Annotated in this window: 49 protein-coding genes (1 of these 49 only partly in view); 23 read left to right on the top strand and 26 right to left on the bottom strand. The window is 67.7% G+C overall.

All coding sequences use genetic code 11. The features are described from left to right. Positions 1–913 carry the 5' portion of a Bug family tripartite tricarboxylate transporter substrate binding protein gene (locus tag AB4Z48_RS31210; RefSeq protein WP_441621179.1) on the bottom strand. 89 nt of this gene lie to the left of the window's left edge, so 913 of the gene's 1002 nt are visible here — the first part of the coding sequence; it begins with the start codon at positions 911–913; the stop codon falls past the left edge of the window. Between the two features lie 104 nt (positions 914–1017). On the opposite strand from AB4Z48_RS31210, the gene AB4Z48_RS31205 reads away from it, so the two are divergent. The 3 genes from AB4Z48_RS31205 (at position 1018) to AB4Z48_RS31195 (ending at position 4215) form a co-directional block, all read left to right on the top strand. Then, entirely contained in the window at positions 1018–1665 is a 648-nt protein-coding gene (locus AB4Z48_RS31205; protein WP_441621177.1) for an IclR family transcriptional regulator, read from the top strand. Positions 1666–1961: 296 nt separating this feature from the next. Next, positions 1962–3305, top strand: coding sequence for an NADP-specific glutamate dehydrogenase (gene gdhA / locus AB4Z48_RS31200; RefSeq protein ID WP_441621175.1), 1344 nt, complete (start codon positions 1962–1964; stop codon positions 3303–3305). A gap of 133 nt (positions 3306–3438) precedes the next feature. Then, complete coding sequence (locus AB4Z48_RS31195) at positions 3439–4215, top strand: GntR family transcriptional regulator (protein ID WP_441621199.1); 777 nt, start codon at positions 3439–3441, stop codon at positions 4213–4215. A 60-nt stretch (positions 4216–4275) separates the two neighbouring features. Here the strand turns inward: AB4Z48_RS31195 and AB4Z48_RS31190 are convergent, their stop codons facing one another. The 6 genes from AB4Z48_RS31190 to AB4Z48_RS31165 form a co-directional block, all read right to left on the bottom strand. After that, positions 4276–5211 carry a VOC family protein gene (locus AB4Z48_RS31190; protein ID WP_441621173.1) on the bottom strand — a complete coding sequence of 312 codons (936 nt, stop codon included), beginning with the start codon at positions 5209–5211 and terminating at the stop codon, positions 4276–4278. 21 nt (positions 5212–5232) lie between these two features. Then, complete coding sequence (locus tag AB4Z48_RS31185; protein WP_441621172.1) at positions 5233–6105, bottom strand: fumarylacetoacetate hydrolase family protein; 873 nt, start codon at positions 6103–6105, stop codon at positions 5233–5235. A gap of 273 nt (positions 6106–6378) precedes the next feature. Next, positions 6379–8499 (bottom strand): 2Fe-2S iron-sulfur cluster-binding protein, encoded by a 2121-nt coding sequence (locus tag AB4Z48_RS31180; protein ID WP_441621170.1) that lies wholly within the window; start codon positions 8497–8499, stop codon positions 6379–6381. Between the two features lie 49 nt (positions 8500–8548). After that, positions 8549–9160: a glutathione S-transferase family protein gene (locus tag AB4Z48_RS31175; protein ID WP_441621168.1), complete on the bottom strand. Its 612-nt coding sequence runs from the start codon at positions 9158–9160 to the stop codon at positions 8549–8551. Positions 9161–9410: 250 nt separating this feature from the next. Continuing rightward, positions 9411–10310 carry a LysR family transcriptional regulator gene (locus tag AB4Z48_RS31170; protein WP_441621166.1) on the bottom strand — a complete coding sequence of 300 codons (900 nt, stop codon included), beginning with the start codon at positions 10308–10310 and terminating at the stop codon, positions 9411–9413. A 95-nt stretch (positions 10311–10405) separates the two neighbouring features. Beyond that, positions 10406–11389, bottom strand: coding sequence for an NAD(P)H-quinone oxidoreductase (locus AB4Z48_RS31165; RefSeq protein WP_441621164.1), 984 nt, complete (start codon positions 11387–11389; stop codon positions 10406–10408). Positions 11390–11525: 136 nt separating this feature from the next. Here AB4Z48_RS31165 and AB4Z48_RS31160 point away from each other — a divergent pair, with 136 nt between their 5' ends. Together AB4Z48_RS31160 and AB4Z48_RS31155 are read left to right on the top strand one after the other, a co-directional pair. Continuing rightward, positions 11526–12404 carry a LysR family transcriptional regulator gene (locus AB4Z48_RS31160; RefSeq protein ID WP_441621162.1) on the top strand — a complete coding sequence of 293 codons (879 nt, stop codon included), beginning with the start codon at positions 11526–11528 and terminating at the stop codon, positions 12402–12404. 123 nt (positions 12405–12527) lie between these two features. Then, positions 12528–13346 carry an isocitrate lyase/PEP mutase family protein gene (locus tag AB4Z48_RS31155; protein WP_441621160.1) on the top strand — a complete coding sequence of 273 codons (819 nt, stop codon included), beginning with the start codon at positions 12528–12530 and terminating at the stop codon, positions 13344–13346. A gap of 73 nt (positions 13347–13419) precedes the next feature. Here the strand turns inward: AB4Z48_RS31155 and AB4Z48_RS31150 are convergent, their stop codons facing one another. The 3 genes from AB4Z48_RS31150 to AB4Z48_RS31140 form a co-directional block, all read right to left on the bottom strand. After that, on the bottom strand, positions 13420–14181 hold the full coding sequence (locus AB4Z48_RS31150; protein WP_441621158.1) for a 3-oxoacyl-ACP reductase: 762 nt from the start codon (positions 14179–14181) through the stop codon (positions 13420–13422). An 84-nt stretch (positions 14182–14265) separates the two neighbouring features. Next, a complete protein-coding gene (locus tag AB4Z48_RS31145) occupies positions 14266–14652 on the bottom strand; it encodes a VOC family protein (RefSeq protein WP_441621157.1) in 387 nt (128 codons plus the stop codon). A gap of 151 nt (positions 14653–14803) precedes the next feature. After that, a complete protein-coding gene (locus AB4Z48_RS31140; RefSeq protein ID WP_441621155.1) occupies positions 14804–15709 on the bottom strand; it encodes a LysR family transcriptional regulator in 906 nt (301 codons plus the stop codon). 144 nt (positions 15710–15853) lie between these two features. Between AB4Z48_RS31140 and AB4Z48_RS31135 the strand changes: the two genes are divergently transcribed. Then, positions 15854–16684: an oxidoreductase gene (locus AB4Z48_RS31135; RefSeq protein ID WP_441621153.1), complete on the top strand. Its 831-nt coding sequence runs from the start codon at positions 15854–15856 to the stop codon at positions 16682–16684. A 129-nt stretch (positions 16685–16813) separates the two neighbouring features. On the opposite strand, the gene AB4Z48_RS31130 is transcribed toward AB4Z48_RS31135, so the two are convergent. Continuing rightward, positions 16814–17965 carry a zinc-binding dehydrogenase gene (locus tag AB4Z48_RS31130; protein ID WP_441621152.1) on the bottom strand — a complete coding sequence of 384 codons (1152 nt, stop codon included), beginning with the start codon at positions 17963–17965 and terminating at the stop codon, positions 16814–16816. Positions 17966–18206: 241 nt separating this feature from the next. Between AB4Z48_RS31130 and AB4Z48_RS31125 the strand changes: the two genes are divergently transcribed. The 4 genes from AB4Z48_RS31125 (at position 18207) to AB4Z48_RS31110 (ending at position 23866) form a co-directional block, all read left to right on the top strand. Continuing rightward, positions 18207–18935: an MBL fold metallo-hydrolase gene (locus AB4Z48_RS31125; RefSeq protein WP_441621150.1), complete on the top strand. Its 729-nt coding sequence runs from the start codon at positions 18207–18209 to the stop codon at positions 18933–18935. Positions 18936–19022: 87 nt separating this feature from the next. Then, a complete protein-coding gene (locus AB4Z48_RS31120; protein ID WP_441621148.1) occupies positions 19023–19316 on the top strand; it encodes a hypothetical protein in 294 nt (97 codons plus the stop codon). A 356-nt stretch (positions 19317–19672) separates the two neighbouring features. After that, positions 19673–20035, top strand: coding sequence for a hypothetical protein (locus AB4Z48_RS31115; RefSeq protein ID WP_441621146.1), 363 nt, complete (start codon positions 19673–19675; stop codon positions 20033–20035). Positions 20036–21103: 1068 nt separating this feature from the next. Next, positions 21104–23866 carry an EAL domain-containing protein gene (locus tag AB4Z48_RS31110; RefSeq protein WP_441621144.1) on the top strand — a complete coding sequence of 921 codons (2763 nt, stop codon included), beginning with the start codon at positions 21104–21106 and terminating at the stop codon, positions 23864–23866. 65 nt (positions 23867–23931) lie between these two features. Here the strand turns inward: AB4Z48_RS31110 and AB4Z48_RS31105 are convergent, their stop codons facing one another. Beyond that, positions 23932–25068: a diguanylate cyclase domain-containing protein gene (locus AB4Z48_RS31105; protein WP_441621142.1), complete on the bottom strand. Its 1137-nt coding sequence runs from the start codon at positions 25066–25068 to the stop codon at positions 23932–23934. 261 nt (positions 25069–25329) lie between these two features. Between AB4Z48_RS31105 and AB4Z48_RS31100 the strand changes: the two genes are divergently transcribed. Next, the gene (locus tag AB4Z48_RS31100) at positions 25330–26499 is read left to right on the top strand and encodes a catalase family peroxidase (protein WP_441621140.1); all 1170 of its coding nucleotides are present in this window, start codon (positions 25330–25332) and stop codon (positions 26497–26499) included. Between the two features lie 55 nt (positions 26500–26554). Here the strand turns inward: AB4Z48_RS31100 and AB4Z48_RS31095 are convergent, their stop codons facing one another. Further along, entirely contained in the window at positions 26555–27445 is an 891-nt protein-coding gene (locus tag AB4Z48_RS31095; protein ID WP_441621138.1) for a LysR family transcriptional regulator, read from the bottom strand. Between the two features lie 107 nt (positions 27446–27552). Here AB4Z48_RS31095 and AB4Z48_RS31090 point away from each other — a divergent pair, with 107 nt between their 5' ends. Next, positions 27553–29538 (top strand): alkyl/aryl-sulfatase, encoded by a 1986-nt coding sequence (locus tag AB4Z48_RS31090; protein WP_441621197.1) that lies wholly within the window; start codon positions 27553–27555, stop codon positions 29536–29538. A 60-nt stretch (positions 29539–29598) separates the two neighbouring features. Here AB4Z48_RS31090 and AB4Z48_RS31085 read toward each other — a convergent pair whose 3' ends face one another. The 4 genes from AB4Z48_RS31085 to AB4Z48_RS31070 form a co-directional block, all read right to left on the bottom strand. Beyond that, positions 29599–29799, bottom strand: a complete 201-nt coding sequence (locus AB4Z48_RS31085) for a DUF3606 domain-containing protein (protein ID WP_441621136.1) — start codon at positions 29797–29799, stop codon at positions 29599–29601. A gap of 110 nt (positions 29800–29909) precedes the next feature. Further along, positions 29910–31367, bottom strand: a complete 1458-nt coding sequence (locus tag AB4Z48_RS31080) for a purine-cytosine permease family protein (RefSeq protein WP_441621134.1) — start codon at positions 31365–31367, stop codon at positions 29910–29912. Between the two features lie 83 nt (positions 31368–31450). Beyond that, positions 31451–32590 carry an acyl-CoA dehydrogenase family protein gene (locus AB4Z48_RS31075; protein ID WP_441621133.1) on the bottom strand — a complete coding sequence of 380 codons (1140 nt, stop codon included), beginning with the start codon at positions 32588–32590 and terminating at the stop codon, positions 31451–31453. Between the two features lie 19 nt (positions 32591–32609). Further along, a complete protein-coding gene (locus tag AB4Z48_RS31070; protein ID WP_441621131.1) occupies positions 32610–33842 on the bottom strand; it encodes a CaiB/BaiF CoA transferase family protein in 1233 nt (410 codons plus the stop codon). Between the two features lie 163 nt (positions 33843–34005). Here AB4Z48_RS31070 and AB4Z48_RS31065 point away from each other — a divergent pair, with 163 nt between their 5' ends. Then, positions 34006–34941, top strand: coding sequence for a LysR substrate-binding domain-containing protein (locus AB4Z48_RS31065; protein ID WP_441621129.1), 936 nt, complete (start codon positions 34006–34008; stop codon positions 34939–34941). Between the two features lie 169 nt (positions 34942–35110). Here the strand turns inward: AB4Z48_RS31065 and AB4Z48_RS31060 are convergent, their stop codons facing one another. After that, positions 35111–35866, bottom strand: a complete 756-nt coding sequence (locus AB4Z48_RS31060; protein WP_441621127.1) for an SDR family oxidoreductase — start codon at positions 35864–35866, stop codon at positions 35111–35113. A gap of 214 nt (positions 35867–36080) precedes the next feature. On the opposite strand from AB4Z48_RS31060, the gene AB4Z48_RS31055 reads away from it, so the two are divergent. Together AB4Z48_RS31055 and AB4Z48_RS31050 are read left to right on the top strand one after the other, a co-directional pair. Next, positions 36081–36671: a TetR family transcriptional regulator C-terminal domain-containing protein gene (locus AB4Z48_RS31055; RefSeq protein ID WP_441621125.1), complete on the top strand. Its 591-nt coding sequence runs from the start codon at positions 36081–36083 to the stop codon at positions 36669–36671. 83 nt (positions 36672–36754) lie between these two features. After that, positions 36755–37480 (top strand): cysteine hydrolase, encoded by a 726-nt coding sequence (locus AB4Z48_RS31050; protein WP_441621123.1) that lies wholly within the window; start codon positions 36755–36757, stop codon positions 37478–37480. 354 nt (positions 37481–37834) lie between these two features. On the opposite strand, the gene AB4Z48_RS31045 is transcribed toward AB4Z48_RS31050, so the two are convergent. After that, a complete protein-coding gene (locus AB4Z48_RS31045) occupies positions 37835–38911 on the bottom strand; it encodes a porin (RefSeq protein WP_441621121.1) in 1077 nt (358 codons plus the stop codon). Positions 38912–39720: 809 nt separating this feature from the next. On the opposite strand from AB4Z48_RS31045, the gene AB4Z48_RS31040 reads away from it, so the two are divergent. The 5 genes from AB4Z48_RS31040 to AB4Z48_RS31020 all read left to right on the top strand — a co-directional run bounded on the left by AB4Z48_RS31040 (position 39721) and on the right by AB4Z48_RS31020 (position 46764). Then, positions 39721–40239 carry a hypothetical protein gene (locus AB4Z48_RS31040; protein ID WP_441621119.1) on the top strand — a complete coding sequence of 173 codons (519 nt, stop codon included), beginning with the start codon at positions 39721–39723 and terminating at the stop codon, positions 40237–40239. A 317-nt stretch (positions 40240–40556) separates the two neighbouring features. After that, complete coding sequence (locus tag AB4Z48_RS31035) at positions 40557–40997, top strand: cobalt-zinc-cadmium resistance protein (RefSeq protein ID WP_441621117.1); 441 nt, start codon at positions 40557–40559, stop codon at positions 40995–40997. A gap of 191 nt (positions 40998–41188) precedes the next feature. Continuing rightward, positions 41189–42478 (top strand): TolC family protein, encoded by a 1290-nt coding sequence (locus AB4Z48_RS31030; RefSeq protein ID WP_441621195.1) that lies wholly within the window; start codon positions 41189–41191, stop codon positions 42476–42478. Between the two features lie 2 nt (positions 42479–42480). Beyond that, entirely contained in the window at positions 42481–43641 is a 1161-nt protein-coding gene (locus tag AB4Z48_RS31025; protein WP_441621115.1) for an efflux RND transporter periplasmic adaptor subunit, read from the top strand. Between the two features lie 6 nt (positions 43642–43647). Next, a complete protein-coding gene (locus tag AB4Z48_RS31020; protein ID WP_441621113.1) occupies positions 43648–46764 on the top strand; it encodes an efflux RND transporter permease subunit in 3117 nt (1038 codons plus the stop codon). Positions 46765–47046: 282 nt separating this feature from the next. On the opposite strand, the gene AB4Z48_RS31015 is transcribed toward AB4Z48_RS31020, so the two are convergent. Further along, positions 47047–47439: a hypothetical protein gene (locus AB4Z48_RS31015; protein ID WP_441621112.1), complete on the bottom strand. Its 393-nt coding sequence runs from the start codon at positions 47437–47439 to the stop codon at positions 47047–47049. Positions 47440–47833: 394 nt separating this feature from the next. Beyond that, on the bottom strand, positions 47834–48877 hold the full coding sequence (locus tag AB4Z48_RS31010) for an AraC family transcriptional regulator (protein ID WP_441621110.1): 1044 nt from the start codon (positions 48875–48877) through the stop codon (positions 47834–47836). Positions 48878–49294: 417 nt separating this feature from the next. Here AB4Z48_RS31010 and AB4Z48_RS31005 point away from each other — a divergent pair, with 417 nt between their 5' ends. Continuing rightward, entirely contained in the window at positions 49295–50164 is an 870-nt protein-coding gene (locus AB4Z48_RS31005) for a class I SAM-dependent methyltransferase (RefSeq protein WP_441621108.1), read from the top strand. Positions 50165–50189: 25 nt separating this feature from the next. Here AB4Z48_RS31005 and AB4Z48_RS31000 read toward each other — a convergent pair whose 3' ends face one another. Continuing rightward, entirely contained in the window at positions 50190–51137 is a 948-nt protein-coding gene (locus AB4Z48_RS31000; protein WP_441621106.1) for a DMT family transporter, read from the bottom strand. A gap of 84 nt (positions 51138–51221) precedes the next feature. Here AB4Z48_RS31000 and AB4Z48_RS30995 point away from each other — a divergent pair, with 84 nt between their 5' ends. Then, positions 51222–51563, top strand: a complete 342-nt coding sequence (locus AB4Z48_RS30995) for a helix-turn-helix domain-containing protein (protein WP_441621104.1) — start codon at positions 51222–51224, stop codon at positions 51561–51563. Between the two features lie 13 nt (positions 51564–51576). Here AB4Z48_RS30995 and AB4Z48_RS30990 read toward each other — a convergent pair whose 3' ends face one another. The 3 genes from AB4Z48_RS30990 to AB4Z48_RS30980 all read right to left on the bottom strand — a co-directional run bounded on the left by AB4Z48_RS30990 (position 51577) and on the right by AB4Z48_RS30980 (position 54174). Further along, the gene (locus AB4Z48_RS30990) at positions 51577–51999 is read right to left on the bottom strand and encodes a hypothetical protein (protein WP_441621102.1); all 423 of its coding nucleotides are present in this window, start codon (positions 51997–51999) and stop codon (positions 51577–51579) included. 59 nt (positions 52000–52058) lie between these two features. Continuing rightward, complete coding sequence (locus AB4Z48_RS30985) at positions 52059–53780, bottom strand: dipeptidase (protein ID WP_441621100.1); 1722 nt, start codon at positions 53778–53780, stop codon at positions 52059–52061. A 103-nt stretch (positions 53781–53883) separates the two neighbouring features. Beyond that, positions 53884–54174 (bottom strand): cupin domain-containing protein, encoded by a 291-nt coding sequence (locus AB4Z48_RS30980; protein WP_441621098.1) that lies wholly within the window; start codon positions 54172–54174, stop codon positions 53884–53886. A gap of 371 nt (positions 54175–54545) precedes the next feature. Between AB4Z48_RS30980 and AB4Z48_RS30975 the strand changes: the two genes are divergently transcribed. After that, positions 54546–55634, top strand: coding sequence for an MBL fold metallo-hydrolase (locus AB4Z48_RS30975; protein ID WP_441621096.1), 1089 nt, complete (start codon positions 54546–54548; stop codon positions 55632–55634). Between the two features lie 36 nt (positions 55635–55670). Here the strand turns inward: AB4Z48_RS30975 and AB4Z48_RS30970 are convergent, their stop codons facing one another. Further along, positions 55671–56297 (bottom strand): trimeric intracellular cation channel family protein, encoded by a 627-nt coding sequence (locus AB4Z48_RS30970; protein WP_441621095.1) that lies wholly within the window; start codon positions 56295–56297, stop codon positions 55671–55673. Positions 56298–56370 lie beyond the last annotated feature (73 nt).

Here is a 56370-nt window from a genome sequence, read left to right as displayed (position 1 = left end):
CGCCCGAGACGATGCCGCCCATCTCTTCGAGCTTGCGGCGCACGTCGGGCAGGTTCAGCACCGCCTGCAGCTCTGCGTCGAGCCGGGCCACGATGGGTTTGGGGGTGGCCGCCGGCACCAGCACGCCGAACCATCCCGCGATCTCGTAGCCGCGCAGGCCGGCCTCGGCCATGGTGGGCACGTCCGGCAACTGCGGCGAGCGCTGCGCGCTGGTGATGGCCAGCGCGCGCAGCTTGCCGGCCTTCACCAGCGGCAGCGCGGACGGCATGTTGTCGAACATCAGCGGCACGTGGCCGGCCATGGTGTCGTTCAGGCCCGGCGCGCTGCCCTTGTACGGCACGTGGGTCAGGCGCAGGCCGGCGGTGGTGGCGAACAGTTCGCCCGCCAGGTGCAGCGAGGTGCCGGCGCCCGGCGTGGCAAAGCTGAGCGGCGCCGGCTGCCGCTTGCCGTAGTCGACCAGTTCCTGCACCGAATGCACCGGCAGCGCCGGGTTGACCACCAGCAGGTTCGGCACCGCCATCAGCATGGTCACCGGCGCCAGGTCCTTGAGCGGGCTATAGGGCAGGTCGGGATAGAGCGAAGGGTTGATGGCGATGGGGCCGATATTGCCCATCACGATGGTGTAGCCGTCGCCCGGCTGCTTGGCGACGTAGTCGGTGCCCACGTTGCCGCCGGCGCCGGCCTTGTTTTCCACCACCACGGGCTGGCGCAGCCGCTCGCTGAGCTTCTGGCCGACGATGCGCGCCAGCATGTCGGTCGAGCCGCCCGGCGGGTAGGGCACCACCCACTTGATCGGCCGGGAGGGCCAGGCGTCGGCGGCACGCGCGGCAAGCGGGGCGGTGGCCGCAGCCAGTGCGGCCAGGGAGGCAAGGATAAGGAGGGCGCGGGCGCGCGCGGGGGCCAAGGGTGTCATGTTTGTCTCCGTAAGGAACGAGGCGCGGTACTTGCCGCGGCCTTCTCATTGCTTTAGTATGTTCACTAGATGAACGTATAGTCCTCTAGGTGAACGGTTGGCGAATGAAGAATAATAGATCGATCCAGCGGTGTCTAGCCATCCTGCAGGCGTTCCGCCACAACGGGCGTCCCACGCTGGCGGAGCTTTCGCGCGCGGTGGACCTGCCGCATCCCACGGTGCTGCGCTTTCTGCTGACGCTGGAAGAGGACGCCTATGTGGCGCGCGAAGGCAATCGCTGGCGCCTGACCACCCGCATCTTCGAGATCGGTTTCGCGGCGCTGGAAAGCCTCGGCGTGACCGAAGCCGTGCAAGAAGGACTGCAGCAGCTCGCCGACGCCTACTCCGGCACGGCCAACCTGGGCGAAGCCAATCCGGAGGGCGTGATCATCATCGGGCGGGCCATGGCGCCCGCCGAGCGGCGCCGGCTGGTGGTGATGAACCTGCGCGTCGGCAGCGTGCTGCCGCCCGGCAGCGCGCTGGCGATGGCCTTGCCGCTGCCGCCGGGCGAATGGAGCGTGCTGGCCTACCCGGAGAGCAACCAGGTATCGGTTTCGGTGCCGGTGCCCGCCGCGGGGTCGCGGCAGTTGTCGCTGGGCATCTCCACCTCGGCGGGCGAGGCGACGCCGGAGCGGATTCCGGCGGAGATCGTGCCCGCGCTGCAAAGGGCGGCGGCCAATATCAGCCGCCTGATCGGGCTGGCGCCGGTGTGAGCTGCCGCGGGCCGCGCCTGGCCGTTGATCGCACGGAAAAAACGGACTCTGCACCTCGCAGGCGGCGCTTTGCCGTCGCAGCGCTTTCCTCACATGCCTGCCAAGGCACGGCGGATGCTAAAGTTCGCCCTTGTCGATACATGCATACCCAATCATGAATGTATTGACATGGCCGCAACAGCGTCGCCCGGGAAGTCCTGCCGGCGGCGCCGCGGCATCCCTCGGCATGCCGGCGGACATGTATCCGCGGCGGCCGTCTCCTTGCCAAGCAGCACAACCGTTACGAAGAGACACCCGTGAGATCTGCCTCCCTCGAATCCTTCCTGGCCGGGGTTGCCCGGCGCGACCCTGACCAGCCTGAGTTCCTCCAGGCCGTGAAGGAAGTCATGATGACGCTGTGGCCGTTCGTCGAGCAGCATCCGCGCTACGGCGAGCAGGCCCTGCTCGAGCGGCTGGTGGAACCCGAGCGCGTGATCCAGTTCCGCGTGGCATGGACCGACGACCGCGGCCAGGTACAGGTCAACCGCGCATTCCGCGTCCAGCACAGCTCCGCCATCGGCCCCTACAAGGGCGGCATGCGCCTGCATCCCACGGTCAATCTCTCCGTGCTGAAATTCCTCGGCTTCGAGCAGACCTTCAAGAACGCGCTGACCACGCTGCCCATGGGCGGCGGCAAGGGCGGCTCCGACTTCGATCCCAAGGGCAAGTCCGATGGCGAAGTCATGCGCTTCTGCCAGGCGCTGATGACCGAGCTGTACCGCCACCTCGGCCCCGACACCGACGTGCCCGCCGGCGATATCGGCGTGGGCGCGCGCGAGGTCGGCTTCATGACCGGCATGATGAAGAAGCTCTCCAACCAGTCCGCCTGCATCTTTACCGGCAAGGGCCTGGCCTTCGGCGGCAGCCTGATGCGGCCCGAGGCCACGGGCTACGGCACGGTGTACTTCGCGCAGGAGATGCTGCACCGGCGCGGGCGCGGCTTCGACGGCCTGCGCGTGCTGATCTCGGGTTCCGGCAACGTGGCCCAGTTCGCCGCCGAGAAAGCCATCGAACTCGGCGCCAAGGTGCTGACCGTGTCCGACTCCGGCGGCGTGCTGCACTTCCCCAAGGGCATGAACCGCGAGCAGCTGGCCGCGCTGATGGCCTTCAAGAACGAAACCCGCGGCCGCCTGGCCGATTTCGCCGCCGCGCAGGACCTGCATTTCGAGACCGGCCGCACGCCGTGGCATGTGCCTGCCGACGTGGCGCTGCCCTGCGCGACGCAGAACGAGCTCGACGGCAGCGATGCGCAGCGCCTGCTCGCCAACGGCGTGTTCTGCGTGGCCGAAGGCGCCAACATGCCGTCCACGCTGGACGCCGTCGACCACTTCCTGGCCGCGCGCATCCTCTATGCGCCGGGCAAGGCCAGCAACGCCGGCGGCGTGGCCACCTCGGGCCTGGAGATGTCGCAGAACGCCATGCGCCTGTCGTGGCACCACGCCGAGGTCGACGAGAAGCTGCACGCAATCATGAAAGACATCCACGGCAACTGCATTCACTACGGGCAGAAGGCGGACGGCTTCATCAACTACGTGGAGGGCGCCAATGTGGCCGGGTTTGTGAAGGTGGCGGATGCCATGCTGGCGCAAGGGGTGGTGTAGGCGAAGCAGGCGCCTGGCCGGTACGTCGCAGGCGCGGCGCCCCGGCACGCACATCCTCCAAATGCCGGTCGGCCACCGCGGAAATATAGATAAAATGCAGAATATCTATGAAACAGGGGCTGACTTGGCTACCTTGCCAACGCCACATTCCGCCGCATCGCCGGCATCCGCAGAGGAAGGCGCATTCGACACCGGCGGCCGGACCTGGGCGTCCATCCTGGAGCTGACCGTCCGTGAGGAAATCATCCAGGGCAAGCTGGCTGCCGGCAGCAAGCTGCGGCTCAAGGAACTGGCCGAGCGCTACCAGGCCGGCGTGATTCCGCTGCGCGAGGCATTGTCGCGCCTGTGCGCCACCGGCTTCGTCGTGGCCATCGACCAGAAGGGCTTCCGCGTTGCGGAGCTGTCCGAGAGCGAGTTGCTGGACATCACGCGCGTGCGCCAGCAGATCGAGACGCAGGCGCTGCGCGATGCCATCGCGTCGCGCAATGTGGAGTGGGAAGGGCAACTCATCGCCGCGCACCACCGCCTCAAGCGCATCGCCATCCTGCTGCCCGGAGAGGGCCGACACATGAACCCGGAGTGGGAAGAAGCGCATTCCGATTTCCACGCGGCGCTGGTGGCCGGATGCGGCTCGCCGTGGCTGCTGCGTTTTTCCGCCCTGCTGCGCGACCAGACGGCCAGGTACCGCCTGTTGTCGATGGCGTTGCGCAAGACCGGACGCAAGCGCGATGTCGCCGCCGAGCACGAGGCGATCGTCAAGGCCGCGATCGAGGGCGACGCCGAGCTGGCATGCCGGCTGCTGGCCCGGCATTTCCAGGAAACCACCGATCTCGTCATGGCATACCTGGCGGCGCAGAAGGACGCCGCCGCCGCGGGCAAGGCGCGCACCAGGAAGGCGGCTGCGGCATAAGGCAGGAAAACGGCGCCCCGCAGAGTGCCGCTTGCCGTGCCGAAAGGCGCCGTGCCGCCGTCAGGCCTCGGTGTTGTGGATAAAGCAGGGCGGCACGTCGGGACCCCACTGGTACATCGAGTCTTCCGGCGGGAAATCCCCGGCCGGCCAGTCCTGCCCGGCAGAGATGTAGTCGATATCCGCCGAATACTCGCAGAACGAACCCCACGGATCGCGCACGTAGTGGAAGAAGTTGGAGCCCAGCACATGCCGGCCGGTGCCCCAGCCCTCCTTGTAGCCGGCCGCCGCCATCTGCGCGGCGCCCTGGCCCACTTCGTCGATGCTGGCGACATCCCACGCGGCATGGTGCCAGCCGCGCGCCGGGCTGCCGGCAAAGGCCAGCAGGTGATGGTCGCTGCCGTGCGGCGCATGCGTGAAGGCGATGCCTTCGCCCGAGCGGTCCGACAGGCGCAGGCCCAGCGCGTTCTCGTAGAAGGCCAGTGCGCGCGATACGCCCGGCGTGAACAGCAGCACATGCGACAGTCGCCGCGGGCGCACCGTCTTCACGCCGCTGCGAAAGCGCGCGCCGCGCGCGTCGGCCGGGCCATGCACGCTGTCGAGCGGACTCTTGGCGCTGGGTGAAGTCTTGGGGCCAACCTTGACCTGGATGAGGTTGCCGTCGGCATCGAAGAACCACAGTCCCTCCGGCGTGACATGCGCGCCGCCGTCGGCGAAGGTCGCACCGGCGTCGAGCACTTGCCGGCGGATGGCATCGAAGTCGCCCGCGAAGCAGTTGAAGCTCAGGTAGGCGAGCGCCTTGCGCTCCCCGGCGAAGAACTTCGCCCACACGTGCTCGTCCTGCGCCATGACGTCGAGGCGGTCCTGCCGCGGCGTCACCGCCAGGCCGAACGCGCACAGGAAATGCCCGGCCTGCGCCAGGTCCGGCACGGTCAGGGCATAGTGGTCGAGCGAGTGCACGGCGGCCTTGGGCCGGCCATTGTCATTGTATTTATCCATGTGTCTCCTCCGCGAGCCGGCTCAGGCGGCGATGGCTGCCCTGACGGTGCCGGCGGCTGCGGCCTCGTCGGCAATGGTATTGCGCAGCGGGGCGAAGCCGGTTACCGAGATTTCGCACACGTCGCCCGGCTTCATCATCAGCCTGGGCTCGCGCGCCCAGCCGATGCCGCTCGGGGTGCCGGTCACGATGACGTCGCTCGCCTCCAGCGTGATGGCTTCGCTGATCACCGAGATCAGCGTGGCGATGTCGAAGATCATGGTGTCGGTGCTGGCGGACTGCACCACGTTGCCGTTCAGGCGGGTTTCGAGCAGCAGGCCCTTGCCGCCGGCCGGCACTTCGCTGGCCGTGACCAGTTCCGGGCCGAAGGCGCCGGTGGCATCGAAGTTCTTGCCCACCGTCCACTGCGGCGACAGGAACTGGTATTCGCGCACGGAGCCGTCGTTGAACAGCGCATAGCCGGCAATGCAGTCCAGCGCGTCTTCCCTGGAGATATGGCGGCCGCCTTTCTTCAGCACCACGGCCAGCTCGCCTTCGTAATCCAGCGTGTCCGACACGCGCGGACGGATGATGGGCTGGCCGTGGCCGACCAGGCTGGTGTCGTAGCGGGGGAAGATGGTGGGGTAGGCCGGCTGCTCGTACTTGCTTTCCTTGGTGTGGTCCGCGTAGTTCAGGCCGATGCAGAAGATCTTGGACGGATGCTCGACCACGGGCAGGAAGGTGATGTCCGCTTCCGCGACGAGCCGGCCGCCGGTGCGCCCGGCCGCGTAGGTTTCCAGGTCCACGCCGGCCGCCAGCAGCGACTCGAGCGAATCCTCGCCGAGGATGCGGATCTTGTCGCCCTCGCGGGCGCCCAGGAATTTCTTGCCATCGAGGATAAAGCGGACGTAACGCATCGGGGTTCCTGTCTCTGAAGTGGGATCGGGCGACCGCCGGATGGCGGCCGTTGGCAGGAATGCTAGTCTAAAAAATATACAAAAACAATGTTTGTAGATTGTTTTGGCGACTATGCAAGCTCCCGCCGATGGCAGTGAGGCAGGTCTCGGTCCAGGCTGGGAAAGGGTTTGCGGGGAGCCTGGTGACGCATGGGGCGCGCGAGGCGCAAGGGCGCGGCGGCGTCGGCCGGGACCGGCGCCATTCATGCCAGGCCGCCTCGCGGCGGCCTGCGATCAGAGCGCGAGCTGCAACGGCGCGGTTGCCGCCGCATCGTCCGCCGGCGCGGCCGGCACCGCGCAGCAGATCAGCGCTTCGCCGGGAGGCACGTCGAATTCCGGCGCTTCGAGATAGGCCACCGCGCCCTGCACGACGCGCGTGCGGCAGGTGCCGCAACTGCCGTTGCGGCAGCCGAAGTCGGGCGCCAGTCCGCGCTGTTCGGCCAGCTCCAGCAGCGAGCCGGCGTCCGGCGACCAGCGGGCTTCCTTGCCGGAGCGCGTGAAGACCACCGGCACCGGCGCCGTGGCGGGCCTGGGGCCGGGCTCGGGCGCGACCACGGCTTGCGCATGCGTGTCGCGGCGGCGGTGCAGCGCGGCCGGCCCGAAGGCTTCCGCATGGATGCGGTCATCGGCCACGTTGAGCGCGCGCAGGCCGTCGTAGAGGGACTGCATGAAGGGCCCCGGGCCACACAGGTAGAAGTCGTAGTCGCCGAACGGCAGGTGCCGGCGCAACAGGTCGGTGTCGATGCGGCCGGCCTCGTCGAAGTCCTTCTGCGGCTCGGCGTCGCGCGGGTCGCTCAGCACGCGGATGTACTGCACCGCGCCTTGCGCGCCATCGGCCAGCGCCGTCAGTTCGCGTGCGAAGGCGCGCTCGGCCAGCGTGCGAGCGGCATGGAAGAAATAGGCCGGGCGGACATGACGGGTGCGCAGCCCTTCGTAGACCAGGTGCCGCAGCATGGCCAGCATGGGCGTGACGCCGATGCCCGCGGCCAGCAGCACGGCGGGGCGGTGTTCGGCGGCATCGATGGTGAAGGCACCGGCCGGCGGGCGCACCTCGACGATGTCGCCGACCCTGAAATTGTCGTGCAGGTGCTGCGATACGGCGCCTTCGCGCTTGACGCTGATGCGGTAGACGCTGTCCGACGGCGCCGACGAGAGCGTATAGGTCCGGATCGCCGGCGCCGGCGGCGAACCCGTCGTCACGCGGATCGGCAGGTACTGCCCGGCAAGGTGGGGGATCAGTCCGGCGCCGTCGGCAGGTTCGAGGTGAAAGGAGCGGATGCCCATGCTTTCCTCGACCAGCCGCGTCACGCGGAACGGCCGCCAGGCGGTGCTGAGCGAGCGGGCGCGCAGGCGCTCGGCCGCCTCGTCCCAGTTGCCGGTGAGTTCGACCGCGGGCGACGTGCCGTCGGCTTGCGGCACCCAGCGCAGCGGCAGGGCATCCGCGCGCCGCACGACGCTGGCGGGCCTGAAGCGCCAGAGGCGCTCCGCGCCCTGGAAGGCGGCGATCTCAGGCGAATCGAGGATGACTTCCGCCGTGCCGGTCATCTGCAGCAACTCGCCGGTGGCGAAGTCCGCGAACACCAGCCCGGCGCGCGCGTTGAGGAGGAAATTGCCCAGCGTGTTGAAGAACAGGTTGCCGGAGAAATCCGGAATGGTCATGCCGCCGTCGTCGTCCAGCCGCACGAAGCCAGGCTTGCCGCCGCGATGCGACACGTCCACCTGCCGGCTGCCGTCCGGCAGGTCCGCGTAGGAAGCCACGAAGAAGGTATCGGCGCCGGCGATCAGCGCACGGGCACGCGCATCCAGCCCGCCCGCGCGCTGCGGCGCGATGATGCCGGGCGTGCCGGGATCGCGCGTGAAGGCGAAGTTGCGCTGCTGGATGTATTGCGGGCAGTTGCCGAAGCTTTGCCCCACGGCGATCGCGAATACCGTGGCGCCGGGCCCGGATGCCTCGCGGCGGATGGTGCCGTTGAGCCGGTTGCGGCGCCGGGTCAGCAGGTCGATGCCCAGCAGGCCGATGGCGTCGCCGTGCTCCATGCCGCGCTCGGCCGGATCGGCCGCGTCGCGCGCCAGGCCGAGATCGAGCGCCTTGTCGTGCGGGGAGTGCAGGAAGCCCGGCGCGCCGGCGCGCAGCGTGGCCCAGGCGTTGCCGTCGGGATCGACCGCGCCCAGCACCACGACCGGCAGTTGCGCGAAGAACTCGCGATGCTGCTCCGGCATATGGTCGCGCACGAAGCGCCGGCCGAGCTCGTCCATCTTGCGGGCGACGCCGGCGCGCTCCTGCAGCACGCGCTCGCCCGCATGCCAGGGAAGGGGAGGGAGCTGCGCGGGTGCGGATAGCGGGGACTGCGACATGATGGCGATCTCCTTGCCGCGGCACGCGGGCCGCGGCGTGTTCTTGCTGTCAGGCGGCCAGGCCGGCGGGCGTGGTCTGGAATTCGACAAAGCCGCGCAGGGCCTCGACGCGTGCCAGCCAGGCATTGACGTTGGCGTACGCGGCCAGGTCGACGAATCCTTCGGGGGCGCGGGCGATGTAGCCGTACAGCGCCACGTCGGCCAGGGTGGGGTGGTCCGCCGCAAGCCACGGCGAGGCGGCCAGCGCCGCGTCGACGCCCTTGAGGATGGCGTGGGCGCGCGCGATGACTTCCTCGGCATTGAAGCCCGCGCCGAAGACCGTGATCAGGCGCGCGGCGGCGGGGCCGTAGGCGATCTCGCCGGCGGCGACCGACAGCCATTTCTGCACCGCGGCGGCACCGGCGGGCGACGCCGGCAGCCAGTCGGTCTTGCCCAGCTTGGTGGCCAGGTACACCAGGATCGCGTTCGAATCGGTGATCACGGTGTCGCCGTCGACCAGCACGGGCACCTGGCCGAACGGATTGAGCTTGAGGAAGGCGGGCGCCTTGTGCTCGCCTTTGGCGAGATCGACCAGGACGAGCTCGGCATCGGCGCCGATCAGCGAGACAAACAGGCGGACGCGGTGCGAATGGCCGGAGAGCGGGTGGTGGTAGACCTTCATGACTGGATTCCTTGGGAGCGTTTGAGAGGGAACCGCCGCAAGCTGTCTGCGCCGTGCCGGGGTGGCCGTTTGCGTCTTGCCTGAGTGCGTGAAGTCATCTTAGGTCCGCTGCCGTCCGGGAAAAACGGCCCCGGCGAGAAAGGATTCTTCTCGCTGGCCCAACAATGAGGCGCGCCGGGCGCCAGGCGCCGGCGTGGATGGGGCTGCGGTCTGCCGGAGGAAGGGAAGGCGGGCCGGCGCCCGGCGCGCCTCAGTGCAGGGAGGGGTCGGCCCGCAGCGCGTCGATGGCGAGGTCGAGGAAGGCGCGCACCTTGCGCGTGGCATGCCGGCCTTCGCGGTGGATGACGTTGACGGGCAGCGCGGGCGGCTCGAAATCGCCCAGCACGACCTGCAGCGTGCCGGCGCCAAGCTGTGCGGCAACCTGGTACGACAGCAGGCGCACGATGCCGAAGCCGGCCATCGCGGCGACGATGGCCGAATCGTTGGTGGTGGTGACAAGGCGCGGTTCAAGGCGCGTCGGGACCAGGCTGTCGGCGCGGTTGAAGCGCCACTCCGGCGAAGCCGAGACCCCGCTGGCCATGATGAGGGTGTGCCGGCCGAGATCGTCCGGAGACCGCGGCGCGCCGTGGCGCTCGAGATAGGCGGGCGCCGCGCACAGCACGCGCCGCACGCTGCCCACCGGCACGGCCTGCAGCGAGGAGTCGGGCAGCTCGCCGATGCGGATGCCTACGTCGATGCCTTCTTCGACGAGGTTGACCACGCGATCGAGCAGCAGGCAGGTGGCGTCGACATCCGGATAGCGCTGCAGATACTCGGTGACGATCGGCATCACGTACGCCGCGCCGAACAACACCGACGCCGTGATGGTGAGTTGCCCGCGCGGCTCCGCATGGGAGCCGGTGGCCAGCAGCTCGGCATCGTCTATCTCGCCCAGGATGCGCCGGCAGTTCTCGAAGTAGGCCGAGCCGGTATCGGTCAGCCGCACCAGCCGCGTGGTGCGGGTCAGCAGGCGCACGGCGAGATGCTCTTCCAGCTCATTGACGATCCGGCTGACGACCGATGGCGACACATCGAGCTTGCGCGCGGCGGAGGTGAAACCGCCGGTTTCCACCACGGTGACGAAGGTCTTCATGGCTTGCAGTCGGTCCACCGTCTCTCCCCGTTTGCCCTGTGCGCATGGCGGCGCTTTGTGGCGAGTATAGCGCTGGTGGACAGGGCAAGCCGTACCCCGCCCCGCGGGGACCTTCAGTCGATCGCGAGCACGATATTGCCCACGCTCAGGTTCGACTCCATGCGGCGGTGCGCGCCGGCGGCATCGGCGAGCGGGAACACGCTGTCCACCACGGGCGACAGCTCGCCCGCCGCGAAGCGATGCAGCCAGCGCTCGGCAAAGCGTTGCGTCATCGCGTGCTTCGCCTGCGGCGTGCGCGACTTCATCACCGTGCCGATGATCTGCAGGTGGCCGTAGAGCAGCCGGTCCAGCGGCAGCGTAGCCCCCTCGATGCCGCCCATGAGCCCGACCTGGACCAGCCTGCCGCCGTTCGCCAGCGAGCGCACATTGCGCTCAAGGTAAGGCGCGCCGATGAAGTCGATGACGACATCCACGCCGCGCCCGTCCGTCGCATGGGCCACCGCCTCGGCGAAGTCCTGCGCCTTGTAGTCAATGGCCACGTCGGCGCCCAGCTCGCGCACGCGGCCGAGCTTGCCCGCGCCGGCGGTGGCGAACACCCTGGCGCCCGCGGCATGCGCGAGCTGCACCGCCGCCGAGCCCACCCCGCCCGCCGCGGCGTGGATCAGCACGGCATCGCCTGCCTGCACGCGGCCAAGGTGGATCAGCGCCTCGTGCGCGGTGACGTACACCTCCGGGATCGCCGCGGCGCGCACGTAGTCGATGCTGTCCGGAATGCGCATGGCCATGCGGTGGTCGATGCGCGCGGCCTGCGCATAGGCGCCGCCGCCGACGATGCCCATCACGCGGTCGCCGGGCGCGAAGCCGGTGACATCCGCGCCTGCCGCGATCACTTCGCCGGCAATCTCCAGCCCCATGATGTCCGAGTCGCCGAAGGACTGGCGGCCGTAGCCGCCGCGCCGCTGGATCAGGTCGGCGCGGTTCACGCCGGCGGCATGGTTGCGCACGAGCAGGTCGTGCGGGCGCAGCGCCGGAGCGGGCACCTCTTCGAGCTGCAATACGTCGGCTTCGCCGAATTCCTTGAAGGTGATGGCTTTCATGCGCGTTTCATGTGAGTTTTTCCCGGAGACGCCCTGTGCGTCGCATGTGGCAAGTATAGGTTTGCAATGCGACGAATTTATGCTGCATTATTCCATCTCAGAGATGCAAATTTGCATCGCACAGGAGCAGCTCTTCATGAACTGGGACGACACCCGGATCTTTCTTGCCGTGCAGCGGGAGCGGACGCTGCGGCGCGCCGCCAGGACGCTCGAGCTCGACCAGGCCACGGTCGGCCGGCGCATCGGGGCGCTGGAGCGCGCGCTGGGCGCCACCTTGTTCCTGCGCACTTCCGACGGCTATGCGCTGACGCCGGCGGGCGAGGCCGTGCTGCGCTCGGCGGAGAAGATGGAGCAATCGGCGCACGACCTCGTCAGGCACGCGCAGGGCGTGGATACGCGGCTCGAAGGCGAGGTGCGCGTGACTACCACGGACTCGCTGGCGCTGGAGTTCCTGATCCCCGCGATCGGCCGCCTGCACGGCGCCCATCCCGATGTGAAGATCCTGCTCAATACGTCCACCAACATGCTCAACCTGGCACGGCGCGAGGCGGATATCGCGGTCAGGACCAGGAAGCCGGAGAACCCCGATCTGGTGGCGCGCCGGCTGGCCCGCTGGCCGGTCGGGCTGTATGCCTCGCCCGCCTACCTGGAGCGGCACGGCGAGCCGGTGGYCGGCACCGCGTTCGCCGGTCACGACCTGGTCGTCTTCCAGCCGCTGATGACCGGCAACCGCGCGCCGACGATGGTCGGCGAGCCCATGCACGCGGGCCGTATCGTTGCTGGCGTCTATTCCAGCCTGATGCTGCGCACGGCCATCAAGGCCGGCATCGCCATCGGCGAAGTGCCGGTCTACCTGGCCGAGCGCGAAGGGCTGGTGCGGATCTGGCCTGAGCGCACGCACGCCATGCAATACGAGGTCTGGCTCGTCACCCACCAGGACCTGCGCCACACCGCGCGCGTGCGGGCCATGATCGACGAGATCGTGCATGCGTTCGAAAGCCGCGAGGACGGCTGACCGGCGCGCTGGCCTTGCGCCGCCGTTCGCAGTAGAGTTTCCCGGCCCGGCGCCTTTTGCGTTTTGCCTTTTGCCTTTTGCCTCGCCGCGCCAATCGCACACAAAGCAGGACAGGAGACATCGATGACCCGCACCACCGCCGGCAAGCGAGCCGCCTTCCGCGCCCTGCACGAGCAGGGCTGTTTCGTGCTGCCCAATCCCTGGGACGTGGGTAGCGCGCGCATGCTGCAGCACCTTGGCTTCTGCGCGCTGGCTTCGACCAGCTCGGGCCTGGCGTGGTCGCTGGGGCGCGCCGACAACGCGGTCGGGCGCGACGACGTGCTGCAGCACCTGACCGCCCTGTGCGCCGCCGTCGACCTGCCCGTCAATGCGGATTTCGAATCCGGCTTCGCCGACGATCCGCAAGGCGTGGCCGGCAATGTGCGCCTCGCCGTCCAGGCAGGCGTGGCCGGCCTGTCCATCGAGGATCTCGATGCGCGCGGCGGCGGGCTGTATGACAAGGCGCTCGCCGTCGAGCGCATCCGCGCCGCGCGTGCCGCCATCGACGATTCGGGCGAAGACGTGCTCCTGGTCGCCCGCACCGAAGGCATGCTCGCCGACCCCACCGCGCTCGCGCCCGCCATCGACAAGCTGGTCGCCTTCGCCGAGGCCGGCGCCGATTGCCTGTACGCGCCCGGCGTGGTGGCGAAGGCCGATATCGTGGCCATGGTCCGCGCCGTCGCGCCCAGGCCGCTCAACGTGCTGATGATGCGTCCCGGGATGAGCGTGGCCGAACTGGCCGACCTGGGCGTGCGGCGCATCAGCGTCGGCGGCGGGCTGGCACGCGCGGCATGGGCCGGCATGCTGGCTGCCGCCGAACAGCTCAAGGCCGGTTCGTTCGAAGGGCTGGGCGGCGCGACGCCGTCCCGGCAACTGAACGATATCTTCGGCAGCTTCACCTGAACTGCGGCCGCGGACGCGCCATGAAAGGGGCGCCGCGCGGGCAAGACCGGGCCGGGCAAGGCCGGTTTGGTCTTCAGCCCTTGACCAGCCCGCCGTCCACGATCAGGTTCTGCCCCGTGACCGCGCGCGCCCACGGCGACAGGAAGTAGACCACTGCATCGGCGAACTCCTCCGGCGTGGTCACGCGGCGCAGCGGCGTCAGGCCGGCGATGAGATCGAACACGGCTTCCGGCGTGGCGGCGCTGGCGTCGGTGGTGCGCAGCAGGCCGCCCGACACCATGTTCACCGTGATGCCGTCGGGGCCGAGGTCATTGGCCGCGGTACGGGTGAACGACAGCAGCGCGGCCTTGGCGGCGGTGTAGTCGTGATAGGGCACCACCGGATTCTGGAACAGGTTGGTGCCGACATTGACGATGCGGCCAAAGCCGGCTTCGCGCATGCCGGGCAGCGCGGCCTGCACGGTGTTGAGCGCGCCCCGCAGGGCGCCGTCGATCTGCTGCTGGAAACGCGCCCAGCCGATCTCGCCGATCCTGGGGCGCGCGTCGCCGTCGAAGCGGAAATCGGCCAGCGCGTTGTTGACCACGGCAACGATGGGCTGGCCGGTCCGTTCCCTTGCCTGGCTGAAGAGGCGCGCGACCGCCGCCGGATCGGTGACGTCGCCCTGCAGCGCGATCGCGCGCGGGCCGAGCGCTTCGGCCAACTGGCGTGCCTGCGTCTCGCTGCGGTGGTAGTTGATCACCACGCCCGCGCCTTCGCGCGCCAGCGCCCGCGTGATGGCCACGCCGAGCCCGCGCGCGCCGCCGGTGACCAGTACCCATTGTTCGTTCAGAAGCACGTTGATTCCTGTTGTCGTTTTGTTCGATAGGCCGATGGGGCCTGGCAGCCATGGCAAGCCGGGGCATGCCGCCGCGCCCGCGCGCTAGGGGCGGCGCGCGTAGCTCACCGTCAGCAGCTCCCATTGATGGCCGTCGGGCTCGTTCCAGTAGACGATGCTGCCGCCGTGCCGCGTGTCGGCCTGGTGGTCGACCGGGCCGTGGACGCTGCTGCGGTACGGGATGCCGGCGGCCGCGATGCGAGCGAGGATGATATCGAATTCGTCCTGGCTCACGCGGAAACAGTAGTGGATCGTGGGGATTTCGCCGCTCCACTGGTCGAAGTCCAGGGTCAGGCTGTCGCTGACGAACACCGGCGCGAACGGCCCGATGCCGGTTCTGGCCCAGGGCACGCCGAGCAGGCCGGCCAGCAGCTCCGCCGCGGCTTCCTTGTCGCGCGACGGGACCATGAGATGGTCGAGATGGATGCTCATGCCTTCTCCTTTGCGGCCTCGGGTCGCGCGCGTCATGCCCCGGGCTCCGGCTTTGGGCTTCGCCGCAGGCGCGGTCGGGCCAGCCGGACGCGCGCCGGTTCACCAGCGAGCGGCGCTGCATCTCGCCGTGGTCGGCGGGGGCGGCGCCCGGCTAGCTGCTGCTGTCGCCCAGTGCCGCTTTGGCGAAGTCGATGAACACGCGCAGCTTCTTCGGCATTCCCGTCCGATTGTAGTAATAAAGATAGAGCCCGGTGCGCGGGATCCAGCCGTCCAGCACGCTCACCAGCCGGCCGGCCTGGAGATGCGGCTCGGCAATGCGGTGCTGGATATAGGTGAAGCCGAAGCCGTCGAGCGCGGATTGCAGCAGCAGTCCGTTGTCGTTGGTGGCGATGCGCCCGGTCACGGCCATGCGCAGCTTTTCGCCGGCCTTCTCGAACTCCCAGCGGTACAGCGCGCCGCTGTCCGCGCTGCGGTAGTTCACGCATTCGTGCGCGAGCAGGTCGCGCGGATGGCGCGGCTTCGGCCTGGATTGCAGGTACCGGGCGGAGGCGGCCACGCAGAAGCGCATCTGCGTGACCAGCGGCACCACCACCATGTCTTCATCCAGCACATTGTCGTAGCGGATGCCCGCGTCAAAGCCCCGGCCGACGATATCCACCAGGCTGTTATCCGCGATCACGTCGACATTGATGTCCGGGTAGGCGTCCAGGAAGTCCTTGAGCACAGGCTGGATCACCAGCGGGATGGCGGAATGGGGCACGTTCAGGCGCAGCGTGCCCATCGACCGGCTGGAGGCGCCGGACACGTCGTGCATCGCCAGTTCCAGTTCCTGCAGCAGCGGGGCGATCCGCGTGAGGAACCTGGCGCCCGCCTCGGTCAGGCTGACGCTGCGGGTGGTGCGGTTGAGCAGGCGGGCGCCGAGCCGCTCCTCGATCTTGCGCACGGTATAGCTCACCGATGTCACCGGGATGCCGAGCGCGCGGGCGGCCGCGCTGAAGCTCTGTTCCTGCGCCACCCGGGCAAAGACCGACAAGGCCTGGAAATCTGCTTGGTTCATTATGCAAATTACTTGCAAAGTCCTTTTGGATTATCTGTCTTCTTGATACGGTCCGCAACATCCATACTGCGTTGTGCGGGTGCCGCCGGGCACGGTGGCACCCATCGGGCAAGGCCTTTGAAGCAAACCATCTGGAGAGAAGTGATGAAAACCTGGTTCATTACCGGCGTGAGCACCGGTTTCGGGCGCGCGCTGGCGCAAGCCGTCATCGCGCAGGGCGACAAGGTCGCGGGCACGCTGCGCAACGAAGCGCAGCGCGCCGAGTTTGCCGCGCTGGCCAGGGGCCAGTCCTTCGGCTACATACTCGACGTGCGCGACGACGCGGCCATCCCCGGCGTGGTGGCGCAGATCGAGCGCGAGGTGGGCGAGATCGACGTGCTGGTCAACAATGCCGGCTACGGCTACGAAGGCAGCATCGAGGAAGCCACGCCGGCGGATATCCGCGCGCAGTTCGACGTCAATGTGTTCGGCGCCATCAGCGTGGCGCAGGCGGTCCTGCCCCATATGCGCCAGCGCCGCCGCGGCCATATCCTGAACGTGACTTCCATGGGCGGGCTGATGACCTTCCCCGGCGTGGGCATCTACAACGCCAGCAAGTTCGCGCTGGAGGGGATCAACGAGGCGCTGTCCAAGGAAGTGCGCGAGTTCGGCATCAAGGTGACGGCCATCGAGCCGGGCGCATTCCGCACCGACTGGGCCGGCCGCTCCATGCAGCGCACGGCCTCGGAGATCGAGGACTACGCCACCATGCTGGCGCCGCTGCGGGCCGCGCGCGCCGCCCGCTCGGGCAAGCAGCCCGGCGATCCGCGCAAGGCGGCGCAGGCGATCCTGGCCGTGGTGGCCGCGCAGGATCCGCCCGTGCACCTGCTGCTCGGCACCGACGCGCTCGGCTTCGTGCGCGAGAAGCTCAAGGCGTTGACGGCGGAAATCGACAAGTGGGAGCACGTCACCGTGAGTACCGATTTCACGGAGTGACGGCAGGCCGAAGCGGGGCCAGGCAATGCTGCGTGTTGTCTCCCCTCGCCCATTTCATGGGAGAGGGGGGCAAAGCCTCAAGGCGACAAGGCCGCGAGGCCGCACGGCCCCGCTCCTGATTGCCGGGACTCAGTCCGCCAGGCCCTTGTTCGGATTGAGCAGGAACTTCTCGCCGGTAGCGCGCTTGTTATAGACCGCGATCTGGTCCAGGTCCAGCGCCTCGGCCAGCGAGATCTCGCCGGCGTAGTGGCTGGCAAAGGTCGTATGCAGCTCCGCCACCACGCGCGCCTTGAGTGCGTTGGCCGCTTCGGTCCCGATCTTTTGCAGGAACGGGAAGACCAGCCAGCCGCCCATGCTCCACGCCATGCCGAAATTGCGCACGAACTCGGTCGGGCTGGTGTCCAGGCCGCCGTAGAGGTAGACCTGCTTGTGCGTCGTGGAGCCATAGCGGCTGTAGACGCCGGCGGTCTTGCTCAAGGCCGCTTCCATGGCGCCCAGGATCTGCCCGGCCAGCTTGCCGCCGCCGGTGGCGTCGAAGGCGATCGTCGCGCCGGTGGCGGCAATCGCGTCCGTCAGATCCTGCGTGAAGGTGGGCGAAGCCATGTTGCAGACATAGGTCGCGCCGAGCGACTTGAGCAGATCCGCCTGCTCCTGCTTGCGCACGATATTCACCAGGCCGATGCCGTCCTTCTGGCAGATCTTGTTGAGCATCTGGCCGAGGTTGGACGCCGCGGCAGTATGCACCAGCGCCTTGTGCCCCTCGCGCCGCATGCTCTCGACCATGCCCAGCGCCGTCAGCGGATTGACGAACGACGAAGCGCCTTGCGCGGGCGTGGCCCCTTCCGGCAGCACCAGGCACTGCGCCACCGGCACGCAGCGGTATTGCGAATACATCGCGCCGCCAAGCACCGCCACGGTCTTGCCGAGCAGCGTCTGCGCCGCGGCGGACGAGCCGGCGCCAACCACCACGCCCGCACCCTCGTTGCCCACCGGCATCGATTCGTCGAGCCGGCCGGCCATGCCCTTCATCGCGCCCTCGGGCACCCGTGCGGTCACGACCGGCTGGCTTTTTGTTCCGCCGGCCTTTGCCGCGCTCATGTCGGCCGCGCCGAACAGCAGCCCCAGGTCAGACGGATTGAGGGGCGATGCTTCGATGCGGACCAGTACCTCGTCGGGGCCCGGCGCGGGCACGTCGACGCTGGCCAGGGACAATTCCAGCTCGCCGCTGCCTTTGATCAGCGAGCGCAGTTGAAGGGCGGTGCGTGGGGTATCGGTAGGCATGCGGTATCTCCTGGATCCGGTAGGTTTTGCAGGTCGCGGGCGGCTCGGGCAGTGGCCGGTTTCCGCGCTGGCGCAATCCTACTGCAAGATGGGAAATCGGGTTGGCGGGGGCAACGGCGGATGCCGGGCGCCGGCGTGGCGCCGGCCACCGCGCTCGCCTAGACTGAGCAGTGGCCCTCGGGGAGGGGCGCCGCAGAAACCGGCCCGCGCCGACCGGCCGCCGATATCAAGGAGACTGCCAATGATCACCAATGCCTTGTCGGGCACCAATGTCCACGAAGTGTCGGACGGGATCTACCGCATCAATACGCCGGTCATCATCGAAGGCGGTCCGGGCGGCTTCTCCTTCAACCAGTACCTGGTGCTGGATGACGAGCCGCTGCTGTTCCACACTGGTCCGCGCAAGCTGTTCGAACTGGTGCGCGAGGCCGTTGCCAGCGTCATGCCGCCCGAACGCCTGCGCCATGTCTCGTTCTCGCACTTCGAGGCGGACGAGTGCGGATCGCTGAACCAATGGCTGGCGATCGCGCCGCAGGCGCATCCCTTGTGCGGCACCGTTGCCGCCATGGTCTCCATCGATGATCTCGCAGACCGCAAGGCGGCCGCGCTGGAGGACGGGCAGGCACGCTGCATCGGCAAGCATACCGTGCGCTGGCTGGCCACGCCGCATCTCCCGCATGGCTGGGACTGCGGCGTGCTGATGGAAGAGCAGACCGGGACACTGCTGTGCAGCGACCTCTTCACCCAGCCCGGTGCCCGGCATCCCGCCCTCACCGAGGGCGACATCCTGGGCCCGAGCGAAGCCTTCCGGCACGCCATGGATTACTATGCCCATGCGCCGGACACCGGCGCCATGCTCGAGCGGCTGGCATCGCTGGCACCGCGCACGCTCGCCTGCATGCACGGCAGCGCGTGGCGCGGCGATTGCGCCGGCCTGTTGCGGGAACTGGCGGTGTCCCTGCGCGCGTAGCGCTGCCGCGGCGCATTGTTTCCCCGGAGGACTGCCGGCGGCGCAGGAAAGCTGCGCCGTCTGGCCTTTCGTGCCAGCACCACGACGATGAACAAAGACGAACTGCACGCGATCCTGACCACGGAATTCGATCTCGTCACGGACCCGGCCGAGCGCGGCGACGGGCGCTCGTATTTCCTGCGGGAGGTGATCTGGCATCCGGCCTCGGTCACGCGGATCCTGCGCGCCCAGTACGGCCCCGGCGATCGCGTCAGCCGCATCCGGCTATGCGTGTCGTCGGACAACAATAACAGCGTGTTCCTGGCGATGCCGGCGAGCCGCGAGGCATTGCATTCGGCGGTGCTGGCGGAGATCGCGGGGTTCGTTGCCGTTGCGGGCTAGCGCCCGGCCGTGGCGCGGTGCTGACGATTGGCTCTGCGCGCCGCGCGCTTTTCAATATGGCGTATGCCATACCTTGGATGGCAAAGGTTGCGGTGTGATGCAAGGGGAACGTGCCGGGCTTTCGCTCCGGCTGCCGGAGGTCTTCCCGGCGTGGTGCTGCCTGGCCGGCCTATACTGATAGTCTGCGCGGCGAATCGCACCGACTCCATCGCAAGCCGGATTTTCACAGGTGCCCAGCCACGGTTGAAGGTCAGAAACGCTCACTGGAACTTGGCAGGGCCGGCGGCTACGCTATCGGGGACCGTCGCGCCAGGCTGGCGCCAGGGGCCATGGACGTTGAATGGAAGGAGTTATCTATGAAGATCGCTATCGCATTGGCAATTGCTGTTCTCGTCCCTGGTGTCGTCCACGCCGCCGGCCCTGCGAATCCTGCCGACCGGTATGACTACAATATGCGCAGTACCAATAAGGACGGCTACGTTCCAGACCCCCAGCGGGCTACCAACAAGGACGGCTACGTTCCTGATGCCCAGCGCACCACCAACAAGGACGGCTACGTGCCGGACACCGCGCGGGCCAATGACAAGTTCGACCCGTACACCCAGGGTGCCAAGCAGAACACGGCCTCCGCGCTCACGGACTCGGGGGCGCCGGCCAAGAAGGCACCTGCAAAGGCACCCGTCGAGAAGAAATCACCCGGCGCCAGCATGGACAAATAGTGCCGTTGCCACGCCAGTCCTGCCCTGACGAGGCTGTGCGTTCCGGAATCGGGCAAGCAAGAGAGCTCCGCATGACCGGAGCTCTCTTGCTTTCGCCGCCGGATCACCAGCCGGTCGCCGGTCTTGCAGCCGAGAGCCTTTCCGCTGTCGGGCGAATTCGCTGCACAGACCGGGAAATGCCGCGGCGGCCGGGGGAGGCGACCAGCCAGGCGTTTCCATCATGCATGTGACGTCAGGATAATAAAGAGTGATGCCAGGTAAAACGCGATCCGGGAAATTCATGCGGAATCCACGTTCATCCTGCAGCTCTGGCTAATATCCTTTCCGAACAGCGGCCAATCATTTTCCGGCTGCATTCCTGGTTCAATTGCCCGCATCGCGCCCGCAGGGCAATGCGGATGCCATTCCTCGCCCGGACCCGCCATTTCCGGCATTTCCGGCGGTACGCCCGGACGACTCCCGCATGGCAGGCCGGTGCGACAGCCAATCTCCGTGGCCGGCAGCCGCGCGCGGGAATAACTCAAATTCGGTATTTATCAATCCAATCCAATGTGAGTGGGTCGGTCGTCGTACTGTTTTTTCCATTGTCTGAAATTCAAATGCTAAAGAAGCTAAAGAATTCAAGGTCCATGCCGACAAGTTGAGACAAGCCTGGGCATGATGGGTAATCGCAGCCTCCACAAGGCGATTATCGGAGCTGTGCCTGGGCCCGTATTGACCCGCAACACGCGTTGCAAAAGGCCGGCGGCCGCGGGCAACGGCGGCCGGCCGCCGAAGTATCCCGAACCGGAGACGGGCGCTCCCGCGGACCGTTTCCGACCAGTCTGGTTCAGGCGGGCAAGGGTCAGAGCGATTGATCCTTTCCGATATTTGAGAGGCATGAGAATGGTTCCGGTACTCGGACTTGGAAGCGCACTCAACACCAGTTCGATACGTCACGAACTGGGCCGGTCGCTTGGCGCTTCCTTGGGCGCGGCGCAAGCCTGCCTGCGCACGAGGGTATCGGCGCTCCGGGCCGCGGCGCGGCAAGTGCGCCGATACCCCTTGGGCGGAAGACATGACCTGCGTGTGATATGGCCGTTCCTGCCGATCATGCTGATCCTGGTGCTGCTCTCCGGTTTCAGCGTGGACATGCTGTCCGCCGCGCGCGCCTATGTCGGCGGAGAGAGCTTGTGGAGCAAGGGGCAGAAAGCAGCCGTGATGCACCTGATGCGGTACGCCGACAGCCATGACGAGGCGGAATTCCGCGCCTACGAACGCGCGATCGCGGTACCGCTTGGCGACCGGCAGGCCAGGCTCGAATTTGCCAGCGATCGGCTTGACTACGACAAGGCCGCGGCCGGGCTGCTTGCCGGGGGCAATCACGTCGACGATATTTCCGGCATGATCCGGCTCATGCGCCATTTCGGGCGATTGCCGGCGATCGATCGCGCGCTTGCGATCTGGGGCCGCGCCGACAATGAAGTGCTGGCCCTGCGCGATCTCGCGGATCAGTTGCATGCCAGCGTGCGGGCCGAGGCGGCCGAGGCGGCAGATAAGGGTGAGATCAGGCTGCTCCTGCAACGCATAGGGGAAACGGACGACCGGCTCACGCCGCTGGAGGCGGCCTTCTCCTATTCGCTTGGCGAGATCTCGCGGCAGGTGCGCAATCTGCTGATGCCGGGCATCGGCATCGCGGCGATCCTCCTCATGCTTCCCGGCATCCTGATGGCGAACCGCTCCGTGCGCAAGGAACTGCTGCTGCGCGAAGCACTGGCGCGTAGCGAAGAGCGCCTGGCACTGGCGATCAGCGGCAGCAACGACGGGCTGTGGGACTGGGACCTGCGCAGCGATGCGCTTTATTTCTCGGCGCGCTGCGCGCAGATGCTCGGCTATGAGGAGCATGAGCTGCCAAGATTGCTCGGCACGGTACGCGCGCATTGCCATCCCGACGATCTTGCCTGCGTCGAGTCGCAGATGCGCCGGCATCTGCGCGAAGGCATTCCCTATGACTGCTCGTTCAGGCTGCGCAACAGGGCCGGTGGCTACCTGTGGGTGCGCTCGCGCGGGCGCATGGTGCGCGACGCCGCCGGTCACGCCCGGCGGATGGCGGGCTCGCTTACCGATATCAGCGATCAGAAACGAGCCGAAGCACAACTGCTCGCCGAGAAGGAACGGGCACAGGTTACCCTCCAGGCGATCGGGGATGCCGTCATCACGGTCGACGTGCACGGCCATGTCGACGCATTGAATCCGGCGGCGGAACTGCTGACCGGGTGGCACAGCGCGGACGCGAAAGGCAGGCCGCTGCATGTGGTCTGTCCGCTGAGCGATGAGGCCAGCCGGAGTCCGTTGACAGGATTGGGGGCCGCCGTGCTGCAGAAGACGTGGCCGCGGTTCTCCACGTTGCTGCTGGAGCGGCCCGAGCGCGCCCCGATCGCGGTCAAGCTGTCGGTGGCGCTGATCCATCATGCCGACCGGACCTGCACTGGCGCCGTGCTGGTGCTGCACGATGTCAGCAGCGAGCGGGCCGACGCCGCGCGCCTGTCCCACGAGGCCAGTCACGATGCATTGACCGGGCTGGTCAACCGCATCGAGTTCGAACGCCGCCTGGCCGAAGCAATGCGGCGCGTTCGCAGCGAAGACTGCACGCATACCCTGATGTACCTCGACCTGGACCAGTTCAAGGTAGTCAACGACACTTGCGGCCATGCCGCCGGAGACGAACTGATCCGGCAGCTCGCGGTCGTCATGCGCGCCACGTTGCGGGAATCGGATACCCTGGCGCGGCTGGGCGGCGACGAGTTCGGCGTGCTGCTCGATGGCTGCCATGTCGACAATGGCGAGCGCGTGGCCGAAGCCATGCGCGAGGCGATTGCACGTTTTCGCTTCGTGCATCGCCAGCGCACTTTCGCCGTGAGCGCGAGCATCGGCATGATCAGCCTGGATCGCGACATGTCCCAGGTGGCCGAGGCGCTCAGCGCCGCCGATGCCGCCTGTTACCTGGCCAAGGAGCGGGGGCGCAACCGCGTCCAGGTATATCGCCAGCGTGACGAGGCCGTGCGCGCGCTGCACGGCGAGATGGAATGGGTGAGCCGGATCCACACCGGCCTGGAAGCCGGCCGCTTCTGCCTGCACGCTCAGGAGATCGCGCCCTTGCAGGCCGGCGGCGCACAGGGCCGGCATGTCGAACTGCTCTTGCGCATGCTCGATGACGCCGGGCAACTGGTTCCGCCCATGGCATTCATTCCTGCCTGCGAACGCTACAACCTCATGCCCGCGCTGGATCGCTGGGTGATCGAAGCCGGGTTTGCCGCGCTGGCGGGCTGCCTTGGTGACCGGCCGGGCGATATCGCGGTATGCGGGATCAACCTGTCCGGAGCGTCCCTGGGCGACCAGCTCCTGCCTGCCTATATCGCCGAGCGCGCGGCGCGCCACGGCATTCCCCTGCGGCACGTCTGTTTCGAGATCACGGAGACGGCGGCCATCGGCAACCTGGCGCAGGCCGCCACCTTCATCGAGCAACTGCAGGACAAGGGGTGCAGCTTTGCCCTCGACGATTTCGGCGCCGGCATGTCGTCCTTCGCCTATCTCAAGCACCTGCCGACGGAGTACATCAAGATCGATGGCGGCTTTGTCAACGAGATGTTCGGCGATCCGGTCAATCTGGTGGTGATCGAGGCAATTCAGCGCATCGCCAATGCCATGGGCAAGAAGACCATCGCCGAATGGGTGGACAGCGATGCGAAGCTCGCAAAGCTGCGCGCCCTTGGCGTGGACTATGCACAGGGCTTCGGCGTGGCCAGGCCCGGGCATTTCGCTGGCCCGCGCGAGGCCGCGCAGGCTGGCTAGTCAGTCGCCTCCGGTCGCTTCCGGTCGCATCCGCACGGCAGCGCGCCGGCGCAAGGGTGTCGCTGCTAGGATGCGAGCGTCCACTTGGCCTTGCCGTTGAGCTTGGCCAGGTTGAGGGCCTTGTCGGCGGCCGTGAGCGCGCCCATGACGTCGGTGCCATGCTCCGGAATGAGTGCGACCCCGACGCTGACGCCGATCCTCACCGAAACATTGGGCGCCAGCGTGAAGGGGGCGGGCACTTCGCTGATCAGCCGGTCGGCGAACAAGGCGACGCCGGCTTCGTCGCGGGCGCGCACGATGACGACGAATTCGTCCCCGCCGATGCGAAAGACCATGTCGTCCGGACCTTTCAGCGCATCGAGCCACTTGCCTAGCGTCACCAGCAGCTGGTCGCCGGCCTCATGTCCGTGCCGGTCGTTGACGGGCTTGAAGCCGTCCAGGTCCATGTACAGGACCGCCGTCTTTCCTTCGTCGATCTGGTCCGCCTTGTACAAATGCGCGGACGCGTGAACCAGTCCCGCTCGGTTCGGCAGGCCGGTCAGGGCGTCATGGCGCGCGCGATGGTCGTTTTCCCGCTCCGCCTTCATCGTCGATACCAGCAGCCGGTTCAGGTGGAAGGCTGCGATGCTCATGGCAACGAGATAGAACGGGATCTGCACGAGCGTCAGGCGCAGCACGGTCTCGTCCGAAAGCAGGGCGGCGATGCAGCAGGGCCCGAGGGACAGCAGGATCATGATCGCGACCAGCCGCGGCGCGCCAAAATTGCGGAAGCAGATGCCGCCCACCATGGCGGCCGCGGACAGGCAGGAAAGCGTTGCCGCCACCCAGTCCGAGCTGAGGATGCTGATGAACGCACCGTAGCCCACGCTCGCGCCCCACAGCACGGCGAGGATCACGTAGACATCGGTGAAGGTATGGCGGCCCGCCGCCGAAGCGCGGTGCGCCGCGACCAGGAGGCACAGGCGCGTGCCGCAGAGCAGGATCTCGATGACGACCCACGCAAGGAAGGCCGTGCTGGGGTCCCGCCAGGCGATCGCCATGGCGACGGCGATGGTGTTGAGCACGCCGCCGGCGAAGATGGGCAGGGTGCCGAACAGGCTTCCGATCAGCTTTACGCGAATGTCTTCGGGAACGTTCGGGCCGGGGTCGCACAACCACGTTGTAGAACGCCAGCGTGGCAGGCTGAAAGCCGCTGTTTTCATGTCCCTCCATTCCCGTGAATGCCGCGCTTGGATTCGCCGGTTCGCGTTGCACGAATCGGAAAGGCTGGATTCTATCGGATTCATCGCGGCAAGGGCACAGAAGGCGACTTGGCAGGTTGCGCATCCGATTCCCCCTAAGGAGGGGTGTCGGGTGGCGGCACGGCCGGTCCGCACGGGGGCGCCCGGCACGTGGAGGCGGCGGGATCGGACTCGAACGGGCCGCAAAGCGAATCTTCCCCCACGGATTGTCGTGAACCGCGCTTGCATGCCGATACGAGAAAGCGGTGCTTCGGGGCCGGCCATTGCGCCATTGCCGTCTATGCTTTAGCTCATCTCAGTTTGTCGCGCCCCGATACGGATGCTCGTGCGGGACCGGAAGGAGGCCAGGGGATGAACGCGCAAACCAGACGGGCGAAAGCCTTGGGCCAGATAGTTTTGGCCATCTGCGGGGGCGGCCTGTGCATGCCGGCATCGAACGCGCAACAAGCGCAACCCGCCGGCCCGGTCGTGCATGCCGATCCGGCGGTGATCGTGGAAACACTGAAAGCCGTTGCAGGCGATCCCCCAAAGGCACGCGCCAGCTTTGCCAAAGGCCAGTGCGTGCGCGGCACCTATGCCCCGTCGCCGCAGGCCGCCCAGGTCACCCGGTCACTGAGCTTCACGCGGGCGTCGCCCGTCATTGGCCGGTTCTCGCTTGGCGGCGGCAACCCGAACGTGGCGGACACCAACAAGCTGGTGCTGCGTGGCTTCGCGTTCAAGCTGGGTGAGGCCGGCCATACATCGGACATCCTGGTGGAGAACGCGCCGGTGCACTTCGCGAAAACGCTCGACCAGATGCTCGCCTTCCTCAGGGCGCGCGTTCCGGGGCCGGACGGCAAGCCGGATCCGGAGAAGGTCAAGGCATTCTCCGCCGCCAATCCGGAAACGCTGAACCAGGCCAGCTTCGTCGCCGCCAGACCGCTTCCCGCCAGCTTCGCGGGAACGACCTACTGGGGCGTCCATGCGTTTCCCGCCACCAATGCCAGGGCGGAAGTGCGCTTCATCAAGTTCAAGGTCGTTCCGCCCGGCGGGGACGTGACGCTGTCGGACGAGCAGGCCAAGGACAAGCCGGCGGATTTCCTCTACCGGGATCTCGAGGCGCGGATCGCCGCGGGTGGCTTCAGGTTCGACGTGCTGGCCTTGCTGGGCCGTCCCGGGGATCCGACCATGGATGCGACCATGCGATGGCCGGACGAGGATAGCCGCGAATCGGTACGGCTGGGCACGATCACGATCAATGCGATCGAGAACAACGCACCGTGCGACGAAACCATCTTCAACCCGAGCAATCTTGCCGACGGCATCGGGCGCCCGCCCGATGAAATCTTCGCGGCCCGCCAGGCTGCCTATGCCATCTCGCTGGCACGCAGACGGGCGCAGGCGCAGCAGTGAGCGCACCGGATCCGGCCGCCACAGCCTCAGCCACCGCCTCAGGCGGCTACGGCCGTCAGGCCACCGCTTCGATGGCCGCCACCGCCCGCTCGGCCGCCGGCGACAGCGTACGCTGCGCCAGCCGCACGATGGCGAAGCGCAGGCCGTTCGCCGGAATCTCCTGCGTATCGAGCTGGGCCAGCGTGCCGGCTTCCAGTTCGGCGCGCAGGGCGCGCGTCGGCGCCAGCAGCACCACGTCGGAATGGCTGGTCAGGTGTGTCAGCGCACGGAAATCGTTGCTTTCGACCTGCAGTGGCAGGTCCTCGCCGGGTTTGCAGCGCAGCAGCCGGCGCAGGCGCTCATGCGTTTCCGCCGGGAACAGCACGGATACCAGGGCCACCTGGCGCAATTGCGCGGGCGTGACCGGCGTGCCGCAGAGCGGGTGGCCGGCACGCACGAAATAGCCCGCCGGCTCCGGCCGCAGGGGCTTCATCTCCAGCTCCGCCACCACGGGGATGGTACTTTGCTCCACCACCAGGAAATCCAGCTTTTCCGCATTCAGGCCCGCCAGCAGCGCCGCGGCATGATTGACCTCGGTCGCGATGCGCAGCTTCGGCCAGTCGCGATGCAGGGCGCACAGCATGTCGGGCAGCAGGATCGCCGCCGGGAACGGGCCCAGTCCGAGCCGCACGCTGCCCATCTCATGCTGTTGCACCAGGGCCAGGTCGCGCTCCAGGCAGTGCGTCTCGAACAGGATGCGCCGCGCTCTTTCCGTCACCATCCTGCCGGTCGTGGTCAGTGTCGCGCCGCGCGCGCCCCGGTCGAACAGGGCCACGCCTGCCTCGTCTTCCAGGGCCTGGATGCTGCGCGTGAGCGCCGGCTGGCTCAGGTGGACGCGGCGGGCGGCGCCGGCCAGCGATCCTTCCTCGGCCACTGCGATCAGGTGTTCAAGCCGCTTGAGGTTCAAGGTATGCGCTCAATGCATCGATGGGATACGTATTTTGCAATTGAATTATATGTGTGGGAAGGCTCAAATAAGCGTCTCGCTGTACCCTCCGAGGCTTTCCATCCATGATGCTCGTTGCCCGCCCCCTTGCGCTCGCCCTTGCCGCCGCGTCTGCCGCGTGGTTTGCCACCCACCCGGGCGCCGCGCGTGCCGCCGGACCTGCCACCCCCCTGACGGCCAGCGCCAATGCGGCGTGGCAGCAGGCGCTGCCGTTCAATGACCGCCAGGATTTCGAAGATGCCCGCCGCGGCCTGGTGGCGCGCTTTCCCGAACGCGTCATCCGCGCCGCGGATGGCCGCGTGGTATGGGACTTCGATGCCTACGCCTTCGAGCAGGGCGCGGCGCCGCCCACGGTGAACCCGAGCCTGTGGCGGCTGGCGCAGGTCAACAACGAAGCCGGCCTGTTCAAGGTCACCGACCGCCTGTACCAGGTGCGCGGCGCCGATATCTCCAATATGGACATCGTCGAGGGCGACACCGGCCTGATCGTGATCGATCCCTTGCTGAGCGCCGAGACGGCGCGGGCCGCCCTGGACCTGTACTACGCCAACCGGCCGCGCAAGCCGGTAGTCGCGGTCATCTACACGCACAGCCACGCCGATCACTTCGGCGGGGCCAAGGGCATTGTCAGCGAAGACGACGTGAAACGCGGCAAGGTCGCTGTCCTGGCGCCGGCCGGTTTCATGGAAGAGGCCGTCAGCGAAAACGTGCTGGCGGGCAATGCCATGGGCCGGCGCGCACAGTACATGTACGGTACCCAGTTGCCGCAGAGCGCCACCGGCCTGGTCGATGTCGGCCTGGGCAAGGCGACCGCGCGCGGCACCATTACGCTGCTCGCGCCCACCGACCTCATCGGCAAGAGCATCGATACGCGGCGTATCGACGGCATCGACATCGAATTCCAGCTCACGCCCGGCACCGAAGCGCCGGCGGAGATGAACCTGTACTTCCCGCAGCTGCGCACGCTGTGCATCGCCGAGAATGCCGTGCGCACACAGCACAACCTGCTGACGCTGCGCGGTGCCCAGGTGCGCGATGCCAAGGCCTGGTCGTATTACATCGGGCAGTCCCTGCAGCGCTACGGCGAGCGCACCGACATCCTGATCGGCCAGCATCACTGGCCGACCTGGGGGCGCGGGCAGATCGTCGAGATGCTGTCGGACCAGCGCGACATGTACGCCTACCTGAATGACCAGACGCTGCGCCTGATGAACCAGGGCCTGACGCCGCTGGACATTGCCGAGACCCTGAAGAAGCTCCCCGAGCCGCTGGGCAGCAAATGGTACGCGCGCGATTACTATGGCTCGGTCAGTCACAACGTGCGCGCCGTCTACCAACGTTATCTCGGCTTCTACGACGGCAACCCGGCGCACCTGAACCCCCTGCCGCCGGTGCAGGCCGCCAGGAAGACCATCGAATGGATGGGGGGCGCCGAAGCGGTGCTCGCCAGGGCCCGCGAGGCCTATGCCCGCGGCGAATACCGCTGGGTGGCGCAGATCGGCAACGAGCTGGTGTTCGCCGATCCCGACAACGCCGCCGCCCGCGCGCTGCAGGCCGATGCGCTCGAGCAACTCGGTTATCAGAGCGAGAACGCCACCTGGCGCAACGTCTATCTGACGGGCGCGCAGGAACTGCGCGATGGCGTCGACAAGAAATTCTCCGGCGGGCTGGGGTCGCCCGACCTGATCCGTGCGCTGACGGTGCCGAATTTCTTCGACTTTCTCGCCGCGCGCCTGAATGCCGACAAGGCCGCCGGCAGGCAGATGACGCTGAACTGGAATTTCACCGATCTGCAGCAGCGCTATGCAATGACCTTGCGCAACAGCGCCCTGACTTACCTTGCCGACACGCAGGCGGCGCAGCCCACCGCGACCATCACACTGGAAAAATCCACGCTCGACAAGATCAGCCTCAAGCAACTGAGCGTGGCCGATGCGGTGCAGGGCGGCGCGATCCGCATCAGCGGGGACCCGCGCGCCGTCACGTCGCTGTTCGGCATGCTGGACAGCTTCGATCCGCGCTTCAATATCGTCACGCCGCAGCCGCTGCGCTGAGGCGGCAGCGGCCTGTACCGGCCCTCCTGTCAGCCACGCGGCAGGGAGGCCGCCGGCAGCCTATCCGTGCCGCCTCTCCGGATACAACGCTTCGAGCCGCGCGCGCACCGCGGAGATGTGGTCGCCCGCATTGGCCACGGCTTCCTGCAGTTCGGCCGACGTGCAGTTGAGCGCCATGCACCAGTACTGCACTTCGACGCCGTCCATGGTGTTCACGCGGCCCGGGTCCAGGGGCCTGAAGTCCTTCAGATCGTGGCTCATGCGCATCTCCGGGCGGTTGCAGGCCTCGTCGGAGGACTGTCGCGCATTGCATTGTAGTCGGCCCGATACGGTCCGCCGCACCGAAATTCGCAGGCGGCTCGCGTGGTCCTTTAGCCGCCCGAGGGTTCGGTGCGCCCGGCTTGGTCAGGCAGGGCCAGCGATTGCGGCAGTTCGCGCACGGTGGCGCGGCACGCGAAATAGTAGAGCGCCGCGGGCACGATGAGGCCGATGATCCATGAGATATCGACGCCGCCGAGCGTGTCCACCAGCGCGCCGGTATAGAAGCCCGTGGCGATGAACGGCAGTTGCACCAGCACGCCGAGCGCGTAGACCGCGATGCCGGTCAGGTTCCAGCGGCCGTAGCGCCCGTCGGGATCGAACAGGGCGGGTATGTCGTAGCGCTCGCGGGTGACGAAATAGTAGTCGACCAGGTTGATGGCGCTCCACGGCGTGAAGAAAGCCAGCAGGAACAGCAGGAAGGCCGAGAACTCCTTGAGAAAGGCGCGCTCGCCGGCCAGCGCCAGCACCGCGGACAGGCCGGCCATCAGCAAGATGAAGAACAGCCGCGTGCGGCCCGCGATGGTGCGCCTTCCGGTGAAGCCGGTGAGGATGGCGGCGACGGACATGACGCTGCCGTAGGCATTGAGGGTGGTGATGGTGAGTTTGCCCAGCGCAATGGTGAGATAGAGCAGGGCGGCCACCGCGCCGGTGGCGCCGAGGCCGACGATAAAGGCCACTTCATGGCCGGCGAAGCGGTCGCCGGCCAGCGCGGCGGCGAAGACCCCGAACACCATGGCGATCTGCGCGCCTGCCACGGAGCCGATGCCCACCGCCAGGAACGTCTTGAGCGCGGAGGTGGAGCGCGGCAGGTAGCGTGAATAGTCCGCCACGTAGGGGCCGTAGGCGATCTGCCACGAGGCCGACAGGGACACGGCCAGCAGGAACGACGCTACCGTGAAGTGCCGCCGCTGCAGCAGCGCGCCGATGTCGTGTCCGTGCAGCAAGCTGGCGAACAGGTACAGGAAGGCCAGTACGCCGACCACGCTGGCGATGCGGCCCATGGCATGGATGGTGCGATAGCCCAGCGTGGCCAGCAGCACGACCATGGCCGCGAACACCAGGATGGCGCTGCCGTTGCCGATATGCAGCAACTGGCCCAGGGCCTGGCCGGCCAGCACCATGCCGCTGGCGGAGAAGCCTATGTACATCACGCACACCAGCACCAGCGGGATGACGGCGCCGTACACGCCGAACTGCACGCGGCTGGAGATCATCTGCGGCAGGCCGAGCTGCGGGCCCTGCGCGCCATGCAGCGCCATCACCGCACCACCGAGGAGCTGGCCGGCGAACAGCCCGATCAGCGACCAGAACACGTCGCCCCCGAGCACTACCGCCAGCGCGCCGGTGACCACCGCCGTGACCTGCAGGTTGGCGCCGAGCCACAGCGTGAACTGGCTCGACAGGCTGCCGTGCCGCTCGGCGTCGGGGATGAAGTCGATCGAGCGGCGTTCGACCAGCGTGGGCGCGGGTGCGGCGCCGGGGCGATGCGCCTTGTCATCGGTTGTCATGTCTGTCTCCTGCATCGGGGTGCGCCGCCGTGCGGCAGTGCCGCCGGCGGTCGAATCATGGATTGGCAGCCTGGCGGCGTTGCTCAGGCAAAGGCCGCGCGCGCGATCACGGTGCGCTGGATTTCGGAAGAGCCTTCATAGATGCGCAGGATGCGTGCGTCGCGCACCAGGCGCTCCAGCGGCATCTCGCGCGTGAAGCCGTAGCCGCCGTGGATCTGCAGCGCGGTGTCGGTGACGAAGCCCACCGTCTCGGACGCATAGAGCTTGGCCATGGAGGCATGGTCCGTGAAGGGCTGGCCCGCGCCGCGCCGCACGGCCGCCTGCAGTGTCAGCAGCCAGGCGGCCTCGAGGCGCGTGCGCATGTCGGCGAACATCCATTGCAGGCCTTGCTTGCGCGAGAGCGGCTCGCCGCCCACGTGGCGCTGCCTGGCCCAGCCGGTGGCGGCCTCGAGCGCGGCTTCGGCGATGCCGAGGCTGGTGGCGGCCACGTCCAGGCGACTGTTGTCGAGCACCTTCATGGCGGTGCGAAAGCCGCTGCCTTCGGCGCCGAGGCGGTTGGCGGCGGGCACGAAGCAGTCGAGCGCCACCTCGTGCGCGGGGGCGCCGCGGATGCCCATCAGCTTTTCCGCCGGGGCCACGTCCACGCCCTCTGTGTGCCGGTCGACCACGAAGGCACTGATGCCGCGCGTGCCGGCATCGGGATCGGTCTTGGCGTAGACCACGATAAAGTCCGCCGCGTTGGCGTTGGAGATGAAGTGCTTCACGCCGCGCAGCCGGTAGCCGTTGCCTTCGGGCGTGGCGCGCGTGGCCATGTCGGCAGGGTTGGAGCCGGCGCGCGGCTCGGTCAGCGCGAAGGCGCCGAGCCTGGTGCCGGCGGCGGCGTCCGGCAGGTAGCGCGCGCGCAGGTCGTCGTCGCCGCCGATCAGGATCGAGTCGGTGGACAGGTAGTGCGCGCCGATCATCGACGAGGTGGAGGCGCAGGCCTTGGCGATTTCCACCAGCGAGAGGATCAGCGCCACGGGCGAGGCATCGATGCCGCCCCAGCGCTGCGGCAGGTTCATGCCCATCACGCCGAGTTCGGCGAGCTGGGGCACGTAGCGCGTGGACGGGATTTCGTCGCGGTCCACCTCCGCGGCCCTGGGTGCGAGTTCAATGCGGGCGAAACGCCCGATGGCGTCGGCCATTTCGATGTCGGCCGGCTGTACGCCCAGTCGTTCATGCATGTTGATTCTCCAGTTTGGTTCAGGCGTGCGCGGGGGTGACTGCATCCGGTCCGAATGCGCCGCTGGCACGCAGGGCGCGGGCATCCCCGGCGGTGATGCCGAGCGTGCGCAGGATGGCGTCGGTGTGCTGGCCGAGCGCGGGCGCGCGGCATGCGCGGTTGGCGGCCTGGCCAGAGAACTTCACCGGCTGGGTAGGCACGCGGGCCGCGCCGCCTTGCGCGTCCCGCACCTCGCTGAGCAGGCCGCGATGTCCGGCATGCTCGCTTTCGAGCGCCTGCTTGACGTTGCGGATCGGCGCGACGGGGATGCCCGCGGCGCCAAGGGTGTCATTGACCTGCGCCACCGTGCGGGTGGCGGACCAGTGCTCGATGCACGCGCGCAGATCGGCTTCATGGCTGCAGCGCGTGTGGTCGTCGGCGAAGCGCGGGTCGCTCGCCAGCGCGGGCTGGCCGATGGCGCCGGCCAGCGCGTGGAACAGCTTGTTGTTCAGCACCGCCACCACGTAGAAGCCGTCCGCGGCACGGTAGGCGCCGAACGGCGCGGACGACGGATGGCGGTTGCCCACGCGGCGCGGCGCCAGGCCGGTGGCGGCATAGCGGGCGACCAGCGTGGCGCTCAGGCTGAGCGTGGCGTCGAACATCGAGACATCCACGTGCGTGCCCTGGCCGGTCTTGTGGCGCGCCAGCAGGGCGGCCAGGATGCCCCAGGAGGCGAACAGCCCGCTCACCACGTCGGAGACCGCCTCGCCCAGCACGGTGGGCGGGCCGTCCGGCGACCCGGTGGCGTCCATCAGGCCGCACAGGGCCTGCAGGATGATGTCGTAGGCGGGGCGGTGCGATTCGGGGCCGGTCTGGCCGAAGCCCGAGACGCTGGCATACACCAGCGCCGGATTGAGCGCCTGCAGCGCCGCGTAGCCGATGCCCAGCTTGTCCGCCACGCCCGGGCGGAAATTCTCCACCACCACGTCGGCCTGCGCGCACAGCGAGCGTGCCAGCGCGAGTCCGGCCTCGGCCTTGAGGTCGATGACGATGCTCTGCTTGTTGCGGTTCATGGCGGAGAACAGGCCGCTCTCGCCGCCAGCGAAGGGGCCGACGGCGCGATAGTCGTCGCCGCCGGGTGGTTCGATCTTGATCACTTCGGCGCCGAGATCGGCGAGCAGCGCCGTGCAGTAAGGCCCGGCCAGCACACGGGAGAAGTCGATCACGCGGATGCCGGCCAGCATGCCGGCGGGATTCGGGTCGGGATGGGTCATTGCTTGCGCCTCCAGGTCTTGTCTCGAACGCTGTCTCGAACGCTTGTCGCGACGCTTGTGCGCCGGCGTCGCCGCGCGGACCGCGTTCCTGTGACCTGGATTCTGTGCATCGATGGCTATCAAGTAAAATATGGAAATCAACTAGTACCTATACGATTTCCTGATGCGTATCTCCCTGCGCCTGTTGCGCTACTTCGCCGCGGCCGCCGATACCGGCAGCACGACGGCCGCGGCGCGGCAGCTCAATGTGTCGCAGCCTTCGATCTCGGTCGCCATCCGGGAGCTGGAAACGCTGTTCGAGGCAGCGCTGTTCGCGCGCGATGCGGGATCGAAGATGACGCTGACCCGCTTCGGGGTGCAGAAGCTGGCCGAAGCCAGGGAGATCCTGCGCGCGGCTTCCGCGTTCGAGGCCGGCAAGAGCGGCGACGGCGCCGCGGGCGAGGTGCAGATCGGCGTGTTCAGCACGCTGGCGCCGGTGTACCTGCCCTTGCTGCTGCGCATCGCACGGGAGCGTTATCCGAACCTGACGGTGCGCTTTGTCGAGGGCGACCTGGCGCAGCTCGAAGACTGGCTGCACAGCGGCCATATCGAGTTCGCGCTGACCTACGATGTGGGGCTGCCCATCGAGATCGAGCGTGAATGCCTGGCCGAACTGCGGCCGTACGGGCTGGTGCCGGCCGGATCCAGGCTCGCCCGGGGGCGCGGCGGCGTATCGCTGCACGCGCTGGCGCAGGAGGCGCTGATCCTGATCGACCTGCCGCACAGCCGCGAATTCCTGATGGCGCCGTTCTGGCAATTCGGGCTGCAGCCCGAGGTCCGCTACCGCGCGACGTCGCTGGAGCTGGCGCGCAGCATGGTGGCCAACGGGCTGGGCGTGGCGTTGCTGATCACGCAGGCGCCGGCCGCGGCGCAGACCGTCGGCGTGGTGGAGCGGCCCATCCGCGAGGAAACCGTGCGCCAGCCGCTGGTGATCGCGCGCTCGGCGCGCGCATCGCGCAGCCCGGCTTCGGAGCTGCTGGCCGGCTGCGCGCGCGAGGCGGTGGGCGAGGCGATGGCGGCGCAGGCCGCGCGCCGGGGGCGCACGCGTGCAACGGCATGACGCAGATCGCCACGCGGAGAGCCGCGGGCGGTCTGGTGCGGCTTTCGCGGTCAGGCGCGAAAGGTCTTGAACCTCAGTTCCCGAACGGGATCGTCAGTTCCGTCCCGTTCGTGTCCACCATGAAGATACGCTTCATGGCGCCCCTGCCATTCGCTTGGTGGATGCGGGATCAGGCTCCTGCCTGCGAGCGGCGCAGCCATTCGTCGAGACCGATATGGCCGAGGCGCGCCTCGCCTAGCGGCACGAGCGAAAACTCCTCGACCAGGCCGCCGAAATATCGGGCCTCGGGGTCACGCGCCACCTCACGCGGGTCGCCGACGGCCTTCAGGTAACGAGCGACGATTTCGTTGAACGGCGCGCGTTCCGGACCCGCGATCTCGACGGTGCCGCCCTTCGGCGCCGCGAGCGCCACATCGGCAACGATGGCGGCAACGTCGTCCGCCGCGATGGGCTGGAACAGGCCGGGCGAAATCCTGACGACGTTTCCATCCGCGCCCGAAGCGGCGATGCCGCCGAGGAATTCCAGGAACTGGGTCGAGCGGATGACGGTGTAGGGGATGCCGGAGGCTTCCACCAGTTTCTCCTGGGCGACCTTGGCGCGGAAATAGCCATTGTCGGGCGTCCGTTCGATCCCGACGATGGATAGCGCGACATGGTGCCCGACGCCCGCCGCGGCCTCCGCCGCGGCAAGGTTGCGGCCGGAGGTCTCGAAGAATTCCAGCACCGCCTTGTCTTCAAAAGAGGGCGAATTGGCGAGGTCGATCACGACCTGCATTCCGGCGAGGGCCTCCTTGAGCCCCTCGCCGGTGATGGTGTTGACACCGCTTTTGGGAGATGCGGCGACGACCTCGTGGCCGCCCTGGCGCAGGATGGCGACGGTCTTCGAGCCGATCAGGCCGGTACCGCCGATGACGATGATCTTCATGGTTCACTCTCCCATAACTGGGTTCGAATGGAGGCGAGGAAAAAATCGGATGCTCAAGTGGGTTAGCACGCGCCAACAAGAAAGTCAACGACAGGGACGTCAGGGTGACGGCGACCAGCCACGGCCTGGGTAACCCGGCGCGCGTACGGGGCGTTTGACAATAGTCAACCAGTCGTCTATCTTTCGCCCATCCACCTTTATCACCGAATTCGACATGCCCAGGCCCGCCAACCCCGAGATCCGCAACCGCCTGCTGACCGACGGCGGCCGTGTTGTCCACGAGCTGGGCTTCAACGGGGCCGGGGTGCAGGACATCGTGGCTGCCGCGGATGTCCCCAAGGGGTCCTTCTACAGCTACTTCGACAGCAAGGAAACCTTTGCCGCCGAAGTGCTCGAGGCCTATTGGGAGTCAATCGAACAACGCCATGGCAAAGTGATGTACGACGCTCGCATCAAGCCGCTGGAGCGCATCGAGACGCTGTTCGCATTGCTGGTGGACGATCATGCCGCGCAAGAATTCAGGCTTGGGTGCATGGTAGGTAATCTTTCCCTTGAGCTTTCCAATTCCAGTGTCGAAGTCCGGGGTGCCCTGGAGCGGATCCTGGCGCGCTGGGAAGGTATGGTTGTTGCCTGCCTCGATGAGGCGAAGACGCGCCGGGAGCTTGCTGCGGATCATGATTCCGCGCAGCTCGCGGCCATCATCGTCGAGGCCTGGGAGGGCGCGGTGCTGCGCAGCAAGGTCGAGCGCAATGGCGAGGCCTGCCGACGTTTTCAGCAGGTCACCCTCAAGCGGCTGCTGGGCTGATTTTTTTACCTTTTTAAATAGACGACTGGTCGTGTATTAATTTTGCCGGATTCGAACCGGCTTACCATGAGAGGTACTTTCCCATGTGCAATCACCACACCCGGTATGCGGATCCCGTTGACCCGGCTCTGCCGAAGGCCGGCCTCACCCTCGATCTATCGCGCACTGCGCTCGTGGTCATCGACCCGCAGATCGACTTCATGAGTCCGGAAGGCCGTAGCTGGGGCGTTGTCGGAGAAAGCGTGACGGAGCAAAACCTGGTCCCCAACCTTATCCGTCTGTTCCAGGGCGCGAAGCAGGCCGGCATCACCGTTGCCATTTCTCCCCACTATTACTATCCGCACGATCACACGTGGAAAGTGCAGGGTCCCGCGGAGCGGTTCCAGCATGCCGTCGGCATGTTTGACCGCCCTGGCGCGCTGACGGTGGACGGATTCCGCGACTCGGGTGCGGATTTCATGCCGGAGCTCAAGCCCTACATCGAGGACGGCAAGACGATTATCTGCTCAACGCACAAGCTCTACGGCCCGCAGACAAACGACCTCGTTCTGCAGTTGCGCAAGCAGCGGGTCGACCAGGTGATCCTCGCTGGCATGGCCGCCAATCTCTGCGTCGAATCCCATTTGCGGGATCTGCTGGAGCAGGGCTTCGAAGTTGCGGTGGTGCGCGATGCGGTGGCCGGTCCGAAGGTGCCGGAGGGCGACGGCTATCACGCGGCCCTGGTCAATTTCCGCTATCTCGCGAACGCGCTCTGGGATACCGAAGAAACCGTGCGACGGCTGGCGGGAAGCGTGGACATCGCGGCGTAGTCCCGGCGATGCCCGCGCAAGTCTGCATCCCGAAAGCGCCGGCAACGAGCGACGCAGATCCGCTATTGCGGTGAGTCGCTCCCTCCGTGATGCGCGCCGTTGGCGCAGGGTTCGGCGCCTTCGCATCGGTATCCGCATCATTGCTTTGTGTTGATGCGGATAAAGATGGGGGTGTGGGAATTAAAGATCCGTTTTAGCGGGGGTCGTGTTTTGATTTTTGCCAACAAATCGATATTTGTTGGCAATGTGTGAGCGGAAGATTCAAAGCGGCAAAGCACGAAAAAAAGCCACCGCAAGGCACTGCGATGGCTGAAAGCTCCCGTTTCAGGTGGAGCGTCGATATGCGCGTGCGGCTCAGAAGCGGTGGCGGATGCCGGCGACGACGCCGGTCTGGTTCTTGCCGGGGATCACGCTGGTGGGCGCGCCGGTCGCCGGGTTGAGGCCGTTCAGGCCGAGTCCCGAGCCATTCCTGTTGCGTGCGTAGCCCGCGTTGATGTACACGTCGGTGCGCCTGGAGAAGGCATAGTCGGCGGAGGCGGCAAACATCATGGGGTCTGCGTTGCTGTTCCTGAAGTCCGTGTAATAGGCCGCGCCCGAGAGCGAGAGCGCGGGCGTTGCCTTGTAGCGCAAGCCGACCCAGTAGAGGTTGGAGCGGACGTCGCCACTGACGTCCCCGTTCAGCCAGCGATAGCCGATGTAAGGCGTCACCGGGCCGAATGCATAGCTGGCGCCGGCCGCCACGCGGCGGTCCTTGCGGTTGCGGGCGGCGACGGAGGTGCCCTGGTATTCGTCGTAGACCAGGCCGCCGGCAAATGCTTCGTTTTCGTAGTAAAGACTGGCGCCGAAGCTGCGGTCCACCTTGCTGTCGCCGGGGATCTCGCCGGTGCCGGTCCGGCCGAAGCTATACAGCGCGGCTACCGTGAGGCCGGCGAAGCTGTGGCGGTACTTGATGGCGTTGTCCGCCCGTCCCGCCAGCACGGCGTCGCTGCGGAACAGTGAATAGCGCGGCGCGAAGCCCATCGGGTCGAGCCGGATGGTGGTGTCGTACAAGGGCGTGGTTTGCCGCCCGAGGGTGATTTGCCCGAAGTCGCCGGCAAGGCCGACGAATGCGCCGCGATCGAACAGCCGGTTGCCGCTCTGGGCGCCCTCGTCGAGGTTGAAGCCGCTTTCCAGGTCGAAGACCGCCTTCAGGCCGCGGCCCAGGTCTTCCGTCCCGCGCATGCCCCAGCGCGAAGTGGACATATTGCCGGACGACAGCCGGTACACGTTGCCGCTGCCGCTCGCGGCGGGCGCGTTGGAGAGGTACTCGACGCCCACGTCCGCCACGCCGTAGAGCGTGACGCTCGATTGCGCCGAGGCCGTAGCTGCGGTACCTGCCGTCACGGCAAGAAGGGCGGCCAGTTTGGTTGCGGAATATCTCGTCTTCCTCATTGTTATTCTCCAGCTGGTAATTATTAGAAATAGAAAGAACAAGAGCTGGAGTCTATTCAGGAAGTCATTACGATTGGATTGCGCTGTGATGACAACTATTTCTGTTTTTTAGTCAAATTCCTAAATGGCTTGGATTGGTGGCTGGAGCCCCGTGTTATGAGACTCCGGGCGGAATTGACGCCATTCCCTTTGTTTTACGGATCGCATGGATTGGCGGCGGAATTGTTGGTGGAGAAAATGGTGGAAAATATTGATGAGAATAATCCGAGAAAATCCGAGTAATTCGATATGAATATTTGGCGTTGCAGATGCATCCGGGGAGGGCTTGCGCTTCGACGCCGGCTATTTCGTGCCGTGATCCATTACCCGCTGCTACGCATGGGCGATCACGGCTCCGCGACGGTGAGCCGGTAGCGAGCCGCTGGCCTCCAGATGGCTTTGCCGGTCAGGCACCCCCCACCTCGCCGCCATTGACTCTGGTGTGGACGATAATTAACATGTTGCCGGATTATTCTTAGCGGCGGATGCCGGGCTTTGCCTTGCGTGCGCCACCATCGGAGCGTGCATGGTTCGCAAGCTGTTGGTACCGGGCGCAGCGCCGGATATGGGGTTGCTGGTGAAGGCGCGTCCGCAGGCGGCAACCGCGATGTCAGGGACCCTTCGCCATCGATGGAATATTTTCCCCGTCCCGCCCGTTTACCGTAGGGGCAGGGTGCGTGCCGGGCGCGTGCCGGCCGCATTCGGGTGGACTATGCTGAATAGGTTTCTGCCCGTGGAAACAGGGTCCGCGCCGACGCTGGAGAATCGCCATGCAATACCGCCTGCCAAGATGGATGGCCGCGTCAGCGGTCGCGATCGCGCTAAGTGCCTGCGCGTTTCTGGACCCCGTCCAGACTGCGCAGAAAATGATCGGCAACCCGCAGACTTCCGTGCGCGAGACCTTTGGCGCGCCCACCGAGACTTATCAGCTCGCCGGCGGCACCAGCCGCTGGATCTATTCGAAACAGCCTCTCGGGCATGAGGTCTATGCGGCGGATTTCGATGCCGGCGGCAATCTCGCCAGTTTCCGCCAGATGCTGACCGAAAAAGAGATCTACGAGGCGCGGCCAGGCGTCTGGACCAAGCGTGACGTGGCCGAGCGCTTCGGCCTGCCACGTGAGCCCGTCCAGTACTACCCCCTCATGAAGCGCGAGGCATGGTCCTACCGGCTCTACGCCAGTGGCTACCTGCCGGCCCATTTCAGCGCTTATTTTGACGACAGCGGCGTGCTGGACCGCACCATGATCATCGTCGACCCGCTTGGCGGCGACCGCAGCCGCAGCAAGTGATCCAGGCCGGCTGACCGCGATTCCGGCATTCGGCACGGGGCGCGATGCCCCGGCTGCCTGGCGCGCCGCGCTGCACGTCCTCCGCGTGCCGACGCGTGCCGGCGTTGCGGGGACAAAGTGGAAACCTGGCCCGCTCGCTTTATTCGGGGAACGTCCCCGGCAACCCGGCCCCTGTCCGCATCCAGAGGGAACGCCGGGCGCCTTTCCCTGTCTATGTTGAGCATCCGCGTTACAATGTTGCCTTGCACCATTGGTGCGCGGCTCGCCCAAGGCGAGCTGCCGCGCCACCCGGACCGCTTTCGTACCGCCCCCAATCCATGCGATCCCTGCTGCTCCTGCTCACCGTCCTGTGCCTGTCTCTGTTGTCCTTCGGGGCAACGGCGAACGTGCGCGCGGTTGGCGCGCAGCCCGAGGCGGTACGGATGGAACTTCAGGATGCAGCGCTTTCCCGGACGCTCGACGAACTGGAAGACAGCGCCGACCTGGGCCGCGTGATCGCGCCGGGCGACGATGGCCTCACAGCCGAGTCGGAGCCTGATGCGGTGGCGCAGGAGGATCCTCCGGGCTACTGCGAGATCTGGTCCGCCGACCTGCTCGATCCGCTCGACCTGCTCGACGAGATCGAGGAATCCAGCGCGCTGTTCGCGCTGCCCAACGTACGCGTTTCGCTGCCACCCAGCGAGATCGCGCATCGGTTCCCCGCGCCCACGGCCCCGCTGCCGGCGGCGTTCTTCAAGCCTCCGATTTCCCTGATCTGACAGCCCTGGCAATCCTGGCGCGCTGCTGGCGCGCCCGGTATGCATTCCCATTGCCTGGGCGCCCGGGCCCGCTCGCGTTCGCGATCGCGGGCTGACCACCGGCGCGTGCTGCCTGCGCGCGGGTGGCGGGCGCGCAGCCGTTTTGCCTGCCCCCCTTTGTCATGCAGATCAAACAGATCACTATGTATTCCATGGTGGCGCTGCTGTCGCTCGGAGCCTTGCCGGCCCTGGCGGCGCAGACGTTCACCTTGCCGCAACTGCTGTCCTTGTCGCAGTCCACCAACAAGGGCGTCGAGGCGGCCCAGGCCGGCGTCGATGCCGCCAGCGCCGCGGTGACCAGCGCGCGCGCCTACCCCAATCCACAGGTGGAAGTGCTGTACGGACGCCTGTCGCCGCGCACGTCCGGCGTCGCCGGCGGCGCCGCGCCGACGGTGTCCGTCACCCAGAAGCTGGACTACCCGCAGCAGCGCAAACTGCGCGCGGACATTGCCGGGCGCAGCCTCGAGGCCACCGAAGCAGGCCGCCAGGCGTTCAAGGCCGAGCTGGCGGCACGGGTCAAGACCGCCTATTTCGAGGTGCTGCGCCGGGAGACCGAGCAGGCCGCGGCACGGGACGACCTGACGCTGATGCGGCAGATCCATGACCGCGCACGCGTGCGCGTGGAGGTGGGCGAGGCCCCGCGCTACGAACTGATCAAGGCCGAGACCGAGCTGCTGAGCACGCAGAAGACGCTGCAGAGCGCCCAGCTGCGCGTCAACCAGGCCAAGGCAACGCTGCGCCAGCAGGTCGGCGGCGCCATGCCGGCGGACTATTCGCTCGCCGGCAGTCTGGGCCAGCAAGCGCCGCTGCCGGCCCTGCCGGTGTTGCGCGACACGCTCAACGGCACCAACGCCGAGCTCGGCCAGCGCCGTATCGAGGCGGACCGCGCCAACCTGGCGGTGGACTACCAGCGGTCGCTGCGCCTGCCCGAGCTGGCGCTGCGCGCCAGCGCCGAGCGGCAGCCCGACAACACCGTCACCCAGGTCGGCCTGACCCTGACCATCCCGCTGTGGGACCGCCGCAAGGGCCCCGTGGGCGAGGCCACGGCGCACGCCATCCAGGCGCGCACCGCGCTGGAGCTGCGCGAGTTCGAGCTGATGCAAGAGCTGGAAACCGCCTACCGCCAGTACGAGATCACGCAGTCGCAGGTCGGCGCGCTGGAAGGCGGCATCGTGCGCCAGGCGGAGTCCGCCCTGGCGGTGGCCGAGTCGGCCTACCGCTTCGGCGAGCGCGGCATCCTCGATTACCTCGATGCCCAGCGCGTGCTGCGCGGCGCGCGCAGCGACCTGATCGCGGCCCAGTACGAACTGCAGACCGCCACCATCCAGATCGAGAAGCTGCTGTCGAGCGTGCCCGGCGAGCCCGCGGCGCCGATGGCTCCCGCGGCTCCCGCGGCTCCTGCGGTTTCTCCTGCTCCCACGGCACCTACGGAAAACAACTAAGCATGCGTCCCCATTTCCTTCTTTCCCTGACGGCAACCGCAGCCCTGCTGTTTTCCCTGGCCGGCTGCTCCGACGATCCCGCACCCGCCGCCGAGGCGCCCAGGCAGCCGCCGGGCGTGGTCAAGCCCGAAGCCAGCCTGCAACAGACCCTGAAGGTGGCGCCGGTTGCCACCAGTGCCTTCAGCGAGGTGCTGCGCGTGGCTGGCCGCATCGATTTCGACGAACAGCGCGTGGCGCGCATCGGCGCCAGCGTGACCGGGCGCGTGACCGACCTCTACGGCATCCTTGGCCAGGAGGTCAAGGCGGGCCAGGTGCTGGCGCGCCTGCACAGCAGCGAGCTGGGTGCGGCGCAGATGGCCTTCCTCAAGGCCGAGGCGCAGACCGAACTGCAGGCCCGCAATGCCGAACGCGCGCGCCAGCTGTTCGCCGCCGACGTGATCGGGCGCGGCGAGCTGCAGCGGCGCGAGAGCGAGCTGGCGATTTCCTCGGCCGAGATGCGCGCCTACCGCGACCAGCTGCGCGTGCTCGGCATGTCGGCCGCGGCCGTGGCGCAACTGGCCAGGAGCGGCAGCATCGACTCCTATTCGCCGGTGTTCTCCAGCATCAGCGGCACGGTGGTGGAGCGCAACGTGGCGCAGGGCCAGGTGGTGCAGCCGGCCGATGCGCTCTATACCGTGGCAGACCTGTCGCGCGTGTGGGTGGTGGCGGAGGTGCCCGAGCAGCAGGCCGCGCTGGTGGCCGAAGGCCAGAGCGTGAACATCGAGGTGCCGTCGCTTGGCAACGGCGCCGGCCAGAAGCAGATCACCGGCAAGCTGATCTACGTGGGCCGCACGGTGAACCCGCAGACGCGCACGGTGCTGGTGCGCACCGAGCTGGAGAACCGCGAAGGGCGCCTCAAGCCCGCCATGCTGGCCAGCATGCTGATCAACAGCGCGCCCAGCGAGCAACTGGTAATCCCCGAATCGGCCATCGTGCGCGATGGCAACGACGAGCAGGTCTACGTGGAACAGGCCGCCGGCCTGTATCGCGTGGCCAAGGTCAAGCTGGGCGCGGAGAGCGACGGCATGCGTGTGGTGCTCAGCGGCGTGAAGGCGGGCGAGCGCATCGTGGTCGACGGCGCCTTCCATCTCGACAACGAGCGCAAGCGCCTGGAACAGGGGTAAGCAGCCATGATGAAATCCCTTGTGGAAGCCGCCATCAAGCAGCGGCTGGTGGTGTGCGTGCTGGCGGTGGTGCTGTTCTTCTTCGGCCTGCGCGCGGCGACCAAATTGTCGGTTGATGCCTTCCCCGACGTGACCAACGTGCAGGTGCAGATCGCCACCGAGGCCACCGGCCGTTCGCCGGAGGAAGTGGAGCGCTTCGTCACCGTGCCGATCGAAATGGCCATGACCGGCCTGCCCGGACTGGAGGAAATGCGCTCGCTCAACAAGGCGGGCCTGTCCCTGATCACGCTGGTCTTCACGGATGCGACGGATGTGTACTTCGCGCGCCAGCTGGTGATGGAACGCCTGATCGAAGTGGCCGGCCGTATGCCCGAAGGGGTGACGCCGGTGCTGGGGCCGGTCTCCACCGGCCTGGGCGAGGTCTACCAGTACACGCTGGACCGCGCCGACGACGGCGCCCGCGCGCTCACCACGGAGGAACTCTCCGAGCGCCGCATCGCCCAGGACTGGGTGGTGCGTCCGCTGCTGCGCTCCATCCCCGGCGTGGCCGAGATCAACTCGCAGGGCGGCTTCGTCAAGCAGTACCAGGTGCTGGTCAACCCGGACCGCATGCGGCATCAACAGATCACGCTGCAGCAGGTCTACCAGTCTCTCGCACGCAACAACGCCAACTCCGGCGGCGGCGTGCTGCCGCACTATGCCGAGCAATACCTGATCCGCGGCGTGGGGCTGGCCCGCGGCGTGGACGATATCGGCAGCATCGTGCTCAAGGAGGTGGCGGGCACGCCGGTCTACGTGCGCGACGTGGCCGACGTGACCATCGGCCACGAAGTGCGGCAGGGCGCGCTGGTCAAGAACGGCGAGACCGAATCCGTGGGCGGCATCGTGATGATGATGCGCGGCGGCAACGCCAAGGAAGTGGTGAGCCGCGTCAAGGCGCGCGTGGCCGAGATCAACGAGCGCGGCATGCTGCCCGGCAAGCTGCAGATCGTGCCGTACTACGACCGCAGCGAACTGGTGGACTCCGCGCTGTGGACCGTGACCAAGGTGCTGCTCGAAGGCGTGGTGCTGGTGGTGATCGTGCTGTTCCTGTTCCTGGGGGATGTGCGCTCGTCGGTGATCGTGCTGGCCACGCTGGTGCTCACGCCGCTGCTGACCTTCATCGTGATGAACCAGGTGGGTCTGTCGGCCAACCTGATGTCGCTCGGGGGGCTGGCCATCGCCATCGGCCTGATGGTGGACGGCTCGGTGGTGGTGGTGGAGAACGCCTTCGAGCGGCTCGGCCACAAGGAGTCCGGCCTGACCAAGACCGAGATCCTGGTCAAGGCGGTGCAGGAAGTGGCCACGCCGGTGATCGTGGGCGTGGGCATCATCATCCTGGTGTTCCTGCCGCTGATGACGCTCACCGGCATGGAAGGCAAGATGTTCGCGCCGCTGGCGTTCACCATCTCGATTGCGCTGGCGATCTCGCTGTTCCTGTCGTTGACGCTGTCGCCGGTGCTGTCGTCCTACCTGCTCAAGGGCGGCGCCGAGCATGACACGCGCCTGATCGCGTTCATGAAGCGCCACTACCTGCGCATGCTGCACTGGACGCTGGCCAATAGCCGCAAGACGGTGATCGGCGCGGTGCTGGCATTCGTGGCGACCATCGGCATCGTGCCGCTGCTGGGCACCTCCTTCATCCCGGAGATGAAGGAAGGCTCGATCGTGCCGGCGCTGGACCGCGTGCCGAACATCTCGCTGGAAGAGTCGATCAAGCTGGAAATGGCGGCCAACAAGCTGGTGCTGTCGGTGCCGGGCGTGAAGTCGGTGGTGTCCGGCGTGGGCCGCGGCGAAAGCCCGGCCGACCCGCAGGGCCAGAACGAATCCACGCCCATCGCCAGCCTGAAGGATCGCGACGAGTGGCCCGACGGCTGGACCCAGGACGATATCGCCAACGGCATCCGCGAGAAGCTCAAGGCCATTCCCGGCGTGCAGATCGTGATGGCGCAGCCGATCTCCGACCGCGTCGACGAAATGGTCAGCGGCGTGCGCTCGGACGTGGCGGTGAAGGTGTTCGGCGATGACCTCGACAAGCTGCGCGACCTGGCAGGCGAGATCGCGCGCGTGGCCGGCGGCATCCCGGGCTCGCAGGACGTCCGCATCGAGCGCATTTCGGGGCAGCAGTACCTGTCGATCGAGATCGACCGCCAGGCCATTGCGCGCTATGGCCTGAACGTATCCGACATTCACGACATCATCGAGATCGCCATCGGCGGCAAGCGCGCCACGGATATCTTCGAAGGCGAGCGTCGCTTTGCCGCGGCGGTGCGCCTGCCCGAGGACTTCCGCGACAACGTGCAGGCCATCCGACAGTTGCTGGTGGCCACGCCCAACGGCGTGCAGGTGCCGCTGCAGAGCGTGGCGAAGATCGAAGTCACCGACGGCCCCGCGCAGATCAGCCGCGAGATGGCCAAGCGCCGCGTGGTGGTGATGATCAACGTGAAGGACCGTGACCTGGGCGGCTTTGTCGCCGAGTTGCAGCAGGCGGCGGACAGCAAGGTCAAGCTGCCGGAAGGCTACTATCTCGAGTGGGGCGGCCAGTTCCAGAACATGGAACGCGCCATGGGCCACCTGAAGATCATCGTGCCGGTCACCATCGCCGCGATCTTCTTCCTGCTGTTCCTGTTGTTCAACTCACTGCGCTTCGCCACGCTGATCATCACCGTGCTGCCGTTCGCCTCCATCGGCGGCATCATCGGCCTGTTCGTCACCGGCGAGTACCTGTCGGTGCCGGCCTCGGTGGGCTTTATCGCGCTATGGGGCATGGCGGTGCTCAACGGCGTGGTGCTGGTGTCGTACATCCGCACGCTGCGCGATTCTGGCCTGTCGCTGACCGAGGCGGTGGTGCAGGGCGCGACCCAGCGCTTCCGCCCGGTCATGATGACGGCCACCATCGCCATGCTCGGGCTGGTGCCGTTCCTGTTCTCCACGGGGCCGGGGTCGGAAGTGCAGCGCCCGCTGGCGGTGGTGGTGATCGGCGGGCTGATCACCTCGACCTTGCTGACGCTGGTGATGGTGCCTACGCTGTACCGGTGGTTCGACAACCGCAAGCCCGACCCTGGCAAGGACGTCCCGGTCTGAGGCTTGGCAGATCGAAGCAGTTGAGAAACGCCCCGTGCATCGCCTTGCACGGGGCGTTTTTTTTGGCATCTGCCTAATCTTGTCGGGGTCGTGTGACGCCTTTGGTCCTGCTTATCGAACCTGCCGTACCCTGGCAGAAGAGTTGCGCCTTCTGGCTGCACAATGCCGCCGACCATCGTATCCGGCAACGACCCCTTCCGACCTGATGACCGCCGACGCTTTCGCTCAGATGTTCGGGGCGATCGAAGGTATCCCCTCGTGCCAGGAACAACGGCTAACGATTCAGGCGGCCATCAGGGTGCCGTCCGCGGCATGCTCGCCCTCGGTATAGCCATCGCGGTTGCTGATGCGGGCACCGTCGGTGTACGGGTCACGAGCGCGGGAGACCGAGATGCTGGCCACCACCTGCGGCGCGTCATCGCTGCGCGCGCCGTCGTAGAAGGCGTTGCGTTCCCCGTTGCGCGCGCCGTCGGTGAAGGGGTCGCGCGCGTCGTTGCGGGCGCCGTCGATAAACGGGTCGCGCTCTGCGGTGCGTGCGGCGGATACCCGCACGCCATAGCCGTGGTCCGTGGAAAGACCGGCGGCGGACGCCGCCTGCACACCGCCGGCGGCGGCGGCAAGGGCGACGATAGAGACGAGGCGCTTTGCGAAGGTGGCGAAGTTGATGGCGTTCATGATGAATCTCCAGGGCTGTTGGCAGGGCTGCTGTTCCGAGGTCGGGCGCGGCCGGCGATGCAACGGTGGCAGGTTCATCTGGTCTGCTGCTGGTGCTGCTGCCGCCGCCGCGCTACAGGAAGCATTTAAGGCGACCGATGTATCCGGCCCGTAGCGACTTGGGGGCGCGACGGTGAGCGTGCGTATCGCGCTGGACTGGAGATACACAGGCATACAAAGCCGGCGATCGCGGGCGCGTGGAGTGGGCTGTGGGATACACGGCGAGCAAGGTCACGCCGCCGCATGGGAAGCAAGCGCAACGTGCGTGCCCGCCCCGTACCTCTGCGGGCGACGGGGCATGGGCAACTGGCTGGCGACGGGCCTGGGCGAAAGCCTGGGTGCTTCCTGCGGCTGCCTATGGCCGGTTCCCGGCGCCGGCGGGCAGCGCCGCCGCCTGGCGCTTGATGACGGCGCCATCCGGCAGGCCACCGCCCCGGCTGCGCTTCCAGCTGGCCGGCGGCATGCCGAACTCCCGCTTGAACGCGCGGTTGAACGCCGCTTCCGAATCGTAGCCAACCTGCTCGGCCACCGCGGCCAGCGGCCTGCCGCCGCCGAGCAGTTCCTTGGCGGCGATCTGCAGGCGCCAGTGCGCGAGGTATTGCATGGGCGGCTGGTCGAGCAGGTCGGTGAAGCGCTGCGCCAGCGCCGAGCGCGACAGGCCAACCTTACGCGCGAGTTCGTCCACGGTCCAGGGATAGCCGGGCTGCGCATGCAACAGCGCGAGCGCGCGGCCGACGAAGCGGTCGCGCACGCCGGACAGCCAGCCTTTGCGGTCGGCGGGCAGGGTGTCGATGCAGCGGCGCACCGCTTCCACGAACAGCAGCTCGGACAGGCGCGCCAGCACGATGCTGCTGCCCGCGCGCCACTGCGCGGCTTCGGCGACGGCGAACTGCACCGAGGACTCGAGCCACGCGCTGCGCGGGTCGTTGCGCATGTCGATCTTGAAGATGCGCGGCAACGCCGCCAGCACGGGATTGCTCAGCGCGTCGTCGCAGGCAAGGAAGCCGCACACCACGCGGGTGCGGGCGCCGCCGCCGCCGTGGCTGAGCTTCAGGACTTCGCCGGGCACGGTTTCGAGCTGGCCGGACAGCAATGACGCGGACGCCACGGGCGGCAGGTCCAGCGCGCTGCCCATGGTGTGGGCCTCGCCCTGCGGCACCACCAGCAACTCGCCGGCCTGCACGTGCATCGCGGAGCAGGGGTCGTCGACCAGCCGCGCCCAGCAGTTGCCTTCGGTGACCAGGTGGTACGACACCACGCGTTCGCACTGGGGCAGGAACTCTGCGCAGATGGAGGCATCGGTCTGGCCGATCACGCTCCACGGCGCGGTGAACTCTGCGTTGAGAAAGACGGCGCCTCCGAGGCGTACCACACGGAGGACGTCGGATACCGCATCCATAGGCTGCGTTCCCGTCAGTGGCCGGGAGCCGGCAAGTTCCGGCGTCCCGCGCAAGAAAGCTGGACGCTCGATCATTCATCCGGTCCGGCATCGTGAAGATACTACACCCCGCGCCCCGGCAAATGACACCATCGCGGCGGCGCGCGGCGCAAACCTTTCCAGGAGGTGCAGCATGCGTAACGGTAACGCGTACCAGGGCCGCTGTTTTTGCGCAGCGGGGCAGTTGAGCCGGCTGCCCACGGCGGACGGCCTGCCCAAGCTGCGCGAGCCGATCGAGTTGCGCGAGTAGCGCGAGTCGCTCGAATCAGCGCGAGCCGCGTATCCGAATTGCAAGATCAGCCCCGGCGCCGGGCAAACGGCGTCATCACCAGCCGCCGGGCTGACTTTGCCCGCGGAAAACTCTGCAGGAGACCAGGTATGTCAGCCGTTCTTCCCATCACGCCCTCGTCCTCATCGTCCTCACCCGCGGTCGTGTCCGCGCCGCCGGTCGACCTCGCCGCCGTCAAGGGCCGCCAGCAGCTTGCCTGGTCCGCCGGCAACTACGCCGTCGTCGGCACCACGCTGCAGATCGTCGGCGAGAACCTGTGCGAGGCGCTGGACCTGCGCGCCGGCGCATCCGTGCTCGACGTGGCCGCCGGCAACGGCAATGCCACGCTGGCGGCCGCGCGCCGCTGGTGCGAGGTGACTTCCACCGACTACGTGGTATCGCTGCTCGACGCGGCGCGTGCGCGCGCGCAGGCCGAAGGCCACCAGGTCCGCTTCCAGGAGGCCGATGCGGAGAACCTGCCCTTCGCCGCGGCGAGCTTCGACGCGGTGCTTTCCACCTTCGGCGTGATGTTCACGCCGGATCAGGAGCGCGCCGCCGCCGAGCTGGCGCGCGTGTGCAAGCCCGGCGGCAAGATCGGCCTGGCCAACTGGACGCCCGGCAGCTTTATCGGGCAGGTGTTCAAGACCATCGGCAAGTACATTGCGCCCGCGGCGGGTGTGAAGTCGCCGGCGCTGTGGGGGACCGAGGCGCGGCTGCAGGAACTGTTCGGCGCGAGCGCGCGCGCGATCCGCGTGACGCAGCGCGAGTTCGTCTTCCGCTATCGCTCGCCCGCGCACTGGATCGAGGTGTTCCGCACCTACTACGGTCCGATGCACAAGGCATTCGGCGCGCTGGATGCAGCACAGCAGGCGGCATTCGCCGAAGACCTGCGCGTGCTGATGCGCGATCGCAACCGCTCGGGCGATCACACGCTGGTACTGCCATCCGAGTACCTGGAAGTGGTGATCGAGCGGGCCTGAGCCTGGCGCCGGGCCGCGGGCGGCTTCAGGCCCGGCCGCGCTGCCGCGCGCGCGTGGCCAGCGCCTGCGCGAGCAGCTCGTAGCCGCTCACCAGCACGATTCCCGCCAGCACGAGCAGCGCGCCCGCCAGGAAGTCCGGCTCGAGCGTCTCGCCGAGCAGCCATGCGCCGAAGCCCACGCCGAACAGCGGCGTCATGAAGGAGAACACGCCCAGCCTGGAGGCGAGATACTTGCGCAGCAGCCAGAACCAGGTCAGGAAGCTGGCGAAGGACACCACCAGCGCCTGGAAGGCCAGGCTGCCCCAGGCCAGCGCAGTCGGATTGAAGCTGGCCTGGCCGAGGACGGCGGCTGCCGGCAGCAACAGCAGGAAGGCGCCGGCCAGCTGGTAGAGCAGGGTCTGCGTGGCCGGCGCGCGGGCCAGGCTGGAGCAGCGGATCATCACCGTGGTGGCGCCCCAGGCCAGTCCGGCCAGCAGGCCGAGCAGGTCGCCGAGCAGCATGTTCGCCGCATCGCCGCTCGCATCACCGCCCGCGTTGCCGCCCATGAAGGCGAGGGCGATGCCGGCAAAGGCCAGCGCGATGCCGGCCCACTGCGGCACGCGCAGGCGCTCGGCCGGCAGCTTCCAGTGCAGGCCGAGCGCGGCGAAGATGGGCGCCGTGTAGAGAAAGACCACCATGTGCGAGGCAGTGGTCAGGCGCAGCCCTTCGCCGACCAGCAGGTATTCCAGCGCGAACAGGCCGCCGACCACGGCGCCCGGGCCCCAGGTGCCGTCGCGCGGGAACAGGCGTTCGCCGCGCCGCGCCATCAGCAGCGCCACCAGCACCGCGGCAATGCCGGAGCGCAGGGCGATCTGGAGCAGGGGCGAGATATCACGCGCCACTGCCTTCAGTGCCACTTGCTGCAGGCCCCATACCAGGCACAGCACCAGCATCAGGCCAATGGCCTGTGCGTCGACCGGTTTTCGTGAGTCCAAGATGCGCGCGTCCGTGTTCTGGTGAGGTGAGGCTGGATTATGGGCCTGGCGGTTTTTCTTGATATAGTGAAAACCAGTCAATCCATGCCGCCATCCGGCCATGTTCGCTGCCTGCGCGCGCTGGAGGCCGACCCCGGCGACAACCGCGCGCTGCCCGAACTGGCGCACGCGGCCAATACCACGGAGCGCACGCTGGCGCGGCGCTGCCGGCGCGACCTGGGCATGTCGTTCGCCGAGTGGCGCCAGCGCATGCGCGTGCTCAAGGCAATGTCGTTGCTGGAGGCGGGCCGCACGGTCGAGGCCATCGCGCTGGACCTGGGCTACGGCAGCGCGTCGGCCTTTATCTCGATGTTCCGCCGGATGATGGGCGTGACGCCCGACGAATTCCGCCGCGGCGCAGCCGCCAGGGCGCGCGGGGCGCAGTGAGGCCGCACGGCCCTCAGGCGCCTTCGCAGATGATGGCGGTGATCAGCGGTGCGGCATGCTCGGCGCGCGCCTTGCTGCCCGCCGCGCTCAATGCCTTGGCGATGGCGTCCGTATTGCCCACCACCGCCACGCCGTAGAGCGGCTTGTCCAGCGGCGTGCCCTTGCCGGCCTTGAACAGCGAATCGCGCGGCTGGTAGCCGAATACCGCGAACACGCTGCGGCCAAGCACCGTCATGCCGGCGTCGCTGGTCGGCCAGAAGGCATTGACCGAATTGTCCTCCACGCGCATGGGGCTGGCGTCGATCAGGCGCTGCTGCTGCAGCGTGGCGACGAACTTGTGGGGGGTGTCGCCGCACGCCAGCATGGTGTCGAGCGGGGCGGCGCTGCCGAGTGCTGGCACGGCTGCCAGCAGCGCGGCGAGTAGCGGATATCTCATGATGGGCGCTACTTTAACCTGCCTCGCCGCGCGCCGCCGGGCCATGCTCACGACCCTGCTCACTGCATGGCCTTCAGGTCGCCGATGCGCACCAGCATCTCGGTGAACATCTGCATGTCCAGGTCGAGGTCGGTCACCTCCTTGTACTCCTTGGCGTTGTGGGCGGTGTATTTCTTGCCCGGCATGGCGGGGCCGAAGTTGATCGCGTTGGGCATCAGCTTGGCCGTGGTGCTGCCGGCCGTGGGCACGGGGCGCGCTTCCAGCCCGGTGGTGTCGCCGAAGATGTTGAGCAGCGTGGACAGCCACGCGCCCTTGGGGTCGCGCGCCATCCAGTTGCCCTGGTCATGGCTGATGCTCAGCGTGGTGTGGCTGGCGGCGGCCCAGGCGTTGATCTTCGCGGCCACGGCCGCGCTCAGCGCCTCGGGCGTGCTGCCGCGCGGCATGCGTACGTTGGCGGTGACTTCGAGCTGCCCGTCCTTTTCGCGCGCCAGGTTGGGCGAGATGGTCAGCGGGCCCATGAAATCGTCCTTGTAGGCCACGCCCATCTTCTCGCCGAGGTAGTCCAGGCCATACAGGTCTTCCAGGTACCAGGCGGCGCGGGCGTAGTGGTTGTCGGCCAGCGGCACGCCGGATTCGCGCAGGAACAGCGCCAGGCGCGGCAGCGGGTTGACGCCTTCCTCGGGGCGCGAGCCATGCGCGGAGCTGCCGGTGACCTTGACTTCGAGGCTGTCGCCGGACTGGCTGATGTCGATGCTGAACCTGCCTTGCGCCGCGTACTTTGCGATAAAGGGGGCGCGCGCCGCTTCGAGGCGGGTCCGCGCGGCGGTCAGGTCGCCGCCCTTGAGCTGCGCGCTGGCGGTCTGCGGCACGGCATTGGCGGCCGCCGCGCCGCTCATGGCGACGATGGCGGTGGTCTTGCCGTCGGCGGGCTGCACGGGAAAGAACACCTTCAGCGCGCCCGAACCCTTCTCCGCCACCACGGCGGGGTATTTGCTGTCGAGCACGATATTGTAGGCGGGCAGCGTGGTGCGCTGCTGGTAGTACTTCATGCCGTCGCCGCCGGTTTCCTCGGTGGTCTCGATCATCAGGCGGATGGTGCGGTCGAGCTTCAGGCCGCTGTCCTTCACGGTCTTCATGGCGTACAGCACGGTGGCGATCGAGCCCTTGTCGTCGATGGTGCCGCGGCCATAGAGGTAGTCGCCCACGCGCGTGACCTTGAACGGATCGAGCCTGGTGCCGTCGTCGAGCACCCATTCGCTTGCCACCGCCGGCACCACGTCGGCATGCGTCAGCAGCCCGAACGTCTCCTTGCCGCGGCCCGGCAGCGTCACCTCGAACACGCGGTTGTCCACGTTGCGGAACTGCAGGCCGAAGTCCTTCGCCATGTCTTCGACCAGCTTGCCGAAGGCGATGATGTCGGGGTTCTCGTGCTGGGGGATCTTGTCGTCGCGCACGGTACGCAGTGCCACCATGCGTTCGATGGCGCCGAGCACGGCATCGTGGTTGTGCAGGCGGTTGTACACGCCGAGCAGGCGGCCGATATTGGTCAGGTCGTCGCCGCGCAGCGGCTGGTGCTTGCGATAGGCCGCCACGCTGCGCGCCAGCATCGGGTCGGCCTTGACCGCCTGGTCGAGGAAGGCGTCGAGGCTGGCCTGCGCCTTGCCGGTCTGCGCCGCGACCAGGGCATCGAGCGCGGGCTTCTTCAGCGTGTCGGCGAAGGCGTGCGGGGCCGCCGCCAGCGATAGCAGGAGAAGGGGCGCGAGGACGGAGGAGCGTTTCATGGGCAGGGCCTGTCTGGGGCGTGGCGGAAAACGCGCGATATTCGCACGAGCCGGCGCGCCGGCGCAAATGCGGTTTTCCCTGCAGTGATGTTCCTCCGCGCCCTCAGCCCGCCTGGTGCCCGGGTGCAGGCTTCCTGCCGATCAGGAAACGCACGCCATCCGGGCCGTAGCGCTCGGCGTGCGCCTCGTTGGCCTGCAGTTGGAAGGTGTCTCCTGCCCGGTAGGCCCGTTCCTCGCCCCCGATGGCCAGGTAGAGCACGCCCTCCAGGATCAGTGCCCTGGCTTCGAACGGATGCGTGTGGACCGGCATGGAGCCGTTGGGCTCGCGCGTGACCGTCGTGACCTCCTGGAAGCCGTCGCGGGCGAGGGCGCTGGTGAATGCATCGTGTTCCATGATGTCTCCGGCCTGGCGGACCGGCGCTGCGATCGGGGCAAGGCAATGGGGAATGGGGCTGGTGCCCTTGAATATAGGCGCTATCGATCCCGGCGCAAACGCGCGCCTTTGCTGCATTTGCCCGGCGCCCGGGACCGGCGCGCCGGCCGGCATGGCGCGCTTGCTGTCATGGGCATGCCGCGCGGTGCGGCAGATGCATCACCTGCCGCCGCGGCGCCATGGTCCTCGATCCAGGCGGCTACCGCACACAACGCCAGCCTCGCGGGCCGCATCGGGGTAATGCGAACCGCCAGACCTCGGTAGAATCGGTCAACCCACCCGCGCGGCAGTGCGCCGCAGGCACGCCCGCGGCACTAAAGGAACGAGACAAGATGAGCAACGAGAATTCCTCCCCTTCCGCATCCGCCGCCGCCCCGGCGGACGGCAAGCCGGTCCTTGAATATCCCTGTGGCGACGCCCCGGCGCCCGGCAGCGTGAAGGAGATCGTGCCCGGCCTGCTGTGGATCCGCATGCCGATGCCGTTCGCGCTGAGCCATATCAACCTGTGGGCGGCGCGCGACGGCAGCGGCTGGGCGGCGTTCGACGCCGGGCTGCAGACCAGCGAGACCGCCGCCGGCTGGCGCGATCTGTTCGCGAAGGACGGCGCGCTGGCCGAAGGGCTGACCCGGCTGTTCGTCACCCATATGCACCCCGACCATATCGGCATGGCCGGCTGGCTCACCCGCAAGTTCGCCTGCCGGCTGTGGATGACGCGCCTGGAATACCTGAACTGCCGCGTGCTGGCGGCGGACACCGGGCGCGAGGCGCCGGAGGACGGCGTGCGCTTCTACCGCCGCGCCGGCTGGGACGACAACGCCATCGAGGGCTACCGTGCGCGCTTCGGCGGCTTCGGCAAGTTCGTCCATGCGCTGCCGGACAGCTACCGCCGCCTGCGCGATGGCGAGACGCTGCAGATCGGCGAGCACGCGTGGCGGGTGGTGGTGGGCAACGGCCATTCGCCCGAGCATGCCTGCTTCTACAGCGAGGCCTTGAAGGTCCTGATCAGCGGTGACCAGATCCTGCCGCGCATCTCGTCCAACGTCTCGGTCTTTCCCACCGAGCCGGATGCCGACCCGATGGGCGACTGGCTGGCCTCGCTCGCCAAGCTGCGGCGCGAGGTGCCGGACGATGTGCTGGTGCTGCCGGCCCACAACGAGCCGTTCCGCGGCCTGCACGCCCGCATCGACCATCTGGAGCGCAGCCAGCACGCGGCGCTGGACCGGCTGCGCCAGGCGCTGGGAGAGCCCAAGCGGGCGGTGGACGTATTCGGCCAGCTATTCTCGCGGCCGATCGGCGCGGAGCCGGGGCTGCTGGGCATGGCGACCGGGGAGAGCATCGCGCACCTGAACTACCTGCTGCACCGGGGCGAGGCGGTCATGCAGGCGGGCGAGGACGGCGTCGCGTGGTATCGCGCGGCGTGAGCCGCGACTGAGCGCCCCGGGCCGCCCCGGGCTGCGCTACCAGGCCGCCACCGTGGGCAGGTGCCAGTCGTTCCACACCGCCAGCAGGCGCAGCGTGAAGCAGGCCCCGCCGCCGGCCACGGCGGCCGCCACGGGCGGCAGCCGCAGCGCGCGCGCGCCGATCGCCACCGCCGCGCCAAGCCAGGCCGCGGTGGCGTAGATGTCCGCGTGCAGCACGGTGGGTACCTGTGCCAGCAGCATGTCGCGCACCACGCCGCCGCCCACGCCGGTGACCGCGCCAATCAGTGTCGCGGCGAAGGGGCGCACGCCATAGAGCCGGGCCTTCTCGGCGCCCGCCACGGCAAACAGCGACAGGCCTGCCGCGTCGAGCAGGACAGGCAGCAGGCCGGCAAAATCCTGCGCGGCCGAGTGGAAGACGAAGGCCGCGGCGCCGGTCAGCATGGCGAGCGCGGGATAGCGCCAGTCCCGGATCGCGTTGGGCGGGGCCGCGCCGATCAGCAGGTCGCGGAGGATGCCGCCGCCCACTGCCGTCACCAGCGAGACCACCACCACGCCGAGCAGGTCCAGCCCGTGCCGCATGCCGCTGATGGCGCCTTCCAGCGCAAACACGGTGGTGCCGGCAAGATCGGCTGCCAGCACGACGACTTCGGCTTTTGTTCTCATTGTGTGCGGATGACGTGGGTAGCGTAGGCAGCATACTGGCCGCCGCGCCGGCGCGCCAGCGTATGAGCGCGGC

This window comes from Cupriavidus sp. 2TAF22, from assembly GCF_052115045.1.
GTDB lineage: Bacteria > Pseudomonadota > Gammaproteobacteria > Burkholderiales > Burkholderiaceae > Cupriavidus.
This window is presented reverse-complemented; position numbering and strand designations above follow the sequence as displayed.

Excerpts from the sequence above, each read along its gene's own strand:
- AB4Z48_RS31205 (WP_441621177.1), top strand. The coding sequence starts at position 1,018 with ATGAAGAATAATAGATCGATCCAGCGGTGTCTAGCCATCCTGCAGGCG.
- AB4Z48_RS31190 (WP_441621173.1), bottom strand. The coding sequence starts at position 5,211 with ATGGATAAATACAATGACAATGGCCGGCCCAAGGCCGCCGTGCACTCG.
- AB4Z48_RS31185 (WP_441621172.1), bottom strand. The coding sequence starts at position 6,105 with ATGCGTTACGTCCGCTTTATCCTCGATGGCAAGAAATTCCTGGGCGCC.
- AB4Z48_RS31180 (WP_441621170.1), bottom strand. The coding sequence starts at position 8,499 with ATGTCGCAGTCCCCGCTATCCGCACCCGCGCAGCTCCCTCCCCTTCCC.
- AB4Z48_RS31175 (WP_441621168.1), bottom strand. The coding sequence starts at position 9,160 with ATGAAGGTCTACCACCACCCGCTCTCCGGCCATTCGCACCGCGTCCGC.
- AB4Z48_RS31165 (WP_441621164.1), bottom strand. The coding sequence starts at position 11,389 with ATGAAAGCCATCACCTTCAAGGAATTCGGCGAAGCCGACGTATTGCAG.
- AB4Z48_RS31155 (WP_441621160.1), top strand. The coding sequence starts at position 12,528 with ATGACCCGCACCACCGCCGGCAAGCGAGCCGCCTTCCGCGCCCTGCAC.
- AB4Z48_RS31145 (WP_441621157.1), bottom strand. The coding sequence starts at position 14,652 with ATGAGCATCCATCTCGACCATCTCATGGTCCCGTCGCGCGACAAGGAA.
- AB4Z48_RS31140 (WP_441621155.1), bottom strand. The coding sequence starts at position 15,709 with ATGAACCAAGCAGATTTCCAGGCCTTGTCGGTCTTTGCCCGGGTGGCG.
- AB4Z48_RS31135 (WP_441621153.1), top strand. The coding sequence starts at position 15,854 with ATGAAAACCTGGTTCATTACCGGCGTGAGCACCGGTTTCGGGCGCGCG.
- AB4Z48_RS31130 (WP_441621152.1), bottom strand. The coding sequence starts at position 17,965 with ATGCCTACCGATACCCCACGCACCGCCCTTCAACTGCGCTCGCTGATC.
- AB4Z48_RS31125 (WP_441621150.1), top strand. The coding sequence starts at position 18,207 with ATGATCACCAATGCCTTGTCGGGCACCAATGTCCACGAAGTGTCGGAC.
- AB4Z48_RS31120 (WP_441621148.1), top strand. The coding sequence starts at position 19,023 with ATGAACAAAGACGAACTGCACGCGATCCTGACCACGGAATTCGATCTC.
- AB4Z48_RS31115 (WP_441621146.1), top strand. The coding sequence starts at position 19,673 with ATGAAGATCGCTATCGCATTGGCAATTGCTGTTCTCGTCCCTGGTGTC.
- AB4Z48_RS31105 (WP_441621142.1), bottom strand. The coding sequence starts at position 25,068 with ATGAAAACAGCGGCTTTCAGCCTGCCACGCTGGCGTTCTACAACGTGG.
- AB4Z48_RS31090 (WP_441621197.1), top strand. The coding sequence starts at position 27,553 with ATGCTCGTTGCCCGCCCCCTTGCGCTCGCCCTTGCCGCCGCGTCTGCC.
- AB4Z48_RS31085 (WP_441621136.1), bottom strand. The coding sequence starts at position 29,799 with ATGAGCCACGATCTGAAGGACTTCAGGCCCCTGGACCCGGGCCGCGTG.
- AB4Z48_RS31080 (WP_441621134.1), bottom strand. The coding sequence starts at position 31,367 with ATGACAACCGATGACAAGGCGCATCGCCCCGGCGCCGCACCCGCGCCC.
- AB4Z48_RS31075 (WP_441621133.1), bottom strand. The coding sequence starts at position 32,590 with ATGCATGAACGACTGGGCGTACAGCCGGCCGACATCGAAATGGCCGAC.
- AB4Z48_RS31070 (WP_441621131.1), bottom strand. The coding sequence starts at position 33,842 with ATGACCCATCCCGACCCGAATCCCGCCGGCATGCTGGCCGGCATCCGC.
- AB4Z48_RS31065 (WP_441621129.1), top strand. The coding sequence starts at position 34,006 with ATGCGTATCTCCCTGCGCCTGTTGCGCTACTTCGCCGCGGCCGCCGAT.
- AB4Z48_RS31060 (WP_441621127.1), bottom strand. The coding sequence starts at position 35,866 with ATGAAGATCATCGTCATCGGCGGTACCGGCCTGATCGGCTCGAAGACC.
- AB4Z48_RS31055 (WP_441621125.1), top strand. The coding sequence starts at position 36,081 with ATGCCCAGGCCCGCCAACCCCGAGATCCGCAACCGCCTGCTGACCGAC.
- AB4Z48_RS31050 (WP_441621123.1), top strand. The coding sequence starts at position 36,755 with ATGTGCAATCACCACACCCGGTATGCGGATCCCGTTGACCCGGCTCTG.
- AB4Z48_RS31045 (WP_441621121.1), bottom strand. The coding sequence starts at position 38,911 with ATGAGGAAGACGAGATATTCCGCAACCAAACTGGCCGCCCTTCTTGCC.
- AB4Z48_RS31040 (WP_441621119.1), top strand. The coding sequence starts at position 39,721 with ATGCAATACCGCCTGCCAAGATGGATGGCCGCGTCAGCGGTCGCGATC.
- AB4Z48_RS31035 (WP_441621117.1), top strand. The coding sequence starts at position 40,557 with ATGCGATCCCTGCTGCTCCTGCTCACCGTCCTGTGCCTGTCTCTGTTG.
- AB4Z48_RS31030 (WP_441621195.1), top strand. The coding sequence starts at position 41,189 with ATGGTGGCGCTGCTGTCGCTCGGAGCCTTGCCGGCCCTGGCGGCGCAG.
- AB4Z48_RS31025 (WP_441621115.1), top strand. The coding sequence starts at position 42,481 with ATGCGTCCCCATTTCCTTCTTTCCCTGACGGCAACCGCAGCCCTGCTG.
- AB4Z48_RS31020 (WP_441621113.1), top strand. The coding sequence starts at position 43,648 with ATGATGAAATCCCTTGTGGAAGCCGCCATCAAGCAGCGGCTGGTGGTG.
- AB4Z48_RS31015 (WP_441621112.1), bottom strand. The coding sequence starts at position 47,439 with ATGAACGCCATCAACTTCGCCACCTTCGCAAAGCGCCTCGTCTCTATC.
- AB4Z48_RS31010 (WP_441621110.1), bottom strand. The coding sequence starts at position 48,877 with ATGGATGCGGTATCCGACGTCCTCCGTGTGGTACGCCTCGGAGGCGCC.
- AB4Z48_RS31005 (WP_441621108.1), top strand. The coding sequence starts at position 49,295 with ATGTCAGCCGTTCTTCCCATCACGCCCTCGTCCTCATCGTCCTCACCC.
- AB4Z48_RS30995 (WP_441621104.1), top strand. The coding sequence starts at position 51,222 with ATGCCGCCATCCGGCCATGTTCGCTGCCTGCGCGCGCTGGAGGCCGAC.
- AB4Z48_RS30990 (WP_441621102.1), bottom strand. The coding sequence starts at position 51,999 with ATGAGATATCCGCTACTCGCCGCGCTGCTGGCAGCCGTGCCAGCACTC.
- AB4Z48_RS30985 (WP_441621100.1), bottom strand. The coding sequence starts at position 53,780 with ATGAAACGCTCCTCCGTCCTCGCGCCCCTTCTCCTGCTATCGCTGGCG.
- AB4Z48_RS30980 (WP_441621098.1), bottom strand. The coding sequence starts at position 54,174 with ATGGAACACGATGCATTCACCAGCGCCCTCGCCCGCGACGGCTTCCAG.
- AB4Z48_RS30975 (WP_441621096.1), top strand. The coding sequence starts at position 54,546 with ATGAGCAACGAGAATTCCTCCCCTTCCGCATCCGCCGCCGCCCCGGCG.
- AB4Z48_RS30970 (WP_441621095.1), bottom strand. The coding sequence starts at position 56,297 with ATGAGAACAAAAGCCGAAGTCGTCGTGCTGGCAGCCGATCTTGCCGGC.